Origin of the sequence: Erwinia psychrophila (assembly GCF_039023475.1) — a bacterium.
Taxonomy (GTDB): Bacteria; Pseudomonadota; Gammaproteobacteria; order Enterobacterales; family Enterobacteriaceae; genus Erwinia.
Genome location: NZ_JBCHVB010000002.1, coordinates 346,029 through 403,699, shown reverse-complemented (window position 1 = coordinate 403,699; position 57,671 = coordinate 346,029). Strand labels below are relative to the sequence as shown.

The following is a 57,671-nucleotide window of genomic DNA, read 5'->3' as shown; positions in this document are numbered from 1 at the left end:
TAGCATGTCCCAGGTGACGACGTATTTTTCGCTCATAAAGGTGTCCCGACCAATGGTGTTGGCTTAAAAATGTACTATGGGAGAGGTTGCGCGGAATTATAGAGATCTGAGGCGCTAAAAACCAGCACCGATCGGCCCACGGCCGCTTTTTTGCTGAGGCGGAGTAAGCATCCGCCGCGGAAGAATGATATTCTTTGCCCATCACGTCAGATCCCCTGACGGGAGTTATGCAACCGCTAATCATGCTCGCCATCGGTGGCTCCGCCGGCTGATGGTGATGACACAGGAGATTTATCGTGTCTGAATTATCTCAACTGTCACCACAGCCATTGTGGGATATTTTTGCCAAAGTCTGCTCTATTCCTCATCCCTCATATCATGAAGAAGAACTGGCACAGTATATTCTGTCCTGGGCGAAGGAGCAGGGTTTCTGGACCGACCGCGATGAAGTGGGCAATATTCTGATCCGCAAACCGGCCACGCCTGGCCTGGAAAACCTGAAGCCGGTCGCGCTGCAGGCGCACCTGGATATGGTGCCGCAGAAAAACAACGATACGGTACACGATTTCACTAAAGATCCGATCCAGCCCTGGGTTGACGGCGAGTGGGTGAAAGCGCGCGGCACCACGCTGGGCGCCGATAACGGCATCGGCCTCTCTTCGGCGCTGGCCGTGCTGGCTGACAGCCGCGTCGAACACGGCCCGCTGGAAGTGCTGCTGACGATGACCGAAGAGACCGGCATGGTCGGCGCATTTGGCCTCCAGCCTGGCTGGTTACAGGCTGATATCCTGATCAACACCGACTCTGAAGAAGAAGGTGAGGTCTATATGGGCTGTGCGGGCGGTATCGACTTTACCGCCACGCTGCCGGTCAGCCGCGAAGCGGTTCCCGCAGGCTATGAGCCTATCCAGCTGATCCTGAAAGGCCTGAAAGGCGGACACTCAGGCTGCGATATCCACGTCGGTCTGGGCAACGCCAACAAGCTGCTGGCGCGCTTCCTGTTTGCTCACGCGAAAGCGCTGGATCTGCGCCTGGTGGATTTCACCGGCGGTACGCTGCGTAACGCCATCCCGCGCGAAGCCATCGCCACGCTGGCCGTACCGGCGGATAAGCTGGACCAGCTGAAAAGCCTGGCGCTGGGCTATCTGGAAACGCTGAAAAACGAGCTGAGCCTGAAAGAGAAGAACGTTAACGTGGTAATTGAGAACGTGGCGGCTGGCGGCCAGGCGCTGACGGCAGAAAGCCGCGATGCCTTTATCGCGCTGCTCAACAGCACGCCGAACGGCGTTATCCGCAATTCCGACGTGATGAAAGGCGTGGTGGAAACCTCGCTGAACGTCGGCGTGGTGAAGCTGAAAGAAGATGAAGCCGTGATCAACAGCCTGGTCCGCTCGCTGATTGACAGCGGCAAAGCGTACGTGGTTGAAATGCTGACCGCGCTGAGCGATCTGGCGGGCGCCCGTTCGCTGGCCAAAGGCGACTACCCTGGCTGGCAGCCGGACGCGACCTCACCGGTTATGGCGCTGGTTGGTGAAACCTACGAGAAACTGTTTGGTAAAACGCCGAACATCCAGGTGATCCACGCCGGACTGGAGTGTGGCCTGTTCAAGAAGCCTTACCCAGATATGGATATGGTTTCGATCGGTCCCACCATCACCGGCCCGCATTCACCGGATGAGCAGGTGCATATTGCAAGCGTTGGCCTTTACTGGCAGCTGCTGACCGCCGTGCTGAAGGCGATTCCGGCGAAGTAATCTGCCGGCTGGCCATCCGCTGCCCTGAACGGCTGCGGATGGCCATTATCCCCGTCTTATCAAAGCAGTAAGACGCTGAGCCCCCCAGCGGCGGCTTCGGGCAAGCAACCCGTAGTAACCGCACCCTCTCCCAATCAAAACGCCCTTTCAGGCAGAGAAAAGCCAGATAAGCCGCGGGTTCATCCGCTCAGGCTTAGAGTCCCAGCAGCAGCTGTCGTTCCAGCTGTGGATTCAGCAGCGTGACGTGCAGGCCCACCAGCCTGACTCCCCGGCTGCCGCGGCGCTCGTCCCAGGTTTTTTTCGCCACTGCGATCATGTCTTCCTTGTTCAGTTCGGGCCAGACGTGCTCCTGCGTCGTCTGCTGAAAGTCATCAAACTTCAGCTTTACGCCCTGCCGGGCAATCAGCCGGTCAGGCTTGATTTTGATCAGGCGCCGCTCCAGCTCCTCATAGAGATAGTCGATAATCTCCAGGCAGGCTTCCCAGCTGTGAATATCCTCAGAGAGCGTCCGCTCCACGCCGAGGGATTTACGCAGGCGCTCCGTAATCACCTCCCGCTCATCAACGCCGTTACAGCGCTCCCAGAGCACGCGACCAAACTTACCGAAGCGCTTCAGGAGCGCAGCCAGATCGGTTTTCTGCACGTCGCCACAGGTTTGCAGCCCCATCTCCTCCAGCTTCTTTGCCGTCACCTTCCCTACGCCGGGGATCTTCGCCAGCGGCAGCGTCAGCAGAAAAGAGGAAAGTTCCGCCGGCGTGATCACGTACTGGCCGTCCGGTTTATTCAGGTCTGAGGCGATTTTGGCGACAAATTTAATCGGCGCGATGCCTGCCGAGGCGGTGAGGTTCAGCTCTCTGGCGATGGTCTGGCGGATCTCCCGCGCAATCAGCGTCGCCGAGCCCTGGCAGTGTGGGCTGTCTGAAACGTCCAGATAGGCTTCATCCAGCGAGAGCGGCTCAATCAGGGAGGTATAGCGGGAGAATATTTCGCGGATATGGGCGCTCGCCTCTTTATAAGCGTCAAAGCGGCCGGGGATCACTTTCAGATGCGGGCAAAGCTTTAGCGCCATCGCGGTCGACATGGCGCTGTGCACGCCAAATTTCCGCGCGGGGTAGTTGGCGGTACTGATAACGCCTCGTTTCAGGTGGCTGCCGCCAATCGCGATGGGGATATTACGCAGGCTCGGGTTATCGCGCATTTCCACCGCCGCGAAAAAGCAGTCCATATCAACATGTATGATCTTACGCATATCCCCCTCCGGCAGCACTGGATAAGTATACAGGCAACCTGGCCGATATCAATATGGCGATCGCGCGGCAAAGCGCAGCGGCAGAGGGTTTTACCGATTTTCTTACGGATTTTCGTCTCCGCTCACTTGATAAAAAAACAGACAATGCTAATGTGACGCACCGATAGCGGAATGTTCCGATATTGTCAGTTAACGCCTCCCCCGGCACCGCATCCACCCCGCTTTTTATAGGGAACCAGAATGGGCAAAATCGCACTGCTGTTTGCGATGTTTTTACTGCCAGCCGTCGTCTTCGCCAGCGTCCCCACCTACCCGGTCACCCCGCTGGCACCGGTAAGCAAAGAGTTAAAGAAGCAGTTACTCGGCACCCCTGTGTATATTCAGATATTTAAAGAAGAACGTACGCTTGAGCTTTATGGCAAAATCGGCAATGAGTACCGCCTGCTCGACAGCTACCGGATCTGTAATTTTTCCGGGGGATTAGGCCCGAAGCGTCGCCAGGGCGACTTTAAAAGTCCTGAAGGGTTTTACAGTGTGGGGCTTTCCCAGCTGAAGCCGGACAGCCGGTTTTACCGGGCAATTAACGTCGGCTTCCCGAACGAATTCGATCGCCAGCAGGGTTATGAGGGGAAATACCTGATGATCCACGGTAGCTGCGTCTCCGTGGGCTGCTATGCCATGACGGATACCTATATCGAAGATATCTACAATTACGTGGAAGCCGCGCTGCGTAACGGCCAGTCGCGCGTCGGGGTAAGCATCTATCCATTCAGGATGACCGACAGTAATCTGCAACGTCACCGCAATTCGGTCTACGCCAGCTTCTGGAAACAGCTACAGCCGGGCTATAACGAATTTGTGCAGCGCCGCGTGCCGCCCGCCGTCAGCGTCACCGCTGGCCGCTATGTGCTGAACGAGCCGGGTTCCCTGCTGGGTTCAACCGGCTCCGCGCTCGCGCTCACCGAGGCAAAATAGCGCCCAGTCGCCGGGTTCTATTTTGTGCCAGGTCTCATTGCCCGTCAGCGGCTGAGTGGCGATAACCGTGACCACGTCGTCTGGCGTGGTCTGCTTCTGAAAGTCGATCTCCACATCCTGATCCAGCAGGGTCGCCTTACCGAACGGCGCCCGCCGGGTGATCCAGAAGAGATTGGTTGAGCAGAACGCCATCAGATAGCGTCCATCCGACAGCAGCATATTAAACACGCCTTTCCCACGCAGTTCCCCCGCCAGCTCAGCGATATAGCGAAACACCGCAGGCCAGTTGCCCGGCGTACGCGGATAGCGCGTGGCCAGCTTATGCAGCAGCCAGCAGAAAGCATATTCGCTGTCCGTCTCGCCGACCGGACGGAACTGCCCGGTGTGCAGCTGACGATATCCCTTTAACTGCCCGTTATGCGCAAAGGTCCAGTTGCGGCCCCAGAGTTCACGGGTAAAAGGATGGGTATTCTCCAGACAAACTTCGCCCCGGTTAGCCTGGCGGATATGCGCAACGACCGAACAGGATTTGATCGGATAGTCCTGCACCAGCCGGGCAATCGGGGAGTTGAAGCTCGGCTGAGGATCTTTGAATGTGCGGCAGCCTTTTCCTTCATAGAAGGTGATGCCCCAGCCATCCTTATGCGGCCCGGTCCCCCCGCCCCGCTGCACCAGCCCGGTAAAGCTGAAACAGATGTCCGTTGGAACATTGGCGCTCATCCCGAGCAGTTCGCACATAGTGTCACCTCAAATGAAAAGGATGTGGAAAGGGCCTTAAGCCGGTTACTTCACCATCTCTTTTTCAATCAGCAGCATCAGGATATGGATCACTTTGATATGGATCTCCTGAATACGGTCAGCATAGCCGAAATGCGGTACGCGGATTTCCACATCGGCCAGGCCATCCATCTTGCCGCCATCTTTCCCGGTCAGGGTGATAACCTTCATGCCCTGCGCCCGCGCTGCTTCCACCGCCTTGATAATATTGGCCGAGTTGCCGGAGGTGGAGAGGCCCAGCAGAACATCCCCCGCCTTACCCACCGCTTCGATATAGCGCGAGAAAACGAAATCGTAACCAAAGTCGTTGCTGACGCAGGAGAGGTGGCTGACGTCAGAAATCGCAATGGCCGGATAGCCCGGACGATTTTCGCGGTAGCGACCGGTCAGCTCTTCGGCAAAGTGCATCGCGTCGCAGTGTGAGCCACCGTTGCCGCAGGAGAGCACCTTGCCGCCCGCTTTAAATGCATCCGCCAGCAGCACGGCTGCGCGCTGAATGGCATGGATATTGGCTTCTTCACTCAGGAAGTTATTGAGCGTTTCCGCCGCCTCGTTAAGTTCTGCGCGAATGATGTCCTGATACATGGGGGAGTCCTTTAGCGGGAAGAGTTTTCGCCAGTTTACCAAGTTGGATGGGGGGCGAAAAGCACTCCGCCCGCTTACTGGCCCCTAAGCCCGTTAAGGCAGCCGGAATGTGAGCCACATTGTAATTATGATGTAAACCCATTGCTAACAGAATGCTTCTGATTTACACCTGTAGCTAACAGGTCAGACCTCTTACTACTTACGGAGCGATGGATATGATGGTTCTCAGTATCGTGGCAACGATTGTGCTGCTTGGCGCACTCTTTTATCACCGCGTCAATCTGCTCACGGCCAGTCTGCTGCTGCTGGCGTGGACAGCAGCCTGGGCGGTGGCGCAAGTCTGGACGCCGTGGCTGCTGATCCCTCTGGCGATTATTTTGCTGCCTTTCAACCTGCTGCCGATGCGCCGCGCCCTCTTTTCACGTCAGATGCTGCATACCTTTCAGAAAGTGATGCCGCCAATGTCACGGACGGAAAAAGAAGCGATTGAGGCGGGCACCACCTGGTGGGAAGGCGAACTGTTTCGCGGCAATCCGGACTGGGAAAAGCTGCATAACTATCCCCAGCCGCGCCTGAGTGAAGAGGAGCTGGCCTTTCTGGACGGGCCGGTGGAAGAAGCCTGCCGCATGGCCAATGATTTTGCCATCACGCATGAGATGGCCGATCTGCCGCCGGCGCTCTGGGCCTATCTTAAGGAGCATCGCTTTTTTGCGATGATCATCAAGAAAGAGTATGGCGGGCTGGAATTCTCAGCCTACGCTCAGGCGCGCGTGTTGCAGAAGCTCTCTGGCGTCTCCGGTATTCTGGCAATTACCGTCGGCGTACCTAACTCTCTGGGACCGGGCGAGCTGCTCCAGCATTACGGTACCGATGAGCAGAAAGATCACTACCTGCCGCGCCTCGCCGCTGGCGAAGAGATCCCCTGCTTTGCGCTGACCAGCCCGGAAGCGGGTTCTGACGCCGGCGCTATCCCGGATGTTGGCGTGGTCTGCATGGGAGAGTGGCAGGGCGAGCAGGTGCTGGGCATGCGCCTGACCTGGAACAAACGCTATATCACGCTGGCGCCGGTCGCGACCGTGCTGGGGCTGGCTTTCAAGCTTTCCGATCCTGATCATCTGCTGGGCGAGTCCGAAGAGTTAGGCATTACCTGTGCGCTAATCCCAACCCGGACGCCGGGCGTGGAGATCGGCAAACGCCACTTCCCGCTTAACGTCCCGTTCCAGAACGGTCCGACGCGCGGCAGCGATATTTTTGTACCGATCGACTTCATCATTGGCGGGCCAAAAATGGCGGGCCAGGGCTGGCGGATGCTGGTCGAATGTCTCTCCGTCGGGCGCGGCATTACCCTGCCCTCTAACTCTACCGGCAGCGTGAAGAGCATCGCGCTGGCTATCGGTGCCTATGCCCATATCCGTCGCCAGTTCCGCCTGCCTATCGGTAAGATGGAAGGGATTGAAGAGCCGCTGGCACGCATCGCCGGGAACGCCTGGGTAATGGATGCCGCCGCCTCACTGATCACCTACGGCATCGGCATGGGTGAGAAACCGGCAGTGCTTTCGGCTATCGTCAAGTATCACTGTACCCATCGCGGCCAGCGCGCCATTGTTGACGCCATGGATATCGCCGGCGGTAAAGGCATTATGCTCGGCAACAGTAACTTTCTGGCCCGTGCCTATCAGGGCGCGCCGATCGCTATCACCGTTGAAGGCGCTAACATCCTGACCCGCAGCATGATTATCTTCGGTCAGGGCGCGATTCGCTGCCATCCTTACGTACTGACGGAAATGGCGGCAGCGCAGAGCAACGACCTGGTCGCTTTTGATAAGGCCCTGTTCAGCCACGTCGGTCACGTCGGCAGCAATACCGTGCGCAGCCTCTGGCTCGGCCTGACCGGCGGGCGCACCAGTAAAACGCCAACCCGCGACGCCAGCCGCCGCTATTATCAGCATCTCAACCGGCTGAGCGCGAATATGGCGCTGCTCTCCGATATTTCCATGTCGGTGCTGGGCGGTAGCCTGAAGCGGCGCGAGCGGATCTCCGCCCGCCTTGGTGACGTGCTCAGCCAGCTTTATCTCGCCTCAGCCGCGCTGAAGCGTTATGAAGATGAAGGCCGCAATGAAGCCGATCTGCCGCTGCTGCACTGGGGCGTACAGGATGCGATGAACCAGGCTGAGGTCGCCATTGACGATCTTCTGCGTAACTTCCCAAACCGCCTGGTCGCCAGCCTGATGCGCGGGATTATTTTCCCGACCGGACGCCACTGCCGTGCGCCATCGGATCGCCTCGATCATCAGCTGGCGCGCATCCTCCAGATCCCGTCAGCCACCCGCTCCCGCCTGGGACGTGGCCAGTATCTGACGCCGGGCGAAAACAATCCCGCAGGTCAGCTTGAAGAAGCGCTTGAGGATATTATGGCGGCAGAGGTCATTCACGATCGCCTCTGCAAACAGCAGAAGAAACATCTGTCGTTTACCCGTCTGGACGCGTTAGCGAAGCAGGGCATTCAGGAGAAATGGATCACCGAAGAGGAAGCGAGCATTCTGACGCGCGCCGAGGCCAGCCGCCTGCGTTCCATCAACGTGGACGAATTTGAAGCGGATGCGCTGGCGACCCAGCCGGTAAAGCCGGAACAGCAGCCCGTTAACCTGCCGGAGCCGGTAAGAAAAACGGAAGCTGCCTGAACTACGGTCTGAACCTTCGCCGTAACTGCTGGAACCGGGGCGAAGGTTGACTGAACGTATAAGCACAAAAACAAACGGCAGCCGGGGTGCATCAGTATGCCCGGCTGCCGCTAATCACTCGGCCTTAATGCCAGTAACGCTGCCACATCTTTATCCAGCCTATACTGCCGCCAGGCCCTCAGGGCGTATTGTCCGATGCTGTCACTTTCGCCCTGCCTAAAATTTTAAGAAATTGGGGACACTGCATATGACTGGGTGCCGTACAGCCAGCTACATGTTTTAATCCCTGACTGACTTTTTTCAACTGGCGGATCGTTTCATCAATCTCCTGCGCCCGGCTTAGCAGTCGCTCTGGATCCAGCGTCACCCTGCCCCGCGCATCGAACATTTCCGCAATATCATCCAGCGTAAAACCTGCCGTTTGCCCCAGCGCTATCAGCGCCAGCTGGTTCAGCACCTCAGGCCCATACTGTCTTCTCAGGCCGTTACGCCCTGTGGGCTGGATCAGCCCTTTTTTCTCATAGAACCGCAGCGCGGAAGGCGCAATTTTCGCGAGCTGAGCGACCTGAGCAATATCGAGTTCTTTCATGTTGACCTGAAGTGAGCTTTAAGTTGCACAATGCCAGCCAGATTAACATTGAGGGCTCAGGGGCAATAATGAACTTAGAAATGATGTTACGTATTGTGGTGACTGGCGCTGCCGCGACGCTTTGTATGGATGGCTGGGCGTTATTATTACGGCGATTTTGCGGCATCGCATCGCTTGATTATGCGCTGCCGGGCAGGTGGATATTATGGATGTTCAAAGGAAAGGTTATCCACCGGACGATTATCAGTACGCCCCCTCTCACCGGAGAAAAACTGACCGGCTGGATTTTCCATTACGTTACCGGTATGGCGTTTGCGGTTATTCCACTGATGCTAGCCGGCACGGAGTGGATTAACGCACCTGACTTTCGCATCGCTGCGGCGACAGGCCTGTTAACCCTTGTTGCCCCCTTTTTTATTATGCAGCCCGCGCTGGGGTTTGGCGTGGCGGCCAGCAGAACGGTGAATCCACAAAAAGCGCGACTGATGAGCCTGCTGACCCATTTTGTTTTTGGCTGCGGTCTTTATTGGTCAGCGGTGGGATTACGTGCCTTCACGCTTTAATAAGAATGCGATTGCGCGGCAATAGTTATCGGGTAAATCGTTCCAGTGGGACAGGACAGCCCGCCCGTTTAATCACGGAAGAGGGGCTGGATAAACAGCCCCTCTTCACAGGGAAACAACAGACGAGGTCAGCCTCTATACCTGAAAGCGACTCAGCCGTTCTGCCGGATGCGGGCAATCAGCGCCTCGATATCCTCAATATGTTCCGCCGCCAGAATCAGCGTCCGGCCCAGCGTCACCGCCTGGCGGACGCATTTCACCTTCATCGCCTCATCGTTGATTGATTTGATATCTGCAACCTGAGACATGCCCACCGTGCGGCGGATCAGCTCGGTGCCGCAAAAGCCCAGCGTATCGCACCAGACCTTATGCAGGAACGCAGCGCCGTAGCCGGGATACGCCAGCGCACGATCGCGGGATTTCTCCCTCGCCAGCGCCAGAAAACCTTCCGCAAAGCTCTGCCAGAGCGCACGCACATCGTTCAGCCGCTTCTCACGGACATCCGCCGCCTCACGGGGAGCAAGCAGGCCCGGCAGCGCGCAGTAGTTGATCAGCAGATTGCCGAGTGCGCTGCCTACGTCAAAACCGACCGGGCCGTAATAGCCGAATTCGGCGTCAATCACCTTCAGCGTCCCCTCGCCGACAAAGATGGAACCGCTGTGGACGTCGCCATGCAGCAGCGCCTCGGCATTCGAGAGAAAGCGGTGCTTCAGCGCGGCCACCTTCATACGCAGCTCATCGTCATCGCGTAGCGTGGCAATCAGCGGCTCCAGCTCGCGGGGATAGCCGTTGCGCTCATGCACTTCATAGGGCTCATTGAAGAACAACTCTTCGGTGATGTCGCACAGCTCAGGATTGGTAAAGCGAATGACATCGGCTTTTTTCTGATGGGGGTGCTGATAAAAATCGGAGGTATGAAACAGCGTCTGCGCCAGGTATTCACCAAGCTGGGCGGCCGCCTGCGGATAATCAATGCCCTTTACCTGCTCACCGCGCCAGATGGCAAGATGGGAAAGGTCTTCCATCACCATCACCGCCAGTTCGGCATCGTAATGCAGGATCTTAACCGTATGCGCCGGGCAATACTGACCGTGAATGCGCAGCACTTCCGCCTCGATGCGGGCGCGATCGAGCGTCAGTGGCCAGGATTCGCCCACGCAGCGTACATAGGGCAATGCCTGCTTAATGACAATCCGGCTGACGCCCGAGCTGTCGAAAATTTTGAAGACTAGGTTCAGGTTACCGTCGCCCACTTCCTCTGAGTCGATCAGGCTGGACGGATCGCTGACGCCGCCAAACTGGCGGGCATATTCCACGGCATCTGCTGCGGTGAACGTACGGTATTGCGACATTGACTGCCCCTCATCAAACGCGATATCAAGCGAATTCTTTCGTTATAAGCCGTTCAGACGTCTATACATCCGTCAGGCATGTTGGCACAATATGCCCTGATAACGCAACCAGGATTTAACTTCTCATGCAGACACTGAATACCACCAGCTTACAGGTTCGTGACAATCAGCTTTGGATCCTTGACCAGCAGGCGCTGCCGCAGAAAAAGATCTGGTGTCCAACGCCGGACGTTGCGTCACTTGTCGCCCATATCAAAGCCCTGCGCGTGCGTGGCGCGCCGCTGATTGGCCTCTCTGCCAGCCTGCTGCTGGCGCTGCTGGCGGAAAACGGTCTGGCGGAGGCGAAGCTGGCTGAAGCGCTGGAGGTGCTGCGGGCGGCCCGCCCTACCGCCGTGAATCTGATGAATAACCTGGATCGGATGAAGCTGGCGCTGGCACAGGAAGATTATGTCACCGCGCTGACCTTTGAGGCGCTGCGTCTGGTCGAGGAAGATAAAGCGTTGTGCGACAACATTGCCGCCGCGGGCGCAAAGCTGATTACCCCAGGCAGCCGTCTGCTCACGCACTGCAATACTGGCGGTCTGGCGACGGCGGGTGTGGGAACGGCGCTGGGGGTTATCGCCCGTGGCTGGCAGGAAGGAAAGGTGGAGAACGTCTGGGTTGATGAAACCCGCCCGCTGCTTCAGGGGGGCCGCCTGACCGCCTGGGAACTGGGGGAAATGGGCGTACCATACCGTGTGATCTGCGACAGCATGGCCGCCAGCCTGATGGCAAAAAATCAGGTGGATGCCGTCTGGGTGGGGGCTGACCGCATCGCCGCCAACGGCGACGTGGCCAATAAAATCGGTACCTACAGCCTTGCCGTGCTGGCCCGCTATCACGGCATCCCTTTTTACGTTGCCGCGCCGCATACCACGCTCGATGCGGCCTGCCCGGATGGGTCCGCCATCCCGATTGAGCAGCGTGCCGCCAGCGAAGTGACCGGCGTGGCCGGCAGCTTTGGCGAAGTACAGTGGGCGCCTGAAGAGGCGAAGGTATTTAATCCGGCCTTCGACGTCACGCCAGCCTCGCTGATTAGCGGATGGGTGCTGGACACTGGCGTGGTCAGTCCGGCCCAGGTGGAAGCGGGGATCTTTCAACCGGGCCGGTAACGCCGACGGGCCAGCCGCGCCGGATCAGATTTCCAGCGCCAGCAGCTCCTGAATGGTTTGCGGGCGGCGGATCTGGCGCGGCTGTCCGTTCTCAAACAGCACTTCCGGCAGCAGCGGGCGGCTGTTGTAGTTCGAGGACATTGAGGCGCCGTAGGCCCCCGTATCGTGGAAGACCAGGTAATCGCCCGGCCGCACTGCGGGCAGCGCACGGGTTTCGACCTTACCGCCCTCTTGCTGAGTAAAGACGTCGCCGGATTCGCAGAGCGGACCGGCCACCACGCTTTCTAGGGTATGGGCTTCATCCAGCACCCTTCCGTCTCCTGCCATGGCAGAGATATGATGATAGCTGCCGTACATGGAAGGCCGCATCAGATCGTTAAAGCCCGCGTCCACCAGCACGAAGTGGCGGCTGCCCATCTGCTTGACCGCCCGCACCTGAGAAACCAGTACGCCAGACTCCGCCACCAGAAAACGCCCCGGCTCGATCTCCAGTTTGACCGGATGGCCCAGATGTTGAGCGACGCGCTGGCGGGCCGCATCCCACAAACCAAAGTAGTGCCCGGTATCGATCGCCTCTTCCCCGAAGCGGTAAGGAATTGACAGCCCGCCGCCCGCGGAGATCGCCTCAAGATCCTGGCCAAAGCCGATCACCTGATTCACCATCGCGTCACACACCTGCTCCAGGTGGCCGTAGTCCACGCCCGAGCCGATATGCATATGGATGCCGACCAGCTTCAGGCTGTGGCGCTGAATCGCCGCCAGCGCCAGCGCCAGATCGCTGTGCCAGATGCCGTGCTTGCTGTTTTCACCGCCGGTGTTGGTTTTCTGGCTGTGGCCGTGACCAAAGCCCGGGTTAACGCGCAGCCAGACCGGATGGCCTGGGGACACCTCTCCCAGCTGGTGCAGCATATCGACCGAACCGGCGTTCACCGGGATCTTCAGTTCGCTCAGGCGTTGAAGCGTGGGCGCATCGATGACGTCCGCCGTGAAAACTATCTCATCACCGCCGGGCTGATAACCCGCCACCAGTGCACGCTCTATTTCCCCCAGCGAAACGGAATCTACCCTGACGCCCGCCTCGCGCATCAGCCGCAGAATATGAATATTCGAACAGGCCTTCTGGGCAAAACGCACCACGTCAAACTGCGTCAGCTGGCTGATACGCTCGCGGATAATGCTGGCGTCGTACGCCCAGACAGGGCCGCCATACTGGGCTGGCAGAGGAAGCAAATTATCGCGGTTTAAGGCGGTGTCGGTATTGCTGAGCAGGCGTGGCATCGTTGTCTCCTTAGGCTAATGCCGCTATTACGCCACAGCCCGGACCGGATAAAAAATATCTGTTTTAACGGAGGCTATTCATCCATGATATGGCTTTCCCCGGCCAGCCAGGAGCGATATGAGCGGGATAACGCTGCGACACATTGAGATTTTTCATGCGGTAGTGACGACCGGCAACCTGACGGAAGCGGCGGCGATGCTGCACACCTCACAGCCTACGGTCAGTAGAGAGCTGGCCCGCTTTGAAAAGCTGACCGGCCTGGCGCTGTTCGATCGCGTGCGGGGTCGCCTTCAGCCCACGGTTCAGGGGCTGCGTCTGTTTGAGGAGGTTCAGCGTTCCTGGTACGGGCTCGATCGCATTATCGCGGCGGCCGACGGCCTGCGTCAGTTTCGCCAGGGAGAGCTGTCGATCGCCTGCCTGCCCGTCTTTTCTCAGTCGCTGCTGCCGCCTATCTGCCAGCCTTTTTTACAGCGCTATCCCGACGTCAGCCTGAACATTATTCCGCAGGAATCGCCGCTGCTTGAGGAGTGGCTGTCGGCGCAGCGTTATGACCTTGGCCTGACCGAAACCAACCAGACGCCCGTCGGCACAACCCGCACCTCGCTGTTTACCGGTAATGAGGTGTGCGTGCTGCCGGAAGGGCATGAGCTGGCAAAAAAACGCTGCCTGACGCCGCAGGATTTTGCCGGATATAACTATATCAGCCTCTCCAGAAGCGACAGCTATCGTCAGCTGCTGGATCATCTGTTCAGTGAAAACGGCGTGCAGCGCAGGATGGCGATGGAGACGCACAGCGCCGCCTCGGTCTGTGCCATGGTGCGCGCCGGCGTGGGGATTTCGATCGTCAATCCGTTAACGGCGCTTGACTATGCCAGCAGCGGCGTAGCGATCAGGCGGTTCAGCGTGGAAGTGCCCTTCACCGTCAATCTTATCCGCCCCCGGCATCGCCCCTCTTCCGCGCTGGTTGAGGCTTTCAGTCTGCATCTTCAGCAGCAGATCGGCCTGTTCAACCAGCGGCTGGAAGCGCTCTGATCAAGCGTTAACCGGCTGGGATTGTCCGCGGCTTCCCCGGAAGGTGACCAGGCAGATAAGCAGTCCCACCACGGCCAGCAGCGCGGCCGCCACCGGCACCGCCGTCAGGCCATAGCCGCCGCCGATCACCGCGCCGCCCGCCCAGGCCCCAAACGCGTTGCCGACGTTAAAGGCGGAGATATTCAGCGTCGAGACCAGGTTTGGCGCATCTTTACCGTGGCGCACCACATTAATTTGCAGGCCCGGCACCGTGGCGAAAGTCGCCATCGCCCAGAGGAACAGCGTGATCTCGGCCAGCCATATCGCCTGGCTGGTCCAGCTGAAGGCCAGTGAAAACAGCGCAATCAGTGAGAAGCTCAGGATCAGGCTGAACGACACTTTCCAGTCTGCCAGCTTGCCGCCCAGGATATTGCCGACGGTCAGTCCCGCGCCAATCAGGAACAGCGTCCAGCTGACGCCTTTATTGCTGATGCCGGTAACCTCAAGCAGCAGCGGCGCGATATAGCTAAAGAGTGCAAACATGGCGGCAGCAAAAAAGACCGTCATCAGCAGCGATAGCCACAGCCTGCCGTTGGCCAGCGCGCCAATCTCACTGGCAAGGTTGACCGGTTTCTCTTCACGGTTGTTCGGCAGACTGACGATAAGCGCGATAAAAGCCAGAATGCCAATCGCCGCCACGCCCCAGAAGGTGGCGCGCCAGCCAAAGAGCTGACCGAACCAGGTGCCCAGCGGCACGCCAAGCACGTTCGCCAGCGTCAGCCCCACAAACATCAGCGCCACCGCGGAAGCCTGCTTGCCCGGCGCGACCAGGCTTGCCGCCACCACGGCACCGATGCCAAAGAAAGCGCCATGGCAGAGCGCGGTAACAATACGCGCCATCATCAGCAGGTCATAGCTTGCCGCCTGCGCGCAGAGCACGTTACCGACAATAAAAATGGACATCAGCAGGATAAGCGTCCGCTTGCGCGGCAGCTTCGCGGTCAGCAGCGCCATTATCGGCGCGCCAATCGCCACGCCCAGCGCGTAGCCGCTAATCAACCAGCCTGCGGAAGGGATCGACACCTGTAAATCGGCGGCCACTTCGGGCAACAAGCCCATAATCACAAACTCCGTAGTGCCAATAGCAAAGGCACTCAGCGCCAGCGCCAGCAGAGAAACGGGCATAACAAACTCTCCAGATAAGGGCTCCCACGCAGGAACGCCAGTTCAGTAATGGGAAAAATGAACAATTGCCGATCGGCTCAGAAAATTGATCTACGTCACAGTTCCAATTAAAGCACAGCCTGGCGTCGCCGGACAGTCGGCAGGCGCAAGAGACTCTTGCTCACAGCACAATAATGTCTCTGAGAAGATCTTACGCATTTTACTGCTCAAAACAGCCTCACTGTTTTCGTCGGCCCAAAGAAGATTCTCCCCTGCGCCGGGCTTCCTTCCGTCCTGACATATACTTGCTGGTCCGGGGTTTCATTTAAAGAACCGCTTTTCAGAATGGGAACTCAGCCTGAGGGGTAACGATCTTTCAAATGCACCACGCCGTTCAGTCATAAAGTTCTGAGAAAATAAGCCGATAGAACAAATCAGCTGCTTAACAACGACGTTGCTGAAAAATCACGATTTGTAAAATTCCGGGGAGCTTACCGGATGGAGTCAGGAAAGCAGATAAGGCAGACGCTGCTTAAGCCTGGAGTGGGGGAATATCTGATTCGTTGCCGGGGAGAAACAATGCGACACGCTGTCTGCCTGCTGGCGCTGCTGCTGTGCGGCTGCTCTGTTGGAAAATATGAATACAGCCGCGAGGCGGAGGAACGCGTGGATATGACGGTGACCGGCATTCCCACGATCTTAGGCCTCGGCACGCTCGGCACCACAATCCCGCTGACGCCCGAATACAGTCTGACCGCCGCGCACGTGGCAAAGTTTTCCCTTTACCGGGTGAAGTCATACCATCCTGAATGCGATCTTGCGGTGGTTTATCATAAAAACACCAACGTAACGCCGCCCCGCTTTCGCAACGGTCATATCGGCGACAAAATCAACCTCTACGGCTACAGCTTTATTTCCGCCCTGCCGGTGGCGTCAAGCGGCACCAATCTGGTTAACACAGGGCTTAAAAATAGCTGGAACAAGCTGAGTTGCGTGGTGGTGGCAACCGATGCCGGTGTGGTTAAAGGTATGTCAGGTGGCGCGGTTTATAACGCTTCGGATAACTCTCTGGGTGGGGTGATTGTCGGCTACTCGGATAAAATTAACGATCTGAAAACCGGAAAGCTGCTTTATCAGCATGTCGGACTTTATATTCCCTATTCGCGCTTTGAAAGCTGGTTGAAAGAAGAGATAAAGAGCGAATAGGTCGTTCAGGCTGCTGTAACCGGAAGAGAGGGCATAACAACAACGATGTTACGCCCTCTTTATAATCACCGTACTTATTGTTCTGTCACAATCAGGGTGGCAGACGCGGTAAAATCACCGGTGGCGATATCACTAACCGCAGCTGAGGGATTTTTTAGCAGGCTAAACGAGAGCGCTGCGGTTCCTGACCCTAACACACTGATATCAAATGCAGAACCATTACTCAGGAGTGTTCCATCTTTACTAATGGTGACGCCGAGCGCACTGTTGCTGGTAGCAATCTGCGAATTTGACCAGGATGTTGGCGTCATATTCAGTTTCAGCGAAAAGTTATGCGTGTTGGTGCCGGAGCAGCTCAAAGAGACATTTTTGGTGACGTCTTTTTTCGTAGGCGCGGTAGTACCGATGGTCGAACGTTCAATCTGACCAAAAGCAACATCGATGCTGGGTGTTGATACGTTACAGGTATCCTCCACTCCCCGGTTAATCGGGACAGAACACATTACCTGGCCAGGCGAATAGGTATAATTTATCCCCCAAATACCCCATCCATTACTGGGATTAACTGCAGTTACGCTAAAACAAAGGTTTTTATAGACGTTACCGTCCCAGACGTCATTCCCTCCCCCGTTAGGTCCGGCTGAAATAGCTCCATTAAGCACACTTCCAGTAAGAAACTTCCCCCCCAGATTCCCCCATGTTTTCGCTTCCCAGGCAGGGTAACTGATGGTTCTTTCCCAGAAAGGCCCCACTAACTTTGTGCAACTCGTATCTGAGGTGCAGTTAGCCAGATAGATTTGTACGGCGGTTGGGGAAAATGGTAAGGAGGTGCCATCATGAGCAGTACCGGTCTTCGCTAACGTGAAGTTGGCTCCCGGGGCACACTGGCCATTAGCACCAGTGCAGGTCACGGTAAAATCATAGGCACTACAGTTAACTGACCACAGCCAAATAACCAGACCCGCTAATACGCTTTTCGTCAGTATCAGGCTGGCTAACTTCATTAATCTCTGCATTATTTTTCTCCCGCATAGCTCAACTGCACAATGCGCTTATTACTGCCCTGTAATTCAATCAATCGGCATTACCAGCCGAAAAGACGCGCAAAAAATTAGCGCACCCTGCCAGATTTACCTGTCATTCATAATTAAGCGTAAAGTTTGCCACCGCATTAAAGGCACCTCTGACGATTGAATGATTCCTGATAGCCGTTGGTGTACCCTGTACATAACCGTTAAATATCAGTTCTGTTGTACCGGAAGTCAGCGTCATTACCGGCGTAGCCTGATTGAAAGGCAACGCCGTACCGCTGGTTGTCTCCAGACCAATTGCGATGCCGCTGGCCGAACCTGTAACAGCCAGCATATCGGTCAGTTCACTATCCGCAGTACCACTGAAAGTCAGCGAGACCGTATTCCCTAATGTCAAATTACATTCCAGCAAGCGCACAATAAAGGGCTGACTATGCACACGCTCATTAATGTAGAGGTATTTATCAACAATAGTACCAAAATCAAGCTCAATATTTTCAGTGGTTGGATCAAGTACGCATGGCTCGGCTACCAGATTACCGGAAAACTGCAGATTATCCGTAACAGCCAGCGCTTTATTTTGTATTAGCATCATCAAAATACCGACAAACAGCATATTGATAACAATGAAGCGGCGGCTAAAAATTGCTTTTTGTTCCTGTAACATTATTCATACTCCGCCAGCAAAGTTGCAGTCGAGCTGAAAGCGCCTTCGGTCAGCGTTGCGCCAGAAGAAACTGGCACAGCTTCCAGTACCGGGGGGTTATTATAATCAATAACGAAAGATTGATTAATCGTGACCGGCGATCCATTTTGCAAAATTTCTATGCCAAGCCCAGGTACATTCGTATTAATCGCGCCTGTATTATACGAGGTCTGCGCACCCCTTAAAGTCATATTCAGATTTGCCGTTTCATCAGGATCTTCACACTCAAGTGTGTAACCAATCACTTGTTTATAGTTTTCTCCGTCAACCTTATTCACGCCGACATTACCAAATTCAATGGTAATGGCTTTATCGTTACTTATCACGCAAGGCACACGCTTTAGCGTACCATGAATTTTTACATTAAGCGTATCGCCAGTTTGATCGGCAACGGCTCCAAAACTAAAAATAAGCAGAAACAGTAAAGCACCGGGTGTATTTATGCTCCGAAAATATTTCAGCCTGGCGTCCATCTTCATCAATCCTTATAAATAGGCTACTTCCAGCGTTGCTGAGGCATTGAACTCCTGGCCATTTTTCAAAGAAGCACCGGTTTGTTTAATTAAGACAACATTCAACGAGGGCGGTAAATCTGCATCAATATCAAACCAGGCATTGACATCAACCACGGTCGAATCTTTGAGGAATTTGATATCCAGCCCAGCGACATCGGTAGCGAGCAATGTATTATCAGAAGAAGAGGCCGTCCCCACCCATCGCATGCGAATGTTCTTGCCACCATCATCGCCTTCACAGTTCAAGAAGTAAGGCACAGGTAATTTATAGTAATTCCCTTTGATTTTGGTGATATAAACATTCGTACCAAACTCAAGGGTAATTGTTTCATCTGTATTAAACTCGCAATATGCACTAGCGGTAACAGTACCGCTAATGTTAATTGCTACAGGATCCAGCGCATAAAGCGGCGGTGCGGCTATCAAAATAGCCACTGCCGCCCACCTGTTTAAAAAGCGTCTTACGCATCGCCACTGCAATAGCGGCTTCGCATTCTGTTGCATGAGCATATTCCAGACCTCAGTCGTAATTCAGGCGAAAGTTGACGGTTGCTGTAAAAGCACCGGCCACCAGTGGCGCAGAGGTTCGCTCGGGTACCACATACCAGGTAAGCACATCATGATAAGGTGCAACAAACAGCGGCTCGCTTCTGTTTCCCAGCCGTACGTCATGCTTACGACTGTCCAGAAGGCGTAAGCCCAGCCCCTGTGCCCCATCAATTCTGACCAGATCGGGCGTCTCGCTATCAGCTGGCGCCAGAAACGAAACAGATGCAACCGGCTGCCTGTTATCCCAGACGGAACTGTTCGTGATGGCATCGCGCTGTAGGCCGCCGTTCATCAGACAATCACTGAGTATCAGCTGAAAAGGTACAGCCGTACCGCGCGCTCCCACTGAGGTAAAGTCGCCTGTGATAAGGTTGCCAAGCTCAATTTGTTGGTAAGCGCTTTGCATTTCCAGTCGGCAAGCCCCCTGAGTCAGGGCGCCGGTGATATGAAGTATTCCTGTTTCACCATCAACCTGACTAAATTCTTTTGCCTGTGCAGCGGGTAATGCAGATATAAAACACGTTAGCAGCAGACAGGCTAAACGCCCTGAACTGCTGCGGTGACTCACCTGACCTGAACGCTTTTCCGGTAAAGAAGAAGCTTCGCTATCCATATGCTCTCCCTGAGGACTTATTTTTCCATTATCAACGGTTGATTTTCTGGCGAATTACCCTTCTTTATATTCCGCCACACGGCAATTCGCGCCAGCACAGTGGAAAGTTAACGTTGGTCTTCCGCCGTAGTCGTTAATAAAAGTGAGCGCTGGGGCACTGCCAATGTTATCCGCGCTTGCTGATAAAAGTTCACTGCTTTTAGGTGCGATCATCACCGGTTTCATACCAGAAACATCTTTTCCACCAGACATTACGGTGGCGACAGTAAAGAAGTAAGGCGAATTATTATTGACGCGATACTTTCCACCTTCGCGGGTAAGGGTAATATCTTGCTTCCAGGTATCTATCATTTCCATGGCATTTTTAATCAATGCATGAGGTCGATAAAACATTTTAATTCTGGTCTGTAGTGCTATCTGTAACGTATTGGCTTTATTGCTGCGCGGCGGAATTTCACGCAGATTGAAGTAATAAAGCGTTTCTTTATCTTGCGCCAGCTGATTTATTGCAGGCAGCGTCTGAATTTTAACCTGGCTTTTCGCAGCAGGTTCCATACGCTGCAGCGGCGGTAACACGATCAGAGGGGAGTCAATTTTGTTACCGCTGGCATCCTCTATCCACCCCTGTGCCAGATAGGGCAATTCTTTGTTCTTGTTAGCGATATTAAGACTCATTGAATTCTTGCCGCCGTCGAAGATAACGCGCGTACGATCTAAAGCTATTGCGGCATAAGCCTGAGGTAGAAATACGCTACCGAGCAGCAGCCCTGTCAGTAAATTTGATAATAATTTAATTTTCACAATAATCCTCTCTTCTTATTCCAGCTTTAATCGACATTAACTTTTTCACAGGGAAGAAGTAGCGCACTCGTTAATGGCGGCAGTAAGGCGGGCAATGTCACCCGACATTGTTCTTTATCACCCCATTTAACTTCCATCGCTTCTCCGGCATTGATCCCCGTTAACCACACGCTGCCATCATCGTTAATGATACCGGTCTGATACCCATTTTTATTTTCTATAATGGCGCCAAAAGGCGGTGTTGAACCATCAGCCAGCTTTATGACCGCCATCGCTTTTTTACCGGCAACAATTCCCATTTTACGGTAGCCAATAGCCCCTTCCGTCAGCGAGCTTTGTACGACAGAACGAGGTGCATCAACATCATCTGCCAGTTTATCCAGATCAACACGAATGCTACTGCGATAATAGCTATTAAGATCGCTGATGACGGCCTTACCAAAGAGATTACTGTGACTGACGCCACCATTACCTGCCAGCGGTACGCCAGCAACGCCCCCCGTGTCCACCATCATACGGGTGCCGCCCAGCGTGTTGATGCGATGTAATGCCACACCTTTACCCGTAGCAGTCATCCCCCCCTGCAATGACACACCAATGGCGCTGTATTGATTACCGTTATAACCTGCATTTGCCGTGACACTGGTGAGATCGCCATCGTGAGTATAATAGCCGCTTACGTTGCCATATCCTTCCGACCCTACACCTGCGCTAAGCTGATAGTTACTGTTCTTATCAATACGGTCAAATAAACTTACCGTATGTGATGAGTCACTATTATAATATTGGCTATCGTAACTGATAGATCCACTATTCCCCCAGGGCACGCTTAAAGTAATATAGGCACCATCATCGTGCGTATCGTTATAGACTGATCGATACGCCGTCAGGTTGAGGCTGACATTTTTAAGCCGCATAAAATCAAAATATTTTGCTACTGAGAGCGTATAGTTATCATTCTCAGGCTGGTCCCAGTAGGTCTGATGGCTATAATTTAAATATCCGCTAAAGCCTAAATCTTCAAACTGTTTGTTAAAGGTAACCGTATAAAGTTCTTTTCCCTGCCCAGCATTATTACCCATATAGCGCAGTTCGAGATATTGAGACATGCTCAAATAATTCCGTTCCGAAAAACGATAGCCGGCAAAGGTTACCTGGCTGCTAATCTCTTCAAACCGCTTTGAATAGCTGAGGCGGTAGGACTCACCGGTTTGGCTTCCCTGCACCGGCAGACGCGCCCGGGACTGCGTGACGTCAACAGAGAGCGCGCCAAGCGCCAGTAAATCCCGGCCTAAACCTGCGGAAAGCGCATTATAGTCACCTCCCGCAATGGCTCCGCCATAGAGAGACCAGCCGTTATTTATCCCCCAGGAAAATTCACTGCTGGCAAAACCAGGACCACGGCTGTTGCGTAAATAATCGGTCGGTTTTCCTAACGCTAATTTATAACGCACCATGCCGGGACGTGTCAGATAAGGAATGTTAGCGGTATTCACCTGAAAAGTGCGTACGCTACCATCCTGTTCTTTGATCTGCACATCAAGCGCTCCGGATACGGCAGAGCTGAGCTCCTGTATACGGAAGGGTCCGGCTGGTACCTGGGTTTCATAAATAACCCGTCCCTGTTGCGAAATAGTCACTTTCGCATCTGTTTTCGCTACGCCGCTTACCTCCGGCGCATACCCACGCAGATTTGGCGGCAGCATGCTGTCATCGGATACCAGGCTTGCCCCGGTAAAACGAAAGCTATCGAAGATATCGGAATAGAGATAGTTTTCGCCAAGGGTCAGCTTAGCCCGCAATGCGCCAATGGCACGATACATATAGTAGCGGCTCATACGCAGCCGGTGCTGCGATGGCTGTTGTAAACCTGTAACGTGGTTATAGTTACCCTGCCAGTCACCCCGCAGGCGCCACGGCCCTACGTTTAAACCAACAACGCCGTTGCCGCTAACATCCTGTTCGCTTTTACCATCATCAGCGCGGCGATTATTACGTGCGTTAATGTTATAATCCAGCATAACACCGGGTATCCCCTCATCCCAGCGTGAGGGCGGATCCCAGTTATCGGCAATATATTCGATATATGCCTGAGGGATAGAAATATCCAGGGCATTATCCGCCAGATTGCCTGTAGCCTGAGCCCCGGGCAGAGAGGAGAGATTTAAACAGGCCCCATTATTTAACCAGGTTACCTGGCTTTTCATCCCGTCTTTCAGACCGATTTGTTGCGCAATTTCAGGCGTAATACAAGGTTCACTGCCCTCAGGATCATTCTCAGGCGCCTTAAAAACCACATCCAGCTCGCCAAACTCATGGTGGTTTACGCGCAGCATCATATGGTACTTCCCTGGCATAATATAACCAGCGCGCGCAAAATGACTTAAATCGATATGTTCACGGTCTTTTACATCTAATACATCCGTATTAAACTGAATATCCTGGCTATCTACTTTCCCTGCTGCATCAGCATAAGCATTGCCACTTAAAGCAAAAATTATACTGATAAATAATGGTCGCAATTTGCACCTGAAGGCAGGCGTTTTTGAACTCGTCTGATTTCCATTCATCAGTAATAATCCATTTTGAAACGAATGGTGCTTTGGTAATCACCAGCCCGCATCCTTTGCTGGTTCGCCATTAATCGTAAAGTATAATTCAGGCTCATACCGTCTGGCATGATGGCATATTGAGGCATCGCTTTTCCTGGCACAGCCACGTTGCCTGAACTGTCTGTCAGAAGAATGCCAACTCCACTGGCTTCTCCTGAGACGCTAAAGAGATTTTCAGTGGTACTTTTCCCATCAAATGTAATTGAAAACTTTGACCAGTCTTTATGACCTTTTGCGAAAGTCTCCGGAGAGCAGTTTAAGAGTTTTATGGTAAATGGTTTCTCTGGACCGACCCCCTCGTTCACTATCGTACTTAAAGGAAGGGTCGAAAGATCGATACTCTGATCGCGATTTTCAGCCGCAATAGCACAAGGGGTATCTATTATTGAGCCTTGTACACGGACATTAGCATGTCCCTGCCCGGCAGCACTGGCGGACGCAACCTGGCTCAGCACAGCCAGGGGAATTAAAGAGACTATACATATTCTCATATTAATCGACACCCGGTGCTTTATTGGTTTTGATATACTGTTTTGACTGTATAAAAATAAACAGGCGTTAACACGCCTGTTTATTAAAATTAAATAATTATTGGTAAGCCAGGGTAAAGTTAGCTACGCTGGTGAACTCACCGGCAACGATTGGGTTAGCGGTGTTATCCGCCGCGCCCTGCAGGTAAGCGGCATAAAGCAGCTCAGCTTCAGTTGAGTCAGTAGTGAAGTTATAAGCGGTGCTGGCGGTGCCCAGTTTAACAACGCTGCTGTTATTATCAGTGATTGCAATGCCGGCGCCCGCTGCAGAGCCGCTCAGTGCCAGCAGTGAAGAAGTGGTATCAAAGCTTGCAGTTTTACCCGTAAACGTTGCTGTGACCGTTTTATTAGTCAGGCCAGACACATCACAGTCTTCCAGTTTGATGCTGAATGGTTTAGGTGTAGAAGTACCACCTGCTTTCAGCGTAGAGCTTGAAACCTGGCCCAGGTCTACAGTCTGCTCAACGGTGTCAGCAGTAATAGAGCAAGGTGCTTCGATAATTTCCCCTGTGAATTTAACAGTGCCGTGTCCCTGGTCTGCTGCAAATACGCTGCCGCTTGCCAGAACCATACCCAGAGCCATAGCTAATTGAAGCTTTTTCATTTCACATCATCCTTAAATTAAATAAATATGTTTCATTAAAATAAACGAAACCGTTCCATGCATTCCAGTGGTTCCAGTTTGTTCATTCGTGGCTGGCCGAAGGTTACTCAATAAAAATCTTTAACCACGTTTTCCACGACCGTATTTATACCCTTCACAAAGAACAAATGAAACTTAAGATCATATAAGATTAATCCAAGTAATTTAAGCAGAGAGAGTGAAATTCACTTCAAAAAGAAATGGGTAAATTAAAAACCTTAAAATACAATAATTTAAACAGGGGTGCTTAGGTACACTCAACATATGTGTTTAGGATTTCTCGCTTATGTAAGAGGCTGGTCAGCTCGCTATTTAAGATATTTACACTTAACCGTGGCATCAAACGGTGGCGTAACTCACAAATAAAGTAAAATTGAGACAAAAAGCGCCTTCATTGAGAACATACAACGCCTGTAACAACCTTCAATATTAAATAAAAAACTTTTCCTTAACATTATGACAAACAGGATATGCATATGACAGTTTAGCGACTGCAAACTTAGCGTACTTCAAAAAACTCAGGATACTAAGTGGAATGGCTCACTATAATCGGGCGAAATTCCTTTCTCACGGTAGTACTAACTTCCTGCAATTATGATTCATGGCGATCAATACCTCTTCACTCTGTAATGGTAAAACCTTCCACTACTTATTGACGCTGTCCGGCTTTGATATGATTACGCTGCTTTCGTATTTACTTTAATTTACTATACTTTTAGTTACAGGATAGCTTACGAGCTATGAACCTCTGTTATGCCTGATTAAACTTTATTATTAATATGCTTTGTAACATGAGCCGTCATCTGGGAGGCCCTTAGCCAGTATTAAGCCAATTTAGTCCAGCACGCCTTTCCCTCTTCCGCAACTTGCCGCCCAGTGTCGTCTTCTTATGATGGCCGCCAATGAGTTGATACTTTTCGGCGACTGCAATCTTGCCAAAAATCCTGTGAAAGAGCGTTCTGCTTTGTATTAAGGAGCCGTTGCCGTTCATTCCGGTATTACTCTGTTGAGTCAGCCGACGCCGCGCATTTATGCGACAAGCATAGAACCGAATGCACTACGGTTACTGGCGTGTATATGTGATTCTACGGCATGAATAAATGAAAACAGGGTAAATTTATGGAAGATGCCAGATACAAAACAGACCCTGGCGCATATTCTATATGCCAGAATTGTCTTGCTTCTGAGCGGAGCTGGGATGAATACAAACTCAAATTAACGGGGAGTTTTGGTTGTCTGAATAAGCAACTGAGCGGAAGTGAGCTATTGCTGATTAAGAATGATTCATAGTCGGCATAAAGTTCAGGGATGTGATAGGTTACGTAGGCTGGCATTAGCCAAGCGTGCCGCAGCCTGGGAGGGTCTGCATAAATTTTCTGAAGTGAGTAAAGTAGCGTGATCGGATACTAAAAAGTACACCATATTTAATTACAGGATTTCTAAACCTGTTTTTTAACTTAGCCCGGTTTTGTGGCTTCAACACTGTCTGCTATAACCTTTACCAACCCAATTGCTGACAGGCAAAGAGCTGCTTACCTCGCAATTTGGCAACATGATCCTCCAGGCATTTTTCCGGCTTGCCTTTCCCTTGCACTGAACAGCCCGCTTTCGCTCACAGGCGGGATGTTCAGATATTCAAAGCGAATAACATCATAACCATTGTGAATAAAAACAAGGATCTTTATTATTATCATAAAGACGATCAAGCCCTGTTCATTCTGATGAATAAATTTTCTTATTTCTGGTATTCAGAAAAAATCATGTGATTTATTACCATCGATATCACCGCAATAAAAATAATTTATCAACTTGAAGAACTCTACATTATTCTTACAGTTCCACTTCATCATTATCTTCCGTTTTAAATAACTTACATTCTTTTCTGAACACTGAAAATTACACGCTATCTTTTTATTTGATGCGCCGTTGTAGACCAGATAACAGTATCGCCTTTCCTTTGCCGTAAGGAAAAGACTTTTTTCTTTCCTGTTAACTCTTATTGACGATGAAGAAATTAACATATCATTGAGTAAGTTTGAGAATGTCAATAAACCCATATTACTCGGTACCATCTTGATGTACTCTAACCCTGAAAAAATATGTAACGCCTCATAAATATGGTTAGGCACAATAACAATGCCATGTTTTTTATTAAATTTGCAATTAGCATCAAACTGAAGAAGATCCATCAAGGTTACACGTTTAACCGTCACCGTTGCGTTTCTACCTAACAGCATATGATTCGCCAGTTCCTGTGCACCACTGAGTAAATCCTGATTATTACTGAGAATAAACAAATCATGATTCATTTAAAGAGTCCCTTCTCAAATGTTTATTATTATAGAAGCATGTTTTACAGATATGTCTCATCTTGAGAGCGCTAATCGTATATATGTCAAAATTTTTTTTCAAGCTAAAAATTTTATGCATATTTTTTAACAATGCATGTCAGATAAGCATGGCTATTCCCTTGTTTAAGTTAGGTTTATCCTTAGCAGGCTTATCACTTCACTTCAGTGATAGATTACTTAGCGAGCTTTTTAGGATAAAAAGAGGATTCCAGCGGATGGTTTTAACGTTTTTTAAGGGTGATTATAACAATTTGATCTTTTAGAATGCTGTTTGACATTAAAATCCGTTAGTTAACTTAAGGTTTTGATAGCCAGATAAACTAAAAAGTGTACCACCGGGCAAAATGTAAAAAACCGCTTAATTGACATCCTGATAACGCATGGTTAGGAACCATTTAGAAAAACCTGTTGAAAAATAAAATTCACCAGTCTAAATAAACCCTAATAAACACCATCACGGTCAAGGCTTTAATTATATTTAGCCATAAAACATCAACAGCTTAGATATTTACCTTAGTAAGCATTATGTCACTATTTAACTAGAGATTATGATACATTGATACTGGTAGGCGATGTCAAAAAAGTAAACACGGGATAAAACCTGTCAGCCACTTTTTACCTATAAGCGTTTATCGTGGTTTATACCGGCCAGCTAATTTAGCTCTGGCCGGCTAATTCAACGAAAATGTTTCTTATCCAAGCATGAACTCCACTGCCGCCGCGGTGTGAATCGCCGTGGTATCAAAGACCGGGACCGGGCAATCTTCTTTCTTCAGCAGCAGGCCAATTTCCGTGCAGCCAAAAATAACTCCTTCCGCCCCCCGCGCTACCAGGCCCTCAATGATCTTCTGATAGCAGGCTTTTGCATCGTCGGTAAATTTCCCCTGGCAAAGCTCGTCAAAGATAATGCGGTTAACCTCTTTTCGATCGGCTTCCTCCGGCACTAAGGTTTCAATGCCGAACTGGTTCGCCAGCCTGCCACGGTAGAAGTCCTGTTCCATGGTGTAACGCGTACCCAGCAGCGCCACGCGGGACATATTTTGCTGCCGGATCGCCTTCGCGGTGCCGTCAGCAATATGCAGGAATGGCAGGCCGCTCTGCTCAACGATTGGATCGGCCACTTTGTGCATAGTATTGGTACAGAGCAAAATGCCTTCTGCCCCGGCCCGTTTTAGCGCCAGCGCAGCGTCGGCCAGCATCTGCCCGGCTTTTTCCCAGTCGCCGCTCGACTGGCAGGCTTCAATCTCGTGAAAATCCACGTTCCAGAGCACCAGCTTTGCCGAATGCAAACCGCCCAGCCGCTGGCTGATGCCCTGATTAATCAGTTGATAATAAGGCACGGTGGATGCCCAGCTCATGCCGCCAATCAGTCCCAGCGTTTTCATTATCGGCTCCTGGCGAAGGTCGCTTTCAGGCCTTCACGCTTAATCTTCATCATTATTTAATTCATCTGGCAGGCCATTATGCTCACCAAACGGCTGTCCGGGCGGGTTCACCCAGCGATCTTCTCGTGTGGCTTCATGGACAGGATTAAGGGGGTAATGAATCAGGTTTTCCGCTTTATTGGCTTCTCCTGCCACGATAAACCGCGCTTCTTCGCTGCTGTTATTGATAAACGTATGGCAGAGACCTGTACCGGCGGGAAAGCCCACGGCATCGCCTGGTTTGAGGCGGTGCAATTCACCGTTAATCCAGGCATCCGGCGTGCCTTCCAGCACAAAAACGAACTCCTCTTCCGCACTTTCGGCATGAGGATAAGACATCCGGCGCCCGGGCAGCAGCCGGATATGATGAATGCCCAGCCGGGTCAGTCCCAGCGATCTGGCCAGCGGTGAACCTATCGCCATCAGCTCTTCGCTGCCGGGATAGTGTGTATCATCAGGCTCTTCCAGCTCCTGCCAGTGGCGAATACAGTCCGGCCGGGGGGTTGCGTTCATAACACTCCTTTATAGCGGAAGCTGCGGTTTACAGCACCAACTCACCATAACGGAGGAACTCTGTTTTTGTCATGAAAAATATGTCTGTAAATGAACGGTGAAAATGGTCTGCCTGCAGGCTGCGCTTTCTGCGCGGAAAATTTCAGGGCCACCAATAAGTTGCAAGAAAATGCTTAAAGCGGTACTTTTACGCCTGAAGACAGAGTGTGAATATCCATTTTGTTGCAGACATTTCAAAAGTTCAGAATCATCCCGTCAATGGTTACAGCCTGGTTTACCGCCTCGCCGCAGAATATACTGACTCACTGGAAGACATGCTTTTATGGAAAACGAAAATTATATTAACGAATATATAAAAGAAAAGCTTAAATGTAATTTTAGAGAATTAGGTGGTTTTACCTGGGCTTATGTTGTTATCTCAAAAAACAATATGTCAATTTCCGCTTATGCAACAAATTACCCAGATGAGTGGGTGAAATATTACCAGGATAATAACCTTCAGTTTACCGACCCCGTTGTTATTACCGCATTGAATCGCCTGACGCCATTTTCATGGAATGAAAAAATAAACCTTGATAACGAATCTTTGTTTTTCAGGATTTTTGAAAAGCCTAAACTCTATGGCTATACTTTTGTTTTGCACGACTATAAAAATAACCTGGTCACGCTGACTTTGCTTACAGATCCGGGTAAAAGAGAAGAGACGCAACGGTTCATTAATCTGAATAAAGGAACGTTAGACTTATTGCTTGCCTCAGTCCATGAAGAGTATCTGGCGCTCACCTCCCTTTCAGAAAAAAGCAAACCCAGCCTTATCGATGAAAATCTTTTCACCACGCGCGAAAACGAAATCCTTTACTGGGCCAGCGTTGGTAAAACTTATTCAGAAACAGGAACTATTCTGGGGATAAAAACGACCACGGTTAAATTTCACATGGCAAACATTGTTAAAAAACTGGGTGTGGTAAACGCAAGGCATGCTGTGCGGCTCGGCATTGAACTCCATTTAGTCAAACCCGTGGGTTAACTAATAACTATCCTTGCCAGGAAATGTTCAACTTTTATAGCGCTGGATATATAATCGTATGATGTTTTATATCATTCAGTTAATCACGCTGAAACATACACTAATACCGCTGAAAAAATCAAGATGTGAAAATAATCTGATGATATAGCCTTAGCCTTAACCGCCTGCATCAAATTAACCGGGATGGATAACGTTCTGACCAACGCCTGGTATTTATTTTATTCCTGCCTGTGGCGTTAAAAAGGGGCGAATCGCTTCGCCCCTTTTCAGCATGCTTAACGCTCTGTTACTTGCTGCCAGGGCGCAGTGCCGGGAACAGAATAACGTCGCGAATGGTATGGCTGTTGGTGAACAGCATCACCATGCGGTCGATGCCGATGCCCAGACCGGCCGTTGGCGGCAGACCGTGCTCCAGCGCGGTGACGTAATCTTCGTCGTAGAACATCGCTTCATCATCACCCGCATCCTTGGCATTGACCTGCTGCTGGAAACGTTCGGCCTGATCCTGCGCATCGTTCAGCTCGGAGAAGCCGTTACCGATCTCACGACCACCGATAAAGAACTCGAAACGGTCGGTGATCTCCGGGTTATCGTCGTTACGACGCGCCAGTGGTGAAACCTCTGCCGGATATTCGGTAATAAAGGTTGGCTGGATCAGATGGGCTTCTGCGGTCTCTTCGAAGATCTCAGTGACCACACGGCCCAGGCCCCAGCTCTTCTCGACCTTGATGCCCAGCGACTGCGCAATGGCACAGGCTTTACTGAAATCATCCAGATCGGCAGGGTTGGTTTCCGGACGGTATTTCTGAATCGCTTCGCGCATGGTCAGCTTTTCAAACGGTTTACCGAAATCAAATTCCTGTTCGCCGTAAGGCACCACGGTTGAGCCGAGAATATCCTGCGCCAGGGTGCGGAACAGGCTTTCCGTCAGCTCGATCAGATCTTTATAATCCGCATAGGCCATATAGAGTTCCATCATGGTGAACTCTGGGTTATGGCGCGGCGAGATGCCTTCGTTACGGAAGTTACGGTTGATCTCGAATACGCGATCGAACCCACCCACCACCAGGCGCTTCAGGTAAAGCTCCGGGGCGATGCGCAGATACATGTCAATATCCAGCGCATTATGGTGCGTGACGAACGGACGGGCTGACGCGCCGCCTGGGATCACCTGCATCATCGGGGTCTCAACTTCCATGAAGTCGCGTCCCACCATAAAGCTGCGGATACCGGCCATGATCTGGGAGCGGATTTTGAAGGTCTTGCGCGACTCTTCGTTAGCGATCAGATCCAGATAACGCTGGCGGTAGCGGGTTTCCTGATCGGCCAGACCGTGAAACTTGTCCGGCAGTGGACGCAGCGCTTTGGTCAGCAGGCGCAGTTCGTTACAGTGAATAGAGAGCTCGCCGGTTTTGGTTTTGAACAGCCTGCCGCGCGCGCCGACGATATCACCGAGATCCCACTTCTTGAACTGCTCGTTGTAGATGCCTTCAGCCAGATCGTCACGGGAAACGTAGAGCTGGATGCGGCCGCCCATGTCCTGGAGCGTCACGAATGAGGCTTTACCCATGATGCGGCGGGTCATCATACGACCGGCCACGCTGACCTCAACGCCCAGCGTTTCCAGCTCTTCGTTCTCTTTCGCATCAAACTCGGCATGCAGCTGGTCTGAGGTGCGATCGCGACGGAAATCGTTCGGGAATGCCACGCCGTTTTCACGCAGCGCGCTCAGCTTTTCGCGACGCGCCTTCAGTTCGTTATTCAGCTCAAGTGCGACGTCAGCGCCCTGCGGTTGTTGTTCAGACATGTCAGTTCCTTATAGCCCTGCTTTCAAGCTTGCTTCAATAAAACGGTCCAGATCGCCATCCAGCACCGCCTGGGTATTACGGGTTTCAACGCCGGTACGCAGATCCTTGATACGTGAATCATCAAGCACGTAGGAGCGGATCTGACTACCCCAGCCGATATCGGATTTGTTATCTTCCAGCGCCTGTTTTTCAGCATTTTTCTTCTGCATTTCCAGCTCGTACAGCTTCGCCTTCATCTGCTTCATCGCCTGGTCTTTGTTCTTATGCTGAGAACGGTCGTTCTGACACTGGGTCACGGTATTGGTCGGAATATGGGTAATACGCACCGCCGATTCGGTCCGGTTAACGTGCTGTCCGCCCGCGCCGGATGCGCGGTAGACGTCGATACGCAGGTCTGCCGGATTGATCTCGATATCAATATCGTCTTCCACTTCCGGATAAATAAAGGCGGAGCTGAAAGAGGTATGGCGACGGCCGCCGGAGTCGAACGGGCTTTTACGCACCAGGCGGTGAACGCCGGTTTCGGTCCGCAGCCAGCCAAATGCGTAGTCGCCCATGATGCGCAGCGTCGCGGATTTGATCCCGGCGACTTCACCTTCGGACTCTTCGATCACCTCGGTTTTGAAGCCTTTGCTCTCGGCCCAGCGCAGGTACATACGGACCAGCATACCGGCCCAGTCCTGCGCCTCGGTGCCACCGGAACCCGCCTGGATATCAATGTAGCAGTCGGCGCTGTCATACTCGCCGGAGAACATACGGCGGAACTCAAGCTCTGCAAGCTTCTTATCCAGAAGATCCAGCTCGGCGATCGCCTCATTAAAGGTTTCTTCGTCGTCCGCTTCCACCGCCAGCTCAAGCAGGCCGCTCACGTCTTCCAGACCCTGACTCATCTGATCCAGCGTTTCGACAATGGCTTCCAGCGAGGAGCGCTCTTTACCGAGCGCCTGGGCACGTTCCGGCTCGTTCCAGACGTCCGGCTGTTCCAGTTCGGCGTTAACTTCTTCTAAGCGTTCTTTCTTGGCATCGTAGTCAAAGATACCCCCTAAGAACGCCGCTGCGCTCTGAGAGATCCTGAATTCGGTTCTTTACCGGGTTAATTTCAAACATGATTTAAGAATCTTTTTAGGTGATCGAATGGGCTTAATTGTAACGAAGCAGTTTAACTGAAATCTTGTGAGGATTGTAGCGTTGAAGCGGGAGCAATTTCACCGCAGATGCCCCAGCGCGCAGGCGAAACGGCGAAGTGCCGGGGATGGGACGCACTTTCCCTTTCCCCGGCTTACAGGATGAGTCAGCTACAGCGGCCAGAGATGATCGATGATCAGCTGCACGTTCCGGTTGCCACGAAACTCATTGATGTCCAGCTTATAGGCCAGCTCAACCTGCTTCACGCTGGGGTCCGGCCAGAGCGTGGTATCCACATTAAAGGCGATGCCGTCCAGCAGCGGACCGCCGCCCAGCGGTTCGATCATCACTTTAAGGTGGCGCTCGCCCACCAGCCGCTGCTGGATAAGTTTGAATTTGCCATCAAACTGCGGCTCGGGAAACGCCTGGCCCCAGGGGCCCGCTTCCCGCAGCAGCTCCGCCGTCGGCAGGGTCAGCTCCTGCGGCATCAGTTCGCCATCAGACCAGACGACGCCCTGCAGTGATTCCGCGTCAAGCCACTCTCCCACCAGTTCGCCAAAGCGCTCACGAAAGGCGTCGAACTTCTCAGCCTCCAGCGAGAGGCCTGCCGCCATGGCGTGGCCGCCGAATTTGATGATCAGCCCCGGATGGAGCGTATCCAGCCGCTCCAGCGCATCACGCATATGCAGGCCGGCGATGGAGCGCCCTGAGCCTTTCAGCGTGCCGTCTCCCGAGGGGGCAAAGGCGATCACCGGCCGGTGAAAACGCTCTTTCAGGCGTGACGCCAGAATGCCCACCACCCCCTGATGCCAGTCGGGATGATACATGGCGATACCGAGCGGGAGCGCTTCGCTGCTGCGTTCCAGCTTATCGCACAGCGCCAGCGCCTCGGTTTGCATTCCCTGTTCAATCTCTTTGCGCGTCTGGTTCAGCGCATCCAGCTCGCTGGCGAGCATGCGGGCCTGGGCGATATCTTCGCTCAGCAGCAGCGCCACGCCCACGGACATGTCGTCCAGCCGCCCCGCCGCATTAAGCCGGGGACCCAGCGCAAAACCGAGGTCACTTGCCGCCAGCTGGCGCGCATCGCGATTTGCGATTTCCAGCAGCGCCCGGATCCCGGCCCGGCATTTTCCGGCGCGGATGCGGCTCAGCCCCTGCCAGACCAGAATACGGTTGTTGGCATCCAGCGGTACCACATCGGCGACCGTGCCAAGCGCAACCAGATCCAGCAGTTCGGCGAGGTTGGGCAGCGTCGTTGCACCGCCGTCACGCAGCCTTGCCCGCAGCGCCAGCATCAGATAAAACGCCACGCCAACGCCCGCCAGCGAGCGGGAGGGAAACGCACAGTCCTGGAGGTTCGGATTAACAATGGCTTCCGCGTCGGGCAGCGTGTCGCCCGGCAGGTGGTGATCGGTGATAACGACAGCAATCCCTTTTTCGTGCGCCAGGCTGACGCCCGCATGGGAAGAAATACCATTATCAACGGTTACTATCAGCTGCGCGCCGCGCGCGGCGGCCTGCTCCACCACTTCCGGACTGAGGCCATAGCCGTCATCAAAGCGGTTCGGCACCAGGTATTTAACGTTACTGCCACCCATGCTGCGCAGTGCCAGCACCGTCAGCGCGGTACTGGTCGCCCCATCGGCGTCAAAGTCGCCGACGATCATAATGCAGAGGTTATCAGCAATCGCGTTTTGCAGAATTTCAGCCGCCCGATCAATCCCGCTCAGGGAGTGAAACGCGTGCAGGTTTTTTGCGCCGCGCTCCAGTTCGGCGGCCTGCGTCACGCCGCGGTTGGCATAGAGCCGGCGCAGCAGCGGGTGAAGCGTGTCGGGAAGCGCTCCCCCTTCCACCGCCTGACGGCGACGAAGTTCAGTTTTACTCGTCACCCGTCAGCCGCCCGCTTTCTGGCTGTCCAGCAGCTGCTTAAGTTCTTTCGGCCCCTGGTAACCCGGGATCATCATCCCGTTATCCAGCAGCATGGCGGGCGTACCCTGGATGCCATAAAGGATGCCCAGCTTATACTGCTGGCCGATATCAATGTTACAGTCGACAGGCGAGACGGCTTCACCTTTCATTGCCTCATTAAAGGCCTTACGGCGATCGGCGGTACACCAGATAGATTTCATCTCTTTGGCGACCTGACCGTTCATCCCCTCGCGTGGAAACGCCAGATAGCGCACGGTGATGCCCAGCGCATTGTAGTCCGCCATCTCGTTATGCAGCTTGCGGCAGTAGCCGCAGGTAATATCGGTAAAAACGGTAATGACGTGCTGCTCTTTTGGCGCTTTATACACGATCATCTCGTCAGCCAGCGCATCAACTTTTTTGGCGAGCATCTGATTAGTGACGTTAACAGGCTGACCACCGCTGACGTCATACAGCGGCCCCTGAATAAACTGTTTACCGTCATCGGTGACGTACAACACGCCGCTTTCCGTCAGTACCGTTTTCATTCCTGGCAGCGAGGAAGGGCGGATCTCTGTCTGCTGTAAGCCTAACTTTTTCAGCGATTGCTGAATGGCCGCATCATCCGCATGGGCCAGGCCGCCGAGGGCACTCATCAGCAGGGTAAGCAACAGGTAACGCTTCTTCATTCGGGATCCTCATGGCCGCGCTGGCGGGCCGTTAACATCCGCCCGCTGGCGTGATGTTTATGCTGTTAAACGAAAGCACCGCGCTACGCGCGGGGATGGTGCTGCTGGTGCAGCTGACGCAGCCGCTCGGTGGCGACATGCGTATAAATTTGGGTGGTGGAAAGATCGCTGTGCCCCAGCAGCATCTGTACGACACGCAAATCCGCTCCGTGGTTCAGCAGATGGGTGGCAAATGCATGGCGCAGAACGTGGGGCGACAGTTTCTCGCTGTCGATCCCCGCCAGTGTGGCGTAATGTTTAATCCGATGCCAGAAAGTTTGCCGGGTCATTTGCCGGGCGCGGCTGCTGGGAAACAGCACGTCCAGCGTCTGACCATTGAGCAGCCAGGGACGGCCATACTCAATATACTGCTCCAGCCAGTGCACCGCCTCTTCCCCCAGCGGCACCAGCCGTTCTTTATTGCCTTTGCCGATCACGCGCACCACGCCCTGCCGGAGGCTGACATTATTCAGCGTCAGGCTCACCAGCTCGGTGACGCGCAGTCCGGTGGCGTAAAGCAGCTCCAGCATCGCCTTATCACGCAGCTCAATCGGCTGCTCCACGCTCGGGGCCTGAAGCAGGCGATCGATTTGCGCCTCGCTGAGATCTTTCGGCAGCCGCTGCGGCAGCTTGGGGGAGGAGAGCAGCGCGCTGGGATCGTCCTCGCGGTACTTTTCCCGGTAGAGATACTGAAACAGGCGGCGCATGGCGCTCAGCAGGCGGGCTGAGCTGCTGGCCTTGTAGCCGCCCTCAAGCCGCTCGGCCAGAAACTGCTGGAGATCGGCCGTGCTGGCCTGGCGCAGATCGCTGCTGTGATGCGCCAGCCATCCCGCCAGCGACATCAGATCCAGCCGGTAGGAGACGACGGTGTTTTCCGCCAGGTTACGCTCAATCCATGTTGCATCCAGAAACTGTTCAATCAGCTCGCTATCCTGCACCTCATCGCCCCTTAGTTACCGGCATCCGTTTCAATTCTGATATAATTCGCGCCATTGCATCAAGAGAATTGAGTTTACCGGATATGAAAATTGGTCTGTTTTACGGTTCAAGCACCTGCTACACCGAAATGGCAGCAGAGAAGATCCGCGATTTTATCGGCGAGGATCTCGTCACCCTGCATAACCTGAAAGATGACTCACCGGGCCTGATGGAACAGTACGACATGCTGATCCTCGGCATCCCGACCTGGGACTTTGGCGAGTTGCAGGAGGACTGGGAGGCGATCTGGAACGAACTCCCAGCCCTAAACCTGCGCGGCAAGGTCGTGGCCCTCTACGGCATGGGAGACCAGGGCGAATACAGCGAATGGTTCCTTGATGCGCTGGGCATGCTCCACGAGATCCTGCTGCCTTCCGGCGTGAAATTTGTCGGCTTCTGGCCGAATGAAGGCTACGAGTTTACCAGCAAAAAGCCGCTCACCGCAGACGGTAAACAGTTTGTCGGTCTGGCGCTGGATGATATTAACCAGTTTGAAGAGACCGACGATCGCATTGCGCAGTGGTGCGAACAGATCCTGACGGAAATGGCCGCCTCGCTTTAAGCTCCGTCGTGCCGGGATGAGGCTTCCATGCCGGGTAGCTGCTGCCGGAGCTGTCGCCATGCTTCCTCATCCATGCTGTCCCTCATCACCCACAGCTTTTCTTTCTCTCCCTGCGCCGACCGCAGCGCCAGCAACATCGCCTGGCGCGTCATCAGAGGCCGCCCGCAAAGCCGCCAGCGTGACTGCCGCCACTCAAGCTCGCGCGGCGCAACCAGCCTGAGGGTGCCTTCCCGGCTGCGGATACGCCGCTGGCTGCGCAGACACTCAAAAACGACCAGCGTCAGAAGCAGCATCCAGACAGGGGTATAGCTGGCGGGCCACGGCGCCAGCAGCAGCGCCAGCATGACCGCGCCGTGCAGCAGCAGCGAGATCCACTGCGCGCGCCAGGATATCCGCAGATCAGCGTGCCACAGGGCCACGTTGCTGGTTTCGCTGCTGGATAAGGTTCACCATACGCTTCAGCTCAGCGTCCGCCGGCTCGCCGTGGTTCATCAGCCAGTTAAATAAATCCGGATCGTCACTCTCCAGCAGCCGGACGAAGAGCTGCTTATCGGTATCGCTCAGGGAGTCATATTCGTATTCGAAAAACGGCATGATGGAGATATCCAGTTCGCGCATGCCTCTGCGGCAGGCCCAGTGAACCCGCGCTTTATTGCTAATATCCATTTTTCAACCATCGTCAGTCAGCCAAAGATGGACGCTAGTGTAACGCTTTTTATTCGCAATGTTGACGTGCCATTAGCGCCTTTCACGCCTGCCTCCATAACCCCTGCTTAAGTTGCAGGGTTATCACACCTTTTGTGCGTCGTTTTCCGGAAACTGGTTGCAAAGCCGGTCGGCTCTTTTAACATGAGAAACAGAGCTGCTCTTTTCACCCCACTTCAGGACTGAATTATGCCGACATTTTCTTTTCCGCCCCGTCAACCTGCGGCTTCGGCGCGCCTGCCACTTACGCTGATTTCGCTGGAAGAGTGGGCGCTGGTGAACGTTACCGGCGCCGACAGCGTCAGCTATTTACAGGGACAGATCACCCTGGACGTTGCGGCGCTGGGCGCTAACAGCCACCTTCCTGCCGCGCACTGCGATGCTAAAGGAAAAATGTGGAGCAATCTGCGTCTTTTCCATCGCGCTGAGGGGCTGGCTTATATCGAGCGCCGCAGCCTGCGTGATAATCAGATCGCGGAGCTGAAGAAATATGCCATCTTCGCCAAAGTCGCCATCGTTGCCGACGATGAGGCCTCTCTGCTGGGCGTGGCCGGTTTCCAGTGCCGGGCTGCACTGACCGGCCTTTTTTCCACCCTGCCGGATGCGGAAAATCCGGTTGTTCAGCAGGATGAAACCACCCTGCTCTGGTTCCCTACGCCCGCCGAGCGTTTTCTGCTGGTCACCAGCGCGGAAAAAGCGCAGGCGATTGTCCAGCATCTTGAGGGCCAGGCGCAGCTGAACGACAGCAAGCAGTGGCTGGCGCTGAATATTGAAGCGGGTCTGCCAGTAATTGACGCAGAGACCAGCGCACAGTTTATTCCGCAGGCCACCAACCTTCAGGCGCTGGATGCCATCAGCTTTAAGAAAGGCTGTTATACCGGTCAGGAAATGGTGGCGCGCGCTAAATTTCGCGGCGCCAACAAGCGGGCGCTTTACTGGCTGGCTGGCACGGCCGCACAGGTTCCGGCCGCCAACGATTCTCTGGAGATGAAGCTCGGTGAGAACTGGCGGCGAACCGGCACCATTCTGGCAGCCTGCCAGCTCGACAACGGCGAGGTCTGGGTTCAGGCGGTGTTGAACAACGATCTTGAACCGGAAAGCGAACTGCGCGTCAAGGGTGACGAAGGCGGCAAACTGTCTATTCAGCCGCTGCCCTACCCGCTGACCGAGTGACCTGTAAACGGGGGCCGGCTGGCCCCCAATTCAGATCACATAAAGATAAATAGAGAGGAAGTGGCAGAGGCAGCCCGCCAGCACAAAGCCGTGCCAGATGGCGTGGTTAAAAGGAATACGCTTCGACACGTAAAAGATGACGCCCAGCGAATAGATCACCCCACCCGCCGCCAGCAGCCAGATACCCCCAGCCGGCAGCTTCAGCGCCAGTTGCCAGATCACAATCAGTGAAAGCCAGCCCATCAGCAGATAGGTTATTACCGAAAGTTTTTCAAAGCGGTGCACAAAAAGCAGCTTAAAGAGGATGCCTGCCAGCGCCAGCCCCCAGATTACCCCCATCAGCCCGTGCGCCAGCGGCGATTTCAGTCCGATCAGCAAAAACGGCGTATAGGTTCCCGCAATCAGAAGATAAATCGCGCAGTGATCGAGCTTTTTAAGCCAGCGTTTGGCATGCGGATGGGGTATCGCATGGTAAAGGGTGGAGGCCAGAAACAGCAGGATCATGCTGCCGCCATAGAGGCTGTAGCTGGTTATAGCGAGAAAGTCCGCATGGCTTTCAGTGGCCTGCATCAACAGCAGTACCAGACCGACAATGCCGAAGAGAAAACCAATTCCGTGACTGATGCTGTTGGCCATTTCCTCGGCGGGCGAATAATCCTGTTCCGTTAATGATTTTTCTGTCATGAACTTTGTAACTCCTGAACCTGACAATGTGAAGGCCGCAGTGCTGTTTTAAATCACATCATTGCGGGTAGCGGGCGTTGCACCCCACCTTTGTGTAGAAGATGTGCAAGCCAGCCTGACAGACTTCTTTTTCAGTGTACAGGTGTAAGCTCAAATAAGTCTGTGAAGGGATGTAACACTTTTCGAAAAGAAAAAAGCAAACGATTACCTTACAATCCTCCTTAACTTTTTTCCTCAGGGAATCGCGAGGCGAAGCATGTCCGGTAAGGTATCCGCGTTAGATTTTGGTGAAATGACAGAAGTGATGCAGTTTCTGATGGAACTGGACAAACTGAAACGCGTTGAGCGACGCACTCGCCTGGTGGGCAATTCGCGCCACGAGAACTCCGCCGAGCACAGCTGGCATCTGGCCGTCGCGGCCATGAGCCTCGCGCCTTACGTCGGCTTCCCGGTGGACGTGCCGCGCGTAGTGCAGATGGCGCTGCTGCACGACGTGGTGGAAATCGATGCCGGAGATGTAATGGTCTACGACCTTGCTGCCCGGGATGCTATCCACCAGCAGGAGATGGCCGCCGCCGATCGCATATTCAGCCTGCTGCCTTCCGCGCTGCGTGACCGCTTCCGCGGTCTCTGGGATGAGTATGAAGCGGGCGAAACCGCCGACGCGCGCTTCGCCAATATGCTCGATCGCGCCCTGCCTATTATTCAGAACCTGCATAATGAGGGCCGGAGCTGGATAGAAAACGAAATCCGCCTCGAACAGGTGCTGGCCCGGAATCTGGCGCTGGCGGCAGAGTGGCCGGCGCTGTGGCAGTACCTGAAAAACCATCTTGAGCGGGCACAGCAGAAAGGCTGGCTGCTGTAGTCTGACTATTGCTTCTCCGGGTGAATGCCTGCGAAACAGCGCGCCCGCAGCAACACGGATGTGCCAAAGGCCGCCTGGACAGACATTTTGCCGCTTGCTTTTCGCTCCCTGCTTCTTTTTCCGGCAGACGTTTGTGAGTCACGCTGCACGCACGGCGAATCGCCACCACGACCGGGATGAAATCTGCTAAGGTAGTGAGTCCCGGGACTTTGAGCGCCGCTATGTTCACGCACCATAATCTTGCCACCCTGAACGATCTGGAACTCCAGGTTTATAATTTCACGGTTAAAAACCGGGACAAGGTTATGTATATGACCATCCGGGAACTCGCGGACGCGGCCTCGGTCTCCACCACGACGGTGCTGCGTTTTTGCCGCAAGATGAACTGCGACGGCTATTCCGAGTTCCGCATTCGCTTCAGGATCTGGCTTGAGCAGGAGCAGCGTCAGCCGGGCTACTCCGGCATCAGCGAAATCGTCAGCTTCTTTAAAAGTATTAATAATGAAGAGTTCGACTCGCTAATTGATAAAGCGGTCACGCAGCTGGCCTGCGCCGAACGTATTATTTTTGTCGGCGCGGGGACCTCAGGCACATTAGGGAAATATGGTGCCCGTTTCTTTTCAAATGTCGGCAAGTTTAGTAATTATATTGACGATCCTTATTATCCTGTTAACAGCGATATGTATAAAGATGCGGTGGCGATTATATTATCCGTGTCGGGAGAAACGCCGGAAATTTTACGCCTTGCCAGCCAGTTCAGCCTGCATCGCTGCCAGGTTATTACCATTACCAATAATGACAACTCATCCCTGGCAAAGATGGCGGACTTCAATCTTTCCTACCATATGCCGCAGCTGCTGGTCTCCGACGAATATGACGTCACTACCCAGGTTCCCGTGATCTATATTCTGGAAACGATTGGCCGCCGGCTCGCCGGGCGGCTTAAATAAAAAAACACCCTGTTTTTTGCATGTGACAAATCACGCCCGGCGCGGATTTGTTATATCGTGACTTTCTTTTTTCCGTTGATAAACTCACCGCAATAATAAAACCAAATGCTCCACGGCAGCCCTGCCGCAGGAGTAAACGTACCCTACCGAGGAGATAACCATGGCGCTGAACTATGCCCAGTCAGCAGTGGAAATAATTGAGTTTATTGGCGGCAGCGATAATGTGATTAATGTCACGCATTGCGCCACCCGGCTGCGGTTTATCATCAAAGACCATAATAAGGTGAATAAAGAGCAGCTAAAACGCGTCAAAGGCGTTATTACCGTTATCGAGGCAGGCGGCCAGCTGCAGGTGGTTATCGGAAACCACGTTGGCGACGCTTACCGGGAGGTGCTTCGTCACGTCACTATTGATGAAAATGCCGCCGTTTCCGCGCCTCATGTCGGCATCGTCAGCCGCCTGATGGATATTATCTCCAGTATCTTTGCCCCTTTCCTTTATCCACTCGCCGCCTGCGGCATTTTGCAGGGTATTCTGTCCCTGGTGACCGCCCTCGGCTGGATGGACCCGGCAAGCGGCGCCTCGCGGATTCTGAACTTTGTCTCCTGGACCGGCTTCACTTTCCTGCCGGTGATGGTGGCCTTCACCGCCGCCAGGAAATTTAACGTGAATCCGTTCACCGCCGTGATTGCTGCCTGCGCGCTGGTCAGTCCCGACTATATGAACATGCTGACCGCCAACAAAATCCTTCTGGTCAACTCAGCGGATCCGGCCATGCAGCAGCTGATGAAAGAGGCGGTCAGCAATCCGGAGATCGCTAAAATTCTTTCCGGCGTCGCGGGTATTCCCGTCGATGCTCCGGCGCTCGACTTCTTCGGTCTGCCGGTAAAGTACCTGAGCTACACCGCTTCAGTGATCCCGGTCATTCTGATGGTCTGGGTGATGTCTTATCTTCAGCGCTTCTTCGAGCGCATTTTGCCGCTGGTGATCCGTAATCTTTTCACGCCCATGTTCTGCATCGCCATTATGGTGCCGCTCACCCTGCTGGCCTTCGGCCCAATCGGCAATGCGATTGGCGGCGCGATCGGCGGCGTCTATAACACCCTTTATGCCCTCAGTCCTTCTATCGCCGGCTTTGTGGTAGGCGCGCTGTGGATGCCGCTGGTGACGCTGGGCGTGCACTGGGGCATTACGCCCGTTACGGTAGGTAACTATGCGACCCTGGGTTATGACACCTTTACCGGGCTTCAGGCCTCGCCCGTCTTTGCCATGGCGGGCGCGACCTTCGGCGTCTGGCTGAAGGCAAAAGATCAGGAGATGCGGCGCGTGGCGCTCTCCGCCGGCCTGACGGCGCTGTTCGGCATTACCGAACCTGCGATCTACGGCGTGGCGCTCAGGCTGAAACGCCCCATGATCTGCGGCTGTCTTGCTGGCGCTATCGGCGGTGCGATAGCCGGGCTGTTTAACGCCGTTTCCTGGAGCTACTGCCTGCCCGGCATTGCGGTGCTGCCGGTCTTCTTTAAAGAAGGCCATATGCCGCAGTTCCTGGGCTTTCTGCTTTCGATAAGCGTTGCGTTTGTCCTGGGGGCGCTGTTTACCTGGCTGGCAGGCTTTAAAGAGCAGCCGGATGCTCCCCGCGCCGGCGACGCGCAGCTTAAGCCTTCACAGGCCTGATACAGGAGGGTGAACAGGCCCTCAGAATACCTTTAATCAACAGGACGGGATTGATGAGCACACATCAGCAGTTACCAAAAGACTTTCTCTGGGGCGGCGCGGTTGCCGCACACCAGGTCGAAGGCGGGTGGGATCGGGGCGGTAAAGGCGTCAGCATCGCTGACGTTCTTTCCGGCGGCGCCCACGGCGTGGATCGCGTAATGACGGACGGCATTGAGGAGGGCTACCGTTATCCTAACCATGAGGCGGTAGATTTCTACTCCCGCTACAAAGAGGATGTGGCGCTGTTCGCCGAAATGGGCTTCAAATGTTTTCGTACCTCCATCGCCTGGACGCGAATTTTCCCTAACGGCGATGAGCAGGAGCCCAACGAGGCGGGCCTGCAATTTTACGACGATCTGTTTGATGAGCTGCTGAAATACAATATCGAGCCGGTGATTACCCTTTCGCATTTCGAAATGCCTTACCATCTGGTGAAAGAGTATGGCGGCTGGCTGAACCGCAAGGTCGTCGATTTCTTTGTCCGCTTCAGCGAGGTCGTGCTGGAGCGTTATAAAGGTAAAGTGAAGTACTGGATGACCTTTAACGAAATCAACAACCAGCGCAACTGGAAATATCCGCTGTTTGGCTACTGCTGTTCCGGCGTGGTATTTACCCGGCATGACAACCCCGAACAGGCGATGTATCAGGTGCTGCATCATCAGTTCGTCGCCAGCGCGCTCGTGGTTAAGCTGGGCCATGAGATCAACCCGGATGTTCAGATCGGCTGCATGATCGCCATGGTGCCGCTCTATCCCTGGTCCTGCCATCCCGATGACGTGATGTTTGCTCAGGAAGCGATGCGGGAACGCTATCTGTTTGGCGACGTACATATGCGCGGCTATTACCCCTCTTATATTCTTAATGAGTGGGCGCGTAAGGGTTATCAGATTGATATGCAGGAAGACGATGCCCGGATCCTCCGCGAAGGGTGTGCAGATTACATTGGCCTGAGCTATTACATGAGCAACGCGGTGCAGGCTAACGCCCAGGGCAGCGGCAGCGCGGTATCCGGCTTTGAGGGCAGCGTTCCTAATCCCCACGTCAAAGCCTCCGACTGGGGCTGGCAAATCGATCCCGTCGGCCTGCGCTACAGCCTGGCGGCGCTTTATGAGCGCTATCAGAAGCCGCTGTTTATCGTGGAAAATGGGTTTGGAGCCATCGACAAGCGGGATGAGAACGGCGTGGTGAACGATGACTACCGCATCGCCTATCTTCAGGCGCATATTGAGCAGATGAAGCTGGCGGTATTTTATGACGGCGTAGAGCTGATGGGCTACACGCCCTGGGGCTGCATCGACTGCGTCTCCTTTACCACCGGCCAGTACAGCAAACGCTATGGCTTTATTTACGTGGATAAGAACGATGATGGCAGCGGAACGATGAACCGCTCGAAAAAGAAAAGCTTTGGCTGGTATCAGCAGGTAATCGCCAGCAACGGAGCGGATCTTTAGTCCGGTATATACCGAAACAGCTTATTGCGCCTGCCGTTAAGGCGCTGAAGCCGGGCACAAGCCGGGGCATATTTGCCCCGGTATTAAACTGGCCTACCGTCCACCCGCCGCATCAATGAAGGTGCCGGTAACATAAGAAGCTTCGTCGCTTAGCAGCCACAAAATAGCCTGAGCGATCTCTACAGGCTGCCCGCCACGCTGCATGGGCAAACCGGGCGCAACGCGATCCACTCTGCCGGGCTCGCCGCCATCGGCGTGCATTTCCGTATAGATCAAACCGGGGCGTACGCCGTTCACCCTGATACCCTGAGCCGCCACCTCAAGCGAAAGCCCTTTCGTCAGCGTATCCATCGCCCCTTTTGATGCCGCATAATCGACATACTCGCCGGGCGCGCCCAGCCGCGCTGCCGCTGAGGAGACGTTCACAATAGCGCCGCCTTCTCCGCCATGGTGGTGAGCCATCCTTTTTACGGCTTCACGGCAGCAGATAAAACAGCCTGTCACATTTGTGGCAAAGACCCGGTTGATTCGCTCCGCTGTCAGCTGTTCCACGCTGGCCTGCTGAAAAAGGATCCCGGCATTATTCACCAGTGCGCGGAGCTGGCCCGGCTGCTGGTCAATCTGTTCAAACATCGCCACAACCTGCCGTTCGTCGGCGATATCAGCCTGGACTGCAAACGCCCTGCCGCCCCGCGCCGTTATCAGCGCCACCACGTCTTCTGCCGCAGCGGCGTTCTGACGATAGTTCACCGCCACGTTAAAACCGCGCTGGGCCAGCAGTAATGAGGTTTCCCGCCCGATGCCCCGGCTGCCGCCGGTCACTAACGCAATATTCATTCGTTTTCCCATAAAAAAAGGGCACTTACCGTGCCCTCTCAACTTTAGCTTAAAACGCCAGACTACTCATATTCGCTCATCGGCACGCAGGAGCAGAACAGGTTACGGTCGCCATACACATCATCCAGACGCTTCACCGTTGGCCAGTACTTGTTCTCGCTGCCGGCCGGGAAGACGGCCAGCTCACGGCTGTAGGGATGCGCCCACTCACCGACGATCTCCATCTGGGTATGCGGGGCATTAACCAGCGGATTATCGTCAGCCGGCCACTCTCCGTCGGCAACGCGATCGATCTCCATGCGAATGGAGAGCATCGCATCAATAAAGCGATCCAGTTCGATTTTGCTTTCTGACTCCGTCGGCTCCACCATCAGCGTTCCGGCGACCGGGAAGGACATCGTCGGCGCGTGGAAGCCGTAGTCAATCAGGCGCTTGGCGATATCCAGCTCGCTGATCCCCGTCTGCTCTTTCAGCGGTCGGATATCCAGGATGCATTCGTGCGCCACGCGCCCGTCGCGTCCGGTATAGAGGATCGGATAGGCCGACTGCAGGCGGGTCGCAATGTAGTTGGCGTTAAGAATGGCGACAGAACTGGCCTGCTTCAGCCCTTCCGCGCCCATCATCCGGATATACATCCAGCTGATTGGCAGGATTGACGCGCTGCCGAAAGGTGCCGCGGAGACGGCGCCCTGCTGGGTCAGCACGCCATCAATCTGCACCACGCTGTGACCGGGCACAAAAGGTGCCAGGTGCGCCTTCACGCCGATCGGGCCCATGCCCGGTCCGCCGCCGCCGTGCGGAATACAGAAGGTTTTATGCAGGTTCAGGTGAGAGACGTCCGCCCCGATATAACCCGGCGTGGTGATGCCCACCTGAGCATTCATATTGGCACCATCAAGGTAAACCTGGCCACCGAACTGATGAACGATCTGACAAACCTCGCGGATGGTTTCTTCATAAACGCCGTGCGTTGAGGGGTAAGTCACCATAATGCAGGAGAGCGCCTCGCCGGTCTGCTCCGCCTTCATCCGCAAATCGTGCAGGTCGATGTTGCCCTGCTTGTCACAGGCGACCACCACCACGGACATTCCGGCCATCTGCGCGGAGGCGGGGTTAGTTCCGTGCGCGGAGCTTGGGATCAGACAAACGTTACGTCCGCCTTCGTTGCGGCTTTCATGGTAGCGCCGGATGGCCAGCAGCCCGGCATATTCGCCCTGAGCGCCTGAGTTTGGCTGCATGCAAAGCGCGTCGTAGCCGGTCAGCTGCACCAGCCACTGGGAAAGCTGACCAATCATTTGCAGGTAGCCGGTGGCCTGATCCGCCGGACAGAACGGATGCAGCCCGGCAAATTCCGGCCAGGTGATCGGAATCATCTCCGCTGCCGCGTTCAGCTTCATGGTGCAGGAGCCGAGTGGAATCATCGCCTGGTTCAGCGCAAGATCTTTGCGCTCAAGGCTGTGCATGTAGCGCATCATCTCAGTCTCACTGTGATGCCGGTTAAAGACCGGATGGGTCAGGATAGCGTCCTGACGCTGCAGCGCAGCCGGTATCGTCGGGCTCCCGCTGGCAACCGCCGCGTCGAGCGCGTCGATATCCTGACCATGTTCTTCACCCAGCAGAATGGAGAACAGCGCGGCCACATCTTCACGGGAGGTGGTTTCATCCAGCGTGATCCCCACCGCGTTATGGATGTCGGTGCGCAGGTTAACGCCGAAGCTCAGCGCCCGATCGAGCACGGCGGCTTTATCCGCCACCTCAACGGTCAGCGTGTCAAACCAGGTCGCGTGACGCAGCGCCAGTCCGCCCTTTTGCAAACCGGCAGCCAGGATATCCGTCAGGCGATGAATGCGTGCGGCGATGCGCTTCAGCCCAACCGGGCCGTGGAACACCGCATAGAGGCTGGCAATATTCGCCAGCAACACCTGAGAGGTACAGATGTTAGAGTTCGCCTTCTCGCGGCGGATATGCTGCTCACGCGTCTGCATTGCCATACGCAGCGCGGTGTTGCCCGCCGCATCGCGGGAAACGCCAATAATGCGTCCCGGCATTGAGCGCTTATGCTCATCCCGCGCGGCGAAGAACGCCGCATGCGGGCCGCCGTAGCCCATCGGCACGCCGAAACGCTGGGCGGAGCCGAAGACGATATCCGCGCCCTGTCGGCCAGGCGCCTGAAGCTGTACCAGCGCCATAAAATCCGCCGCAACGCTGACGATCGCTTTACGGCTTTTCAGCTCAGCGATCAGCGCCGTGTAGTCGTGCGCTTCGCCAGTGGTGCCAACCTGCTGTAGCAGCACGCCAAAGATATCCTGATGATCGAGGACTTTCTCCGCCTTATCGACCAGAATTTCAAATCCGAACGTTTCCGCACGCGTACGCACCACGTCCAGCGTCTGCGGATGAACGTCTTCCGCCACAAAGAAGCGGTTGGCCGTTTTCAGCTTACTGACGCGTTTCGCCATCGCCATCGCTTCGGCGGCCGCCGTCGCTTCATCAAGCAGCGAGGCAGAGGCGATATCCAGCCCGGTCAGATCCAGCGTTACCTGCTGGAAGTTGAGCAGCGCCTCAAGACGACCCTGCGATACTTCCGGCTGATAAGGCGTGTAGGCGGTGTACCAGCCCGGATTCTCAAGCATGTTGCGCAGAATCACCGGCGGAGTCAGCACCGGGGAGTAACCCATGCCGATGTAAGATTTGTAGACCTGATTCTGACTGGCAATGGCCTTCAGCTCGGCCAGCGCCTGATGCTCGGTCGCCGCCTCGCCTACGGCGGGAGGGCCCGGCAGCTGGATGTCAGCCGGCACGATCGACGCGATCAGGTCGCTGAGGGAGCTGGCACCGGTAGCATTGAGCATGGCAGCCTGCTGCTCCTGCGATGGACCAATATGGCGTTCGATGAACGCGCCGGTATGTTCAAGCTGGCTGAGAGTCTGGGTCATTAGCGGTAAATCCTGAATCGGCATGGAAAAGGGATGTAAGGCAAACGAGAGTGATCTTCACAGCCTGCGCCGGATGCGGGCAGGCTGCCGGGCAGGAAAAGCGTCCCGCCCGGTTCAGTGACGACTTACTCGTCGATACTGGTTTTGTAGGCATCTGCGTCAAGCAGGGCGTCGAGTTCAGACTCGTCGCTGGGTTTGATTTTAAACAGCCAGCCTTCCGCATAGGGCGCGCTGTTAACCAGTTCCGGCTCGCCGTCCAGCGCGCTGTTAACCTCAATGATTTCGCCACTGACGGGCGCATAGATATCGGAAGCCGCCTTTACCGACTCCGCCACGGCACAGTCGTCACCCTGACTATAGGTGTTGCCCACATCAGGCAGATCCACAAAGACCATATCGCCCAGCAGTTCCTGCGCGTGTTCGGTGATCCCGACCGTGCAGGTGCCGTCAGCTTCTTTACGCACCCATTCATGGCTTTCACGGTATTTCAGTTCATTTGGCACATTGCTCATTGCCCTGCTCTCCTGAGGTAATTGTTATTATGCGACCGGCTTACCGGCGCGAACAAAAACGGGTTTGGTCACCTTAACCGGCATCTCGCGATTGCGGATCTGGACGATCGCCTGCTCGCCGATGCCCGCCGGCACGCGGGCCAGCGCAATGCTGTAGCCCAGCGTGGGTGAAAATGTACCGCTGGTGATAATGCCTTCCTGGAGATTGCCTGCGCTGTCGGTAAAGCGTACCGGCAGCTCGTTTCGCAGGACGCCTTTTTCGGTCATGATCAGGCCGACCAGCTGTTCGGTGCCCTGCTCACGCTGCGCCTCCAGCGCTTCACGGCCAATAAAATCACGTTCTGCCGGCTCCCACGCCAGGGTCCAGCCCATATTGGCCGCCAGCGGCGAGACGCCTTCATCCATCTCCTGACCGTATAAATTCATGCCGGCTTCCAGGCGCAGCGTGTCGCGTGCGCCGAGTCCGGCTGGCTTGACCCCCGCCGACACCAGCTGCTGCCAGAAACGGGCAGCCTGCTCGTTGGGCAGCGCAATTTCATACCCGGCTTCACCGGTATAGCCGGTTGTGGCGATAAACAGATCGCCTGCCTGGACGCCAAAGAACGGCTTCATGCCGGAGACGGCCTGACGCTGCGTCTCATCCAGCAGCGTGCCCGCCTTTTCCTTCGCCTGAGGTCCCTGAACCGCGATCAGCGCCAGATCGTCGCGCACCCGTAGCTCCACGCCGTAGGGTTCCGCCTGATCGGTTATCCAGGCGAGATCTTTCTCACGCGTGGCGGAGTTAACCACCATGCGGAAAAAGTCTTCGCTCATAAAGTAAACAATCAGATCGTCAATTACGCCAGCGGAGGCGTTAAGCATGCCGCTATAAAGCGCCTTGCCCGGCTGGGTGAGTTTGGCGACGTCATTGGCGAGCAGGTAACGCAGGAAGTCGCGGGTCCGTGCGCCATGCAGATCGACAATGGTCATATGAGACACATCAAACATACCGGCGTCGGTGCGCACCGCATGGTGCTCATCGAGCTGAGAGCCATAGTGCAGCGGCATCATCCAGCCGTGAAAGTCCACCATGCGCGCGCCGCAGGCCTGATGCTGTTCGAACAAGGGAGTCTGCTGAGTCATATCGTTCCTGTGCTTTTACACGTTTCAGACGGCTGCGCCGGGCCTGAAACAGCGCGACGCAAACGATAACCTTGACCTGACGTTACCACCGAACAGGTGCTTTAACCATAAGTAAAACGAGGCCGAACCTTTTTGGTGCAGGTCGCCCCGGCAAAGCAGTTTCCAGAGTTTTTCACCATAAGTCTGCGTCATTACGCACATAAACAACAATTAGTTACCGCAAAAGCGAGGTGAAAATAGCGAATGCAGCAGCCTTCGTGAAAAAAAATCAGCCTGAAAACCCATAAAGCATGAGAAAATATAATGCGAACTGAGGGGTTAAATTAGAATATTTCAAATGAGGGGCTATTTTGGGGCAGCACCGGCAGCCAGGCCACTAAGCTGGCGTCAACCGTCTCAAAGCGGGGAATAACAGACAAGAAAAAAGGCGAATCTAAGATTCGCCTTCAGAGAGCAGCCAGCAGGCCTTACTGCGCCTGTAGAGGGGTGAAATCAGCCGATCTCACCCTGTCTGATTTATACGGCGGTCTGGAAAATAACGCCGTCAGCTTTATCGGTGTACTGAGCCAGCTGATCGAAGTTCAGATAGCGATAGGTATCCACCGCCGTCTTATCGACCTGCGCCATAAACTGCTGATACTCATCCGGCGTTGGCAGTTTACCCAGCAGGGACGATACAGCCGCCAGCTCCGCAGAGGCCAGATACACATTTGCGCCGGTTCCCAAACGGTTCGGGAAGTTACGGGTTGAGGTGGAAACCACCGTCGCACCGTCCGCCACGCGCGCCTGGTTACCCATGCACAATGAACAGCCCGGGATCTCAATACGCGCCCCGCTCTTGCCGAAGACGCTGTAGTAACCCTCTTCGGTCAGCTGCGCAGCATCCATCTTGGTTGGCGGCGCCACCCAGAGACGCGTTGGCAGCTGGCCTTTATGGCTGTCCAGCAGCTTACCGGCCGCACGGAAGTGACCAATATTGGTCATGCACGAACCGATGAACACCTCATCAATCTTCTCACCCTGCACGTCAGAGAGCAGACGTGCATCGTCAGGATCGTTTGGCGCGCACAGGATCGGCTCTTTGATTTCCGCAAGGTCAATCTCAATCACCGCCGCGTACTCTGCATCCGCATCGCCTTCCAGCAGCTGCGGATCCGCCAGCCATTTCTCCATGCCCTGAATACGGCGCTCCAGCGTACGACGATCGCCGTAGCCCTCTGCGATCATCCACTTAAGCAGGACGATGTTGGAGGTGAGATATTCGATAATCGGATCCTGACCCAGCTTGATGGTACAGCCCGCCGCTGAACGCTCGGCGGAAGCATCGGAAAGCTCAAACGCCTGCTCCACTTTCAGATCCGGCAGGCCTTCGATCTCCAGAATACGGCCAGAGAAGATGTTCTTCTTCCCTTTCTTCTCTACGGTCAGCAAACCCGCTTTGATGGCGTAGAGCGGAATGGCGTGAACCAGATCGCGCAGCGTAATGCCCGGCTCCATTTTGCCTTTGAAGCGCACCAGCACTGACTCAGGCATATCCAGCGGCATAACGCCGGTAGCCGCCGCGAAGGCGACCAGACCGGAGCCGGCCGGGAAGGAGATACCGATGGGGAAACGGGTATGGGAATCCCCGCCGGTGCCTACGGTATCCGGCAGCAGCATACGGTTCAGCCAGCTGTGGATAATACCGTCGCCCGGACGCAGCGAGACGCCGCCACGGTTCATGATAAAGTCCGGCAGCGTGTGGTGCGTAGAGACGTCCACCGGCTTAGGATACGCGGCGGTGTGGCAGAATGACTGCATCACCAGATCGGCAGAGAAGCCCAGGCACGCCAGGTCTTTCAGCTCATCACGGGTCATTGGACCGGTGGTGTCCTGTGAACCGACAGAGGTCATTTTCGGTTCGCAATAGGCACCGGGACGTACGCCCTCGGTGCCGCAGGCGCGACCCACCATTTTCTGTGCCAGCGAGTAGCCACGGGTGCTTTCCGCCACGTCTTTCGCCTGACGGAAGACATCACTGTGCGGCAGTCCCAGTGACTCACGCGCCTTGGCGGTAAGACCGCGACCGATGATCAGCGGAATACGGCCACCGGCACGGACTTCATCAAGCAGCACGTCGGTTTTCAGCGAGAAATTCGCCAGCACTTCACCCGTTTCGTGGTTCTTTACTTCGCCTTTATAAGGATAGATGTCGATAACATCGCCCATATTCAGGTTCTGAACGTCCACTTCAATCGGCAGTGCGCCGGCATCTTCCATCGTGTTAAAGAAGATAGGCGCGATGTTGTTGCCCAGTACCACGCCGCCGCCTTTCTTGTTCGGCACGTGCGGGATGTCATCGCCCATAAACCACAGCACGGAGTTAGTGGCAGACTTACGGGAAGAACCCGTACCGACCACATCACCCACGTAGGCAAGAGGGAAACCTTTCGCCTGGAGCGCTTCAATCTGCTTGATCGGGCCAATGTTACCCGGCTCATCAGGCTCAATGCCTTCACGGGCATTTTTAAGCATCGCCAGCGCGTGCAGAGGAATATCAGGACGGGACCAGGCATCCGGCGCAGGAGAGAGGTCATCCGTATTGGTTTCGCCGGTGACTTTAAAGACGGTAACGGTGATTTTTTCAGCCAGTTCCGGACGGGAGAGATACCACTCCGCTTCGGCCCAGGACTTCATGATCTGTTCGGCGTGCGGGTTACCCGCTTTGGCTTTTTCTTCCACATCGTAGAAGCTGTCAAACATCAGCAGCGTATGGGAAAGCGCTTTGGCGGCAATTGGCGCCAGCTTTTCGTCATCCAGCGCGTCGATCAGCGCATGAATATTGTAGCCGCCCTGCATGGTGCCCAGCAGCTCTATCGCCTTTTCGGGTGTAATCAGAGGAGAAGTCGCTTCGCCTTTTGCGACGGCGGCCAGGAAGCCCGCTTTCACGTAAGCCGCTTCGTCCACGCCTGGCGGCACTCGATTGATTAACAGATCAGACAGGAATTCTTCTTCACCCGCTGGCGGGTTTTTCAGCAGTTCAACCAGCGCGGCCATTTGGGAAGCATCTAACGGTTTAGGAACGATCCCCTGGGCAGCACGCTCGGCAACGTGCTTACGGTATTCTTCTAGCACGACGTTCTCCTCGCTCACATTGTCATTGGCTTACCGGGCCCTCAATGCTCACTTTAGAGTGAGTTGCGCTCTTTTGTAGGGTAAGGTGCCCGGTTCCGCGAGGGGCAGCATAGCAGGATTTCGCTTTAATGTTAATCTGTTTACAAAAAAGCAACATTATCAACAAAGTGGAACAGCGTGCGGAGTGCTCAGGGGAATGGGCTTTTAAGAGAGAGTGCACTGATGAAAAGATGGCGCTGTAGCCCTGGCTTTCATCACTTTTTGTAATTTCTCAGCTGCCTGTACGGTAGTGAACGATATAGTTCGCATTGAACCCATCACGGTTACCTTTCTAAGCTGCCTGCACGGCAGTGAACCAGTTCTTCGACACTGCACATGACCTCAAACATTTCTAAGCTGCCTGTACGGCAGTGAACGCCAGCGATGCTGGTGGCAACGAGTGGCTACCTTTCTAAGCTGCCTGTACGGCAGTGAACAATCCGGGGGTGTTCAGATCCTCATTGATGATTTTCTAAGCTGCCTGTACGGCAGTGAACCTGTGCGGCATGCTGGTGGCGGTGGCGCCAGTTTTCTAAGCTGCCTGTATGGCAGTGAACCGGCCGCATATCGATTAGCGCAGTGGCATAACTTTCTAAGCTGCCTGTACGGCAGTGAACATTCCTTGGCGCGAAATGTGACATTTAATCCAATTTCTAAGCTGCCTGTACGGCAGTGAACCTGGTCGTTAATGAAACCTCCCCACTTCATTATTTCTAAGCTGCCTGTACGGCAGTGAACGCGACTGCTATCGAATTCAACGACTGCGCTGGTTTCTAAGCTGTCTGTACGGCAGTGAACATCTGTGAGTGTCAAATTATCTGCATGGGTATTTTCTAAGCTGCCTGTACGGCAGTGAACTAACTGCGCACTCATCGGGTGATTGTGCTTTATTTCTAAGCTGCCTGTACGGCAGTGAACCGTATCCAAAGCAGTGTCATCCCCTTCTCTGCTTTCTAAGCTGCCTGTACGGCAGTGAACGACTTTAATCAGTGACCCTTCGTCCGTGGCTATTTCTAAGCTGCCTGTACGGCAGTGAACACGGGACTGTCTCTTTCGGGGTGGGTCTGGACTTTCTAAGCTGCCTGTACGGCAGTGAACCCGTGCAATACGCAATCCGGCCTGAATCTGCTTTTCTAAGCTGCCTGTACGGCAGTGAACACTGATTTGTAGATGGCGTGGGCAACCTCATATTTCTAAGCTGCCTGTACGGCAGTGAACGTTAGCAGCGCGTTAGAGCATATTGTGACACTTTTCTAAGCTGCCTGTACGGCAGTGAACCTGTCAATCTCCCACTCGCCAGCGCTGAATGATTTCTAAGCTGCCTGTACGGCAGTGAACACGGTCGCGAGGGTTTCGTCTGCCGAACTCCATTTCTAAGCTGCCTGTACGGCAGTGAACATTAAAATTTTGAAAAGTGCCTTAGCAGTAAGTTTTCTAAGCTGCCTGTACGGCAGTGAACCTCGTAACCCTCCGCATCAAAATTCGCGGCGTTTTCTAAGCTGCCTGTACGGCAGTGAACTCGTGGGTGATGCGGGCAGCGCCGGCGCGAGATTTCTAAGCTGCCTGTACGGCAGTGAACGCGATCCCCAACGTCGATTTGTCTTCCTCTACTTTCTAAGCTGCCTGTACGGCAGTGAACATAACCCTCTGTACAGCGATACGGCTGCTCGCTTTCTAAGCTGCCTGTACGGCAGTGAACTCAGCTCTTTGAATGCCGCATAGCGGCATGGATTTCTAAGCTGCCTGTACGGCAGTGAACGCATCAGCACCCAGTCGGCCGCCGCGTGTGTTTTTCTAAGCTGCCTGTACGGCAGTGAACGTTAGTGCCGTCGGTTATCTGTACTGGTGTTCTTTCTAAGCTGCCTGTACGGCAGTGAACGCGTTGGTGACGATGTTTTCTACATAACCTTTTTTCTAAGCTGCCTGTACGGCAGTGAACTTCACGGACAACCTGCAGCGCTGGCAGCAACTTTTCTAAGCTGCCTGTACGGCAGTGAACATCCCGGTCACTCTTCTGGTGCAGCAGGTCGTTTTCTAAGCTGCCTGTACGGCAGTGAACAGTTTTATCCAGCCGCGATGCCGTGGCCAGCATTTCTAAGCTGCCTGTACGGCAGTGAACGTACCTGGATAAGCGCACTGAGATGATGCAGTTTTCTAAGCTGCCTGTACGGCAGTGAACACCACCGCATTGATCTGCCTGCATCCGTTACTTTTCTAAGCTGCCTGTACGGCAGTGAACGGTAGTGCCAAGGCACATACGCCGGTAGAACATTTCTAAGCTGCCTGTACGGCAGTGAATTGACGACATTATCGTTGAGCTGCCGCCGCAGTTTTCTAAGCTGCCTGTACGGCAGTGAACGTTTTAAAGGTGGCGTCCACCTCGTCACTCATTTTCTAAGCTGCCTGTACGGCAGTGAACGGACTTTTCCAGGTTATTCTTGGGGTGGCGCTTTTCTAAGCTGCCTGTACGGCAGTGAACTGTTGCCGCTTAACCCCTTCTCTTTGAAATAAAAAGCTTTCCCTTCCTTTTTTAAAAAACACCCTTTTTCCAGGCGCTTAGTAAATATCTTTATATTTCAATAAAATAAAATTACTCCCGAAAAAAGGGTTAACTCGTCAGAACCAGGGTACGGTCGCTTCGGCGCTCAGGCCATAGCTGCTGAAAGTACCTTCAGTCGGCTTTTCTTTTAGCGGCCCGTGTTCCACAAACAGCAGCCATGTATGCCCATTGGATCGGCTTTTTATCGCTAAAAATGGCAGTCTGCCGCGCTTCTCGCTAAACACGCTGATCTTTTCCTTCGCCTCCTCCGCCGTCAGCCAGCCCTTTTTCACCGAGCGCCGCAGCCGCCGCTCGACGTTGCTTTTATACTGCACGCGGCGCACGGTGCGGTATCGGCAACCTTCCGGCACCGGCCGAATCGATTTGCAAAAAACATAATCTTTAAGGCGGTCGTACCAGCCTGTAGCGGCAAGCGCCTGTAAATCCTCCTCTGAGCCATGCAGTCGTAATCTGTTGCCCGGCGTCAGCGCTACCGCCGGAAAACTTACGCCAATCCGACCTTCGCCAGCCTGATTTAATTTCAGATGAAGCTGCGTAAAAAGCGCAGCCATTAATACTTCATCCGCTATCTCCGGATCCGGCAAGATAATGAGATCCTGGTAATATTTCATGCTGCCGCCCTATTCGCTTTTTTCGCCGAAGACGCCGCCACGAATGAGCGTAGCGATAACGTAATGCTGCTGTTCAACGGCTGGCGCTTCGCCTTTGGTTACCCAGTTATCCAGCAGCGTATAAAAATCCATTTTCTGCTTCGGCTGACGATAGGCCAGGCCGCGGCTGGTGACGGAACCATAAGGCTCTACCGCAATCGGCCCCATATCGGGTTCATCCGCTTTCGGATACCAGCTGTCTATAGTGCGTAACGCGTTGCCAATTTTTTGCGAGTGCATGGCTGCTGTCTCATCAATCTGATAAAGCACTTTGCTTTTCTTACTGTTGTTGTCCAGTACCAGTTCCTGAGAGGGGAAAACTTCCTGGCCGTTGCCCAGCCGTACAAAAGCTTCCACGTTCAGCAGGACAAAGGCCTTTCCTGCCAGGCCCTGGGCGATAGCCTCCGTCAGCTGAGCCAGAGCGCCCTGTGGCTGAGAAAACTTACGCAGATCGTAATCATGCGCATTAAATTCCCAGTTTTTTTCGCCACGGCTTACGCAAACTTTTATCGCCTCGGCGCCAATTCGGTTGCGCCACAAAAAACGGCCGTTGGCGATATTTTCCGCATAGCGAGCCGCCAGCTCGTTAAAACCATGCTGTTCGATATAGCCATTGATCACTTTTGTGAGTTCGGTCTGGTAGGCCTGATCGTTACAGACCGAAGGCGTAGCCAGATTGCCCAACACGCGCAGCGTAAATACCACTTTTAACGTGTCGGCATCCGCTGGCAGCGCGGCCACGTCCACACGCTGAAGGTTAGCTTTTTGGATCTCCGCATCCAGTTTTAACGGATCGCTCGCCACCGCATTTTTCAGGCGATTAGAGATAGTGCCGCGTACGGCTTTTTCCTTGATTGCTATGGACTGCCACGGCTCTTTTTGCTGCCATTTTCCGGCAAACATCACGCCGTCGGAGTTAGCTAATTTTTTCTCGAAAGCAAGTACGGAAGCTGTTTTAATCGTTGCTTTAGCCATTTCAATTTCCTTATCAATTAATCGTCGTTAAATTCGTCTTCAAACGCTTCGTAAACCGTCTGGCTTACTTCCTGACCACTACGGCAAAGGTAGTGCTCGTTTTCACAGGCGTGACGCCATATCAGCTCGTCGAGCCGGGCGATGCGATGCAGGCTGCGCCATTCGCCCACGCCGTATACCGCCTCGGCAAAGCAGAACGGCGTCTCGTTATCTCGCGAGTTCGCCACTTGGCCCGGTTCAAGTAAGGATGTGATGGCGCGATATCCCGTCATCAATGGCACTAAAAATCCGCCTGCAGGCTTCGGCTGATACTGCCAATGGGCTTTATCACCCGGCTGGGGATGTTCATTTTCAGCCACGGCCCGCATTTTCAGGCTGGCGAAATCAAGCCAGGCGTCCAGCATTTCGGCCTGCGGATTGTTTTGCTGAAGTTGAGTAAAGTGCTCCGCCAATAACGGCGAACGATCCAACAGCGCGAAGCCGGGCAACAGACGACGCAAAATTTTGCGCGTCGACGACTCTTCTTCCGGCCAGGCGATTACGTTAACGCTTTCAATTTGCTGAATAATACCGCCAGCCAGACGCTGCATCTGGCACAGCTGGCCAAGATGCTCCGCCAGC

General features: G+C 54.1%; 50 protein-coding genes and 1 CRISPR repeat array (2 of these 51 cut by a window edge). Of the genes, 14 read left to right on the top strand and 36 right to left on the bottom strand.

The genetic code is table 11. From position 1 onward, the window contains the following. Positions 1-36 carry the beginning of a xanthine phosphoribosyltransferase gene (gene gpt / locus AAH446_RS07850; protein WP_342906156.1) on the bottom strand. Its footprint begins 423 nt before the window's first position, so 36 of the gene's 459 nt are visible here — the first part of the coding sequence; its start codon is at positions 34-36; the stop codon falls past the left edge of the window. 260 nt (positions 37-296) lie between these two features. On the opposite strand from gpt, the gene pepD reads away from it, so the two are divergent. Beyond that, positions 297-1,754: a beta-Ala-His dipeptidase gene (gene pepD, locus AAH446_RS07845; protein WP_342906155.1), complete on the top strand. Its 1,458-nt coding sequence runs from the start codon at positions 297-299 to the stop codon at positions 1,752-1,754. Between the two features lie 193 nt (positions 1,755-1,947). On the opposite strand, the gene dinB is transcribed toward pepD, so the two are convergent. After that, the gene (gene dinB / locus AAH446_RS07840) at positions 1,948-3,003 is read right to left on the bottom strand and encodes a DNA polymerase IV (RefSeq protein WP_342906154.1); all 1,056 of its coding nucleotides are present in this window, start codon (positions 3,001-3,003) and stop codon (positions 1,948-1,950) included. Positions 3,004-3,243: 240 nt separating this feature from the next. On the opposite strand from dinB, the gene dpaA reads away from it, so the two are divergent. Beyond that, positions 3,244-3,978, top strand: coding sequence for a peptidoglycan meso-diaminopimelic acid protein amidase (gene dpaA / locus AAH446_RS07835; RefSeq protein ID WP_342906153.1), 735 nt, complete (start codon positions 3,244-3,246; stop codon positions 3,976-3,978). Here the strand turns inward: dpaA and AAH446_RS07830 are convergent. Further along, a complete protein-coding gene (locus tag AAH446_RS07830) occupies positions 3,940-4,716 on the bottom strand; it encodes a class II glutamine amidotransferase (protein WP_342906152.1) in 777 nt (258 codons plus the stop codon). The two genes, dpaA and AAH446_RS07830, sit on opposite strands and share 39 nt — an antisense overlap. 45 nt (positions 4,717-4,761) lie before the next feature. Further along, positions 4,762-5,340: a D-sedoheptulose 7-phosphate isomerase gene (gene lpcA / locus AAH446_RS07825; protein WP_342906151.1), complete on the bottom strand. Its 579-nt coding sequence runs from the start codon at positions 5,338-5,340 to the stop codon at positions 4,762-4,764. 215 nt (positions 5,341-5,555) lie between these two features. On the opposite strand from lpcA, the gene fadE reads away from it, so the two are divergent. Further along, entirely contained in the window at positions 5,556-8,021 is a 2,466-nt protein-coding gene (fadE, locus tag AAH446_RS07820) for an acyl-CoA dehydrogenase FadE (protein WP_342906150.1), read from the top strand. 178 nt (positions 8,022-8,199) lie between these two features. Here fadE and AAH446_RS07815 read toward each other — a convergent pair whose 3' ends face one another. After that, complete coding sequence (locus AAH446_RS07815; RefSeq protein ID WP_342906149.1) at positions 8,200-8,610, bottom strand: helix-turn-helix domain-containing protein; 411 nt, start codon at positions 8,608-8,610, stop codon at positions 8,200-8,202. Between the two features lie 68 nt (positions 8,611-8,678). On the opposite strand from AAH446_RS07815, the gene AAH446_RS07810 reads away from it, so the two are divergent. Continuing rightward, complete coding sequence (locus AAH446_RS07810) at positions 8,679-9,173, top strand: DUF2938 domain-containing protein (RefSeq protein WP_342906148.1); 495 nt, start codon at positions 8,679-8,681, stop codon at positions 9,171-9,173. Between the two features lie 152 nt (positions 9,174-9,325). Here AAH446_RS07810 and mtnK read toward each other — a convergent pair whose 3' ends face one another. Then, positions 9,326-10,525: an S-methyl-5-thioribose kinase gene (gene mtnK / locus AAH446_RS07805; RefSeq protein WP_342906147.1), complete on the bottom strand. Its 1,200-nt coding sequence runs from the start codon at positions 10,523-10,525 to the stop codon at positions 9,326-9,328. A 125-nt stretch (positions 10,526-10,650) separates the two neighbouring features. On the opposite strand from mtnK, the gene mtnA reads away from it, so the two are divergent. Further along, positions 10,651-11,676: an S-methyl-5-thioribose-1-phosphate isomerase gene (gene mtnA / locus AAH446_RS07800; protein WP_342906146.1), complete on the top strand. Its 1,026-nt coding sequence runs from the start codon at positions 10,651-10,653 to the stop codon at positions 11,674-11,676. 24 nt (positions 11,677-11,700) lie between these two features. On the opposite strand, the gene lysA is transcribed toward mtnA, so the two are convergent. Further along, positions 11,701-12,954: a diaminopimelate decarboxylase gene (gene lysA / locus AAH446_RS07795; protein WP_342906145.1), complete on the bottom strand. Its 1,254-nt coding sequence runs from the start codon at positions 12,952-12,954 to the stop codon at positions 11,701-11,703. Between the two features lie 118 nt (positions 12,955-13,072). Here lysA and AAH446_RS07790 point away from each other — a divergent pair, with 118 nt between their 5' ends. Next, positions 13,073-13,987 carry a LysR family transcriptional regulator gene (locus AAH446_RS07790; RefSeq protein ID WP_342906144.1) on the top strand — a complete coding sequence of 305 codons (915 nt, stop codon included), beginning with the start codon at positions 13,073-13,075 and terminating at the stop codon, positions 13,985-13,987. Here the strand turns inward: AAH446_RS07790 and AAH446_RS07785 are convergent, their stop codons facing one another. Continuing rightward, positions 13,988-15,151, bottom strand: a complete 1,164-nt coding sequence (locus AAH446_RS07785; protein ID WP_342906143.1) for an MFS transporter — start codon at positions 15,149-15,151, stop codon at positions 13,988-13,990. A gap of 558 nt (positions 15,152-15,709) precedes the next feature. On the opposite strand from AAH446_RS07785, the gene AAH446_RS07780 reads away from it, so the two are divergent. Continuing rightward, positions 15,710-16,336, top strand: coding sequence for a serine protease family protein (locus tag AAH446_RS07780; protein ID WP_342906142.1), 627 nt, complete (start codon positions 15,710-15,712; stop codon positions 16,334-16,336). Between the two features lie 74 nt (positions 16,337-16,410). Here the strand turns inward: AAH446_RS07780 and AAH446_RS07775 are convergent, their stop codons facing one another. The 12 genes from AAH446_RS07775 to AAH446_RS07720 all read right to left on the bottom strand — a co-directional run bounded on the left by AAH446_RS07775 (position 16,411) and on the right by AAH446_RS07720 (position 28,624). After that, positions 16,411-17,352: a fimbrial protein gene (locus AAH446_RS07775; protein WP_342906141.1), complete on the bottom strand. Its 942-nt coding sequence runs from the start codon at positions 17,350-17,352 to the stop codon at positions 16,411-16,413. A 121-nt stretch (positions 17,353-17,473) separates the two neighbouring features. Then, positions 17,474-18,034 (bottom strand): fimbrial protein, encoded by a 561-nt coding sequence (locus AAH446_RS07770; protein WP_342906140.1) that lies wholly within the window; start codon positions 18,032-18,034, stop codon positions 17,474-17,476. Continuing rightward, positions 18,034-18,546, bottom strand: coding sequence for a fimbrial protein (locus tag AAH446_RS07765; RefSeq protein WP_342906139.1), 513 nt, complete (start codon positions 18,544-18,546; stop codon positions 18,034-18,036). The genes AAH446_RS07770 and AAH446_RS07765 overlap by 1 nt, the downstream gene beginning before the upstream one ends. 12 nt (positions 18,547-18,558) lie before the next feature. Then, entirely contained in the window at positions 18,559-19,023 is a 465-nt protein-coding gene (locus AAH446_RS07760; RefSeq protein WP_342906138.1) for a fimbrial protein, read from the bottom strand. 85 nt (positions 19,024-19,108) lie between these two features. After that, positions 19,109-19,750 carry a fimbrial protein gene (locus AAH446_RS07755; RefSeq protein WP_342906137.1) on the bottom strand — a complete coding sequence of 214 codons (642 nt, stop codon included), beginning with the start codon at positions 19,748-19,750 and terminating at the stop codon, positions 19,109-19,111. Positions 19,751-19,804: 54 nt separating this feature from the next. Then, entirely contained in the window at positions 19,805-20,551 is a 747-nt protein-coding gene (locus AAH446_RS07750) for a fimbria/pilus periplasmic chaperone (RefSeq protein ID WP_463322787.1), read from the bottom strand. A 26-nt stretch (positions 20,552-20,577) separates the two neighbouring features. Beyond that, positions 20,578-23,121: an outer membrane usher protein gene (locus AAH446_RS07745; RefSeq protein ID WP_342906136.1), complete on the bottom strand. Its 2,544-nt coding sequence runs from the start codon at positions 23,119-23,121 to the stop codon at positions 20,578-20,580. Next, a complete protein-coding gene (locus tag AAH446_RS07740) occupies positions 23,121-23,654 on the bottom strand; it encodes a fimbrial protein (RefSeq protein WP_342906135.1) in 534 nt (177 codons plus the stop codon). Before AAH446_RS07740 ends, AAH446_RS07745 begins: the two co-directional genes overlap by 1 nt. 97 nt (positions 23,655-23,751) lie before the next feature. After that, complete coding sequence (locus tag AAH446_RS07735) at positions 23,752-24,297, bottom strand: fimbrial protein (RefSeq protein ID WP_342906134.1); 546 nt, start codon at positions 24,295-24,297, stop codon at positions 23,752-23,754. 1,787 nt (positions 24,298-26,084) lie between these two features. Then, complete coding sequence (locus AAH446_RS07730) at positions 26,085-26,645, bottom strand: helix-turn-helix domain-containing protein (protein WP_342906133.1); 561 nt, start codon at positions 26,643-26,645, stop codon at positions 26,085-26,087. A gap of 734 nt (positions 26,646-27,379) precedes the next feature. After that, positions 27,380-28,072, bottom strand: coding sequence for an amino acid racemase (locus AAH446_RS07725; RefSeq protein ID WP_342906132.1), 693 nt, complete (start codon positions 28,070-28,072; stop codon positions 27,380-27,382). A gap of 39 nt (positions 28,073-28,111) precedes the next feature. Further along, positions 28,112-28,624, bottom strand: coding sequence for a cupin domain-containing protein (locus tag AAH446_RS07720; RefSeq protein WP_342906131.1), 513 nt, complete (start codon positions 28,622-28,624; stop codon positions 28,112-28,114). A 322-nt stretch (positions 28,625-28,946) separates the two neighbouring features. Here AAH446_RS07720 and AAH446_RS07715 point away from each other — a divergent pair, with 322 nt between their 5' ends. Continuing rightward, complete coding sequence (locus AAH446_RS07715; RefSeq protein WP_342906130.1) at positions 28,947-29,651, top strand: LuxR family transcriptional regulator; 705 nt, start codon at positions 28,947-28,949, stop codon at positions 29,649-29,651. A 286-nt stretch (positions 29,652-29,937) separates the two neighbouring features. On the opposite strand, the gene lysS is transcribed toward AAH446_RS07715, so the two are convergent. The 5 genes from lysS to xerD form a co-directional block, all read right to left on the bottom strand. Further along, positions 29,938-31,458, bottom strand: coding sequence for a lysine--tRNA ligase (lysS, locus tag AAH446_RS07710; RefSeq protein ID WP_342906129.1), 1,521 nt, complete (start codon positions 31,456-31,458; stop codon positions 29,938-29,940). 9 nt (positions 31,459-31,467) lie between these two features. Continuing rightward, positions 31,468-32,566, bottom strand: a protein-coding gene (prfB, locus tag AAH446_RS07705; RefSeq protein ID WP_342906128.1) for a peptide chain release factor 2 whose coding sequence is annotated in 2 segments (ribosomal slippage) — positions 31,468-32,490 and positions 32,492-32,566 — 1,098 coding nt in all. Because the reading frame shifts where the segments join, the coding sequence is not laid out codon by codon here. A gap of 188 nt (positions 32,567-32,754) precedes the next feature. Further along, positions 32,755-34,473, bottom strand: coding sequence for a single-stranded-DNA-specific exonuclease RecJ (recJ, locus tag AAH446_RS07700; protein ID WP_342906127.1), 1,719 nt, complete (start codon positions 34,471-34,473; stop codon positions 32,755-32,757). A gap of 3 nt (positions 34,474-34,476) precedes the next feature. Continuing rightward, positions 34,477-35,181, bottom strand: coding sequence for a bifunctional protein-disulfide isomerase/oxidoreductase DsbC (gene dsbC / locus AAH446_RS07695; RefSeq protein ID WP_342906126.1), 705 nt, complete (start codon positions 35,179-35,181; stop codon positions 34,477-34,479). A gap of 83 nt (positions 35,182-35,264) precedes the next feature. Continuing rightward, positions 35,265-36,158 (bottom strand): site-specific tyrosine recombinase XerD, encoded by an 894-nt coding sequence (gene xerD / locus AAH446_RS07690; RefSeq protein ID WP_342906125.1) that lies wholly within the window; start codon positions 36,156-36,158, stop codon positions 35,265-35,267. Between the two features lie 83 nt (positions 36,159-36,241). On the opposite strand from xerD, the gene fldB reads away from it, so the two are divergent. Continuing rightward, positions 36,242-36,760 carry a flavodoxin FldB gene (fldB, locus tag AAH446_RS07685; RefSeq protein ID WP_342906124.1) on the top strand — a complete coding sequence of 173 codons (519 nt, stop codon included), beginning with the start codon at positions 36,242-36,244 and terminating at the stop codon, positions 36,758-36,760. Here fldB and AAH446_RS07680 read toward each other — a convergent pair. Then, positions 36,757-37,179, bottom strand: coding sequence for a protein YgfX (locus AAH446_RS07680; protein ID WP_342906123.1), 423 nt, complete (start codon positions 37,177-37,179; stop codon positions 36,757-36,759). The genes fldB and AAH446_RS07680 overlap by 4 nt on opposite strands. After that, entirely contained in the window at positions 37,160-37,426 is a 267-nt protein-coding gene (gene sdhE, locus AAH446_RS07675) for an FAD assembly factor SdhE (protein WP_342906122.1), read from the bottom strand. Before sdhE ends, AAH446_RS07680 begins: the two co-directional genes overlap by 20 nt. Before the next feature lie 228 nt (positions 37,427-37,654). Here sdhE and ygfZ point away from each other — a divergent pair, with 228 nt between their 5' ends. Continuing rightward, positions 37,655-38,638, top strand: a complete 984-nt coding sequence (gene ygfZ, locus AAH446_RS07670) for a tRNA-modifying protein YgfZ (protein WP_342906121.1) — start codon at positions 37,655-37,657, stop codon at positions 38,636-38,638. A 30-nt stretch (positions 38,639-38,668) separates the two neighbouring features. Here the strand turns inward: ygfZ and trhA are convergent, their stop codons facing one another. Then, positions 38,669-39,322, bottom strand: coding sequence for a PAQR family membrane homeostasis protein TrhA (gene trhA, locus AAH446_RS07665; RefSeq protein WP_342906120.1), 654 nt, complete (start codon positions 39,320-39,322; stop codon positions 38,669-38,671). A 256-nt stretch (positions 39,323-39,578) separates the two neighbouring features. Between trhA and AAH446_RS07660 the strand changes: the two genes are divergently transcribed. The 4 genes from AAH446_RS07660 (at position 39,579) to AAH446_RS07645 (ending at position 44,305) form a co-directional block, all read left to right on the top strand. Beyond that, positions 39,579-40,187, top strand: coding sequence for an HD domain-containing protein (locus AAH446_RS07660; protein WP_342906119.1), 609 nt, complete (start codon positions 39,579-39,581; stop codon positions 40,185-40,187). Between the two features lie 221 nt (positions 40,188-40,408). After that, on the top strand, positions 40,409-41,137 hold the full coding sequence (locus AAH446_RS07655) for a MurR/RpiR family transcriptional regulator (protein WP_342906118.1): 729 nt from the start codon (positions 40,409-40,411) through the stop codon (positions 41,135-41,137). A 160-nt stretch (positions 41,138-41,297) separates the two neighbouring features. Next, complete coding sequence (locus AAH446_RS07650) at positions 41,298-42,812, top strand: PTS transporter subunit EIIC (protein WP_342906117.1); 1,515 nt, start codon at positions 41,298-41,300, stop codon at positions 42,810-42,812. 53 nt (positions 42,813-42,865) lie between these two features. Further along, the gene (locus AAH446_RS07645; protein ID WP_342906116.1) at positions 42,866-44,305 is read left to right on the top strand and encodes a 6-phospho-beta-glucosidase; all 1,440 of its coding nucleotides are present in this window, start codon (positions 42,866-42,868) and stop codon (positions 44,303-44,305) included. A 93-nt stretch (positions 44,306-44,398) separates the two neighbouring features. Here AAH446_RS07645 and AAH446_RS07640 read toward each other — a convergent pair whose 3' ends face one another. The 8 genes from AAH446_RS07640 to csy2 form a co-directional block, all read right to left on the bottom strand. Next, positions 44,399-45,142, bottom strand: a complete 744-nt coding sequence (locus tag AAH446_RS07640) for an SDR family oxidoreductase (RefSeq protein ID WP_342906115.1) — start codon at positions 45,140-45,142, stop codon at positions 44,399-44,401. 62 nt (positions 45,143-45,204) lie between these two features. Continuing rightward, on the bottom strand, positions 45,205-48,078 hold the full coding sequence (gene gcvP / locus AAH446_RS07635; protein ID WP_342906114.1) for an aminomethyl-transferring glycine dehydrogenase: 2,874 nt from the start codon (positions 48,076-48,078) through the stop codon (positions 45,205-45,207). A 125-nt stretch (positions 48,079-48,203) separates the two neighbouring features. Next, positions 48,204-48,590, bottom strand: a complete 387-nt coding sequence (gene gcvH / locus AAH446_RS07630) for a glycine cleavage system protein GcvH (RefSeq protein ID WP_342906113.1) — start codon at positions 48,588-48,590, stop codon at positions 48,204-48,206. Between the two features lie 27 nt (positions 48,591-48,617). After that, positions 48,618-49,712: a glycine cleavage system aminomethyltransferase GcvT gene (gene gcvT, locus AAH446_RS07625; RefSeq protein ID WP_342906112.1), complete on the bottom strand. Its 1,095-nt coding sequence runs from the start codon at positions 49,710-49,712 to the stop codon at positions 48,618-48,620. A 516-nt stretch (positions 49,713-50,228) separates the two neighbouring features. Continuing rightward, on the bottom strand, positions 50,229-52,826 hold the full coding sequence (acnB, locus tag AAH446_RS07620; RefSeq protein WP_342906111.1) for a bifunctional aconitate hydratase 2/2-methylisocitrate dehydratase: 2,598 nt from the start codon (positions 52,824-52,826) through the stop codon (positions 50,229-50,231). Between the two features lie 267 nt (positions 52,827-53,093). Then, positions 53,094-55,344: direct repeats of the CRISPR family, unit length 28 nt; unit sequence TTTCTAAGCTGCCTGTACGGCAGTGAAC. Between the two features lie 137 nt (positions 55,345-55,481). Beyond that, positions 55,482-56,036: a type I-F CRISPR-associated endoribonuclease Cas6/Csy4 gene (gene cas6f, locus AAH446_RS07615; protein ID WP_342906110.1), complete on the bottom strand. Its 555-nt coding sequence runs from the start codon at positions 56,034-56,036 to the stop codon at positions 55,482-55,484. 9 nt (positions 56,037-56,045) lie between these two features. Continuing rightward, the gene (csy3, locus tag AAH446_RS07610) at positions 56,046-57,050 is read right to left on the bottom strand and encodes a type I-F CRISPR-associated protein Csy3 (protein WP_342906109.1); all 1,005 of its coding nucleotides are present in this window, start codon (positions 57,048-57,050) and stop codon (positions 56,046-56,048) included. Between the two features lie 17 nt (positions 57,051-57,067). Then, positions 57,068-57,671: the 3' portion of a type I-F CRISPR-associated protein Csy2 gene (gene csy2 / locus AAH446_RS07605; RefSeq protein WP_342906108.1), read on the bottom strand. The gene runs 353 nt beyond the window's last position; only the last 604 of its 957 coding nucleotides appear in the window; its start codon lies beyond the right edge, outside the window; its stop codon occupies positions 57,068-57,070.

Coding starts and splice junctions, on each gene's coding strand:
- dinB (WP_342906154.1), bottom strand. CDS start 3,003: ATGCGTAAGATCATACATGTTGATATGGACTGCTTTTTCGCGGCGGTG.
- dpaA (WP_342906153.1), top strand. CDS start 3,244: ATGGGCAAAATCGCACTGCTGTTTGCGATGTTTTTACTGCCAGCCGTC.
- AAH446_RS07830 (WP_342906152.1), bottom strand. CDS start 4,716: ATGTGCGAACTGCTCGGGATGAGCGCCAATGTTCCAACGGACATCTGT.
- lpcA (WP_342906151.1), bottom strand. CDS start 5,340: ATGTATCAGGACATCATTCGCGCAGAACTTAACGAGGCGGCGGAAACG.
- fadE (WP_342906150.1), top strand. CDS start 5,556: ATGATGGTTCTCAGTATCGTGGCAACGATTGTGCTGCTTGGCGCACTC.
- AAH446_RS07815 (WP_342906149.1), bottom strand. CDS start 8,610: ATGAAAGAACTCGATATTGCTCAGGTCGCTCAGCTCGCGAAAATTGCG.
- AAH446_RS07810 (WP_342906148.1), top strand. CDS start 8,679: ATGAACTTAGAAATGATGTTACGTATTGTGGTGACTGGCGCTGCCGCG.
- mtnK (WP_342906147.1), bottom strand. CDS start 10,525: ATGTCGCAATACCGTACGTTCACCGCAGCAGATGCCGTGGAATATGCC.
- mtnA (WP_342906146.1), top strand. CDS start 10,651: ATGCAGACACTGAATACCACCAGCTTACAGGTTCGTGACAATCAGCTT.
- lysA (WP_342906145.1), bottom strand. CDS start 12,954: ATGCCACGCCTGCTCAGCAATACCGACACCGCCTTAAACCGCGATAAT.
- AAH446_RS07790 (WP_342906144.1), top strand. CDS start 13,073: ATGAGCGGGATAACGCTGCGACACATTGAGATTTTTCATGCGGTAGTG.
- AAH446_RS07785 (WP_342906143.1), bottom strand. CDS start 15,151: ATGCCCGTTTCTCTGCTGGCGCTGGCGCTGAGTGCCTTTGCTATTGGC.
- AAH446_RS07780 (WP_342906142.1), top strand. CDS start 15,710: ATGCGACACGCTGTCTGCCTGCTGGCGCTGCTGCTGTGCGGCTGCTCT.
- AAH446_RS07775 (WP_342906141.1), bottom strand. CDS start 17,352: ATGCAGAGATTAATGAAGTTAGCCAGCCTGATACTGACGAAAAGCGTA.
- AAH446_RS07770 (WP_342906140.1), bottom strand. CDS start 18,034: ATGTTACAGGAACAAAAAGCAATTTTTAGCCGCCGCTTCATTGTTATC.
- AAH446_RS07765 (WP_342906139.1), bottom strand. CDS start 18,546: ATGGACGCCAGGCTGAAATATTTTCGGAGCATAAATACACCCGGTGCT.
- AAH446_RS07755 (WP_342906137.1), bottom strand. CDS start 19,750: ATGGATAGCGAAGCTTCTTCTTTACCGGAAAAGCGTTCAGGTCAGGTG.
- AAH446_RS07745 (WP_342906136.1), bottom strand. CDS start 23,121: ATGAATGGAAATCAGACGAGTTCAAAAACGCCTGCCTTCAGGTGCAAA.
- AAH446_RS07740 (WP_342906135.1), bottom strand. CDS start 23,654: ATGAGAATATGTATAGTCTCTTTAATTCCCCTGGCTGTGCTGAGCCAG.
- AAH446_RS07735 (WP_342906134.1), bottom strand. CDS start 24,297: ATGAAAAAGCTTCAATTAGCTATGGCTCTGGGTATGGTTCTGGCAAGC.
- AAH446_RS07730 (WP_342906133.1), bottom strand. CDS start 26,645: ATGAATCATGATTTGTTTATTCTCAGTAATAATCAGGATTTACTCAGT.
- AAH446_RS07725 (WP_342906132.1), bottom strand. CDS start 28,072: ATGAAAACGCTGGGACTGATTGGCGGCATGAGCTGGGCATCCACCGTG.
- AAH446_RS07720 (WP_342906131.1), bottom strand. CDS start 28,624: ATGAACGCAACCCCCCGGCCGGACTGTATTCGCCACTGGCAGGAGCTG.
- AAH446_RS07715 (WP_342906130.1), top strand. CDS start 28,947: ATGGAAAACGAAAATTATATTAACGAATATATAAAAGAAAAGCTTAAA.
- lysS (WP_342906129.1), bottom strand. CDS start 31,458: ATGTCTGAACAACAACCGCAGGGCGCTGACGTCGCACTTGAGCTGAAT.
- dsbC (WP_342906126.1), bottom strand. CDS start 35,181: ATGAAGAAGCGTTACCTGTTGCTTACCCTGCTGATGAGTGCCCTCGGC.
- fldB (WP_342906124.1), top strand. CDS start 36,242: ATGAAAATTGGTCTGTTTTACGGTTCAAGCACCTGCTACACCGAAATG.
- sdhE (WP_342906122.1), bottom strand. CDS start 37,426: ATGGATATTAGCAATAAAGCGCGGGTTCACTGGGCCTGCCGCAGAGGC.
- ygfZ (WP_342906121.1), top strand. CDS start 37,655: ATGCCGACATTTTCTTTTCCGCCCCGTCAACCTGCGGCTTCGGCGCGC.
- trhA (WP_342906120.1), bottom strand. CDS start 39,322: ATGACAGAAAAATCATTAACGGAACAGGATTATTCGCCCGCCGAGGAA.
- AAH446_RS07660 (WP_342906119.1), top strand. CDS start 39,579: ATGTCCGGTAAGGTATCCGCGTTAGATTTTGGTGAAATGACAGAAGTG.
- AAH446_RS07655 (WP_342906118.1), top strand. CDS start 40,409: ATGTTCACGCACCATAATCTTGCCACCCTGAACGATCTGGAACTCCAG.
- AAH446_RS07650 (WP_342906117.1), top strand. CDS start 41,298: ATGGCGCTGAACTATGCCCAGTCAGCAGTGGAAATAATTGAGTTTATT.
- AAH446_RS07645 (WP_342906116.1), top strand. CDS start 42,866: ATGAGCACACATCAGCAGTTACCAAAAGACTTTCTCTGGGGCGGCGCG.
- AAH446_RS07640 (WP_342906115.1), bottom strand. CDS start 45,142: ATGAATATTGCGTTAGTGACCGGCGGCAGCCGGGGCATCGGGCGGGAA.
- gcvP (WP_342906114.1), bottom strand. CDS start 48,078: ATGACCCAGACTCTCAGCCAGCTTGAACATACCGGCGCGTTCATCGAA.
- gcvH (WP_342906113.1), bottom strand. CDS start 48,590: ATGAGCAATGTGCCAAATGAACTGAAATACCGTGAAAGCCATGAATGG.
- gcvT (WP_342906112.1), bottom strand. CDS start 49,712: ATGACTCAGCAGACTCCCTTGTTCGAACAGCATCAGGCCTGCGGCGCG.
- cas6f (WP_342906110.1), bottom strand. CDS start 56,036: ATGAAATATTACCAGGATCTCATTATCTTGCCGGATCCGGAGATAGCG.
- csy3 (WP_342906109.1), bottom strand. CDS start 57,050: ATGGCTAAAGCAACGATTAAAACAGCTTCCGTACTTGCTTTCGAGAAA.